Here is a 56,098-nt window from a genome sequence, read left to right as displayed (position 1 = left end):
GCACCAGGGTGGCGACCAGCGCCTGCCGGGCGGCGGTGAGCCCGGACTGCGTCGTGGCGTAGAGGCAGACCGCCGCCAGGAACGGCCCGTAGGAGCGGATCACCAGGAAGGCGGCGACCACCACCGCCGTGGCCAGGGCGAGCGCCACGGCCGTCCGGCGCGGGCCTCGGCGGTCGGCGAGGGCGCCGAGCGGGACGCCCGCCAGCGAGCCGAGCGCCCAGGCCACGGCGAGGCCGGCGCCGAGGGCGGTCGCCGACATGCCGACGACGTGGGTGAAGTAGAGCGCGGAGCAGGTGTAGTAGGCGCCGTCTCCGACAGAGCTGGCCAACTGGGCTGCGGCGAGGGTCCGTTGGGGCCCGGCGGGCGGGATGAGGGCGGGCGCCGGGGCGCTGCTGGTCGACACGGGTCTCCTGGCTGGGGGCGGCGCGCGGGCCGGGTGTTCGCAACGGTTCGCGGCCCAGCCTAGGCAGGAGGCGGACCGGCGGTAAGGTCCAGTGATCGCGGAACTCCTTGGTCCACTTCCGGTCCCCACCGCACCGGCGGGCGAGCGCTGAACCCCCGTACGACGGCGGCGAATCGCTCCTCCCGCAGGCCCGGAACCGGCCCCGGCCGTACCGCCGCCGCGCCCTCCGTACCCGCTCCGAATCCGCCTCGCACACCGGTCTCAGGGCGTCACCGACCGTGCCGAAGGGCCAAGTTTTGCCGTATTGACCGGTCAGTAACGCGCTCCTATGCTCAACGGCATTCGCGATCCGGCACCGGGCCCGGCGCCGCCGTGCCCGCCCGATCCGCCGCCGTCATCGGCTCGAAGGGCTCTTCCCATCAACACCTCCATCGCCCGCTCGGACGACACCGGCCACCCGGGCGACGCACGGGACGGCGCCGGCACCCGCCGCCGCCGCTTCCTCACCTACCTGCTGGCCGCCCCGACCCTCACCGTCGGCGCCCGGCTCGGCCTCGACGCCGCCGCGCCCGCCACCGCGCGGGCCGCCGTCCGCGCCGCCGCCGTCGCCCAGGACGCCGCCGCCCCCTCGCAGTTGATCGGCCTGCCCGGCATCCCGGACATCCTCGACCTCGGCGACGCGCTGATCGTCGCCGGCCTGCCGACCTCGCACCTGCTCGTCCTGGAACTCACCGCCGCCGGGCGCGCCGTGCTGCACCTGCCCCGGCTGGAGGTCGGCCAGGGCCTCACCACGGCGATCGCGATGCTCGTCGCCGAGGAACTCGACGCCCGGATCGGCGACGTGGACGTGCCGCTCTCCGACGGCCGCCCCGAACTGCTCTTCAACCAGCTGACCGGCGCCTCCAACTCGGTGCGCTCGCTGTACGACCCGGTGCGCGCCGCGGCCGCCGCCGCCCGCGCCCGGCTGGTGACCGCCGCAGCACGGCGCTGGAACGTTCCGGCAGAAACCCTGCGCACCGCCGACTCCGCCGTCCTCGCCCCCGACGGCCGCCGCGCCGGCTACGGCGACCTCGCCGCCGAGGCCGCCGCCGTCGCGCTCCCCGCCGTGTCCAGCTCCCCCAAGACCGCCGACCAGTTGCGCCTGGTCGGCCGGCCCACCGGCCGGATCGACGCCCGCGACATCGTCACCGGCCGCGCCAAGTACGCCGGGGACCTCGCGATCCCGGGCGCCGTCCCCACCGTCGTCGCCCGCCCGAGCACCATCAACGGCACGCTCAGGACCCTGGACGCCTCGGCCGCCCGCGCCATGCCCGGCGTGCTCGGCGTCGTCCCGATCCCCAGCGGCGTCGCCGTCCTCGCCGAGACCTTCGACCAGGCGCTCAAGGCCCGCGACGCGCTGCGCACCTCCTGGAACCCGGGCCCGGTCGCCAACCTCTCCACCCCCGACATCCGCGCCCGATTGCGCGCCGCCCACGCGCCGTTCCTCATCCCCCCGCTGCTCACCCAGTACGTGGACGGCGAGTTCGACTTCGCCTTCGTCAACCACGCGCCGATGGAGGTGCTGACCGCCGTCGCCGACGTACGGCCGAACCGGGCCGAGCTGTGGTTCGCCGCGCAGGCGCCGATCGTCGCCCAGCAGGCCATCGCCGCCGAACTCGGCCTCCCGCAGAACGCCGTGACCGTCCACGTGGTGCGCGGCGGCGGCTCGTTCGGCCGACGGCTGTTCTTCGACGCCGCCCTGGAGGCCGCCCAGATCTCCAAGGCCGCGGGCCGACCGGTCAAACTCATGTGGACGCGCAACGACGACATGCGCCACGGCCGGATGCGCCCCGCCAGCCACCACCGGATCCGGGCCACCTACGCGCTCGGCCAGGTGCTCAGCTACGAGCACCGCGCCGCCACCGTCAAGACCGACTTCCGGCACGGCCTCGGCGAGATGCTCACCGCCGCCGGCTTCAACCTCTCGCTCGCCGGGCTCAGCCTCGCCCAGGCCTTCTTCCTGCTCAGCGAGAAGAACCCGTACAACGTCGGCATCCCCACCCAGCTGCTCGCCGAAGTGCCACTGGACGTTCCCACCGGCAGCTGGCGGTCGGTCTACTCCGGCACCGTCCGGGTCGCCGACGAGATCATGATGGACGAACTCGCCCGCCGGATGGGCCAGGACGCCGTCGCGTTCCGCCGCGCCCGGCTGCGCGGCGCCGCCGGGCGGGCCGTCCTCGACACCGTCGCCAAGGCCGGCAACTGGGGCCGCCCGATGCCCCCCGGCCACGCCCAGGGCATCGGCTACCACGACGAGAACAGCGGGTGCGCCGCCTACCTCGTCGAGCTCGACGCCACCGACCCGGCCGACCCCCGGGTCACCAAGGCCGTGATCGCCGCCGACGTCGGCCGGGTCATCAACCCCCGGGGCCTGGAAGCCCAGCTCACCGGCGCCCTGATCGACGGCATCTCGGTCATCCTGCAAGCCGGCAACCACATCGACAACGGGGCCGTGCGCGAGGGAAGTTACGCCGACTTCCGGTACGCCCGGCAGCGGCACACCCCGCCGGCCGTCGAGATCCACCTCATGCCGCCGAGCGGAGCGCCCGGCGGCGCCGGCGAACTGGGCGTCCCGGCGGCCTCCGCAGCGGTCGCCAACGCCTACGCGCGCGCGACCGGCACCAGCCCGCGCTCCTTCCCGATCAACTTCTGACTCCCCCAGCCAAGGAACCCCACCACCCCATGCCCACCCACACCTTCGTCCTCAACGGGCACCCCGTCACCGTCGAAGCCCCGGACGACATGCCGCTGCTCTGGGTGCTGCGCGACAAGCTCGGCGTCACCGGCCCCAAGTACGGCTGCGGAGTGGGCGTCTGCCGCGCCTGCACCAGCCACCTGGACGGCGAGGAGTTCCAGCCCTGCACCCGCTCCGTCAAGGACTGCGAGGGCCACCGCGTCACCACCATCGAGGGCCTGGCCGACGGCGAAACCCTGCACCCCGTCCAGGAGGCCTGGCTCGGCTGCGACGTCGCCCAGTGCGGCTTCTGCCAGCCGGGCCAGATCATGACCGCCGTCGCCCTGCTGCGCCGCACCCCGAACCCGACCGACGCGGACATCGACCAGATCCAGAACATCTGCCGCTGCGGCACCTACCCGCGCATCCGCGAGGCCATCAAGCAGGCGGCGGCCCGGCAGTCCTCCGGCTGACGGCATGCCACCCCGCCCGGGGCACGGGCGGGGTGGACGGGGTCAGCGGGTCGTCAGCACTCCCGCAGGCCGTTGTGGAAGTACCAGTTGCCGTCGGCGTACGCGCCGTAGACGTAGGACGTCGGGATGAAGTTGCCGTTCGTGCCGGCCACCTGGTACCAGACGTTGCCCTGGTTGTTGATGTCCTCGCCCCTGGTCCAGCACTGGATGTAGATCTCGTCCGACGACCACGAGTACGACCCCAGGTCGCCGACGGTCTTGGACGCCCAGGAGTACGGCTGCGAGTAGACGCCCACGCCGTGGCCGCTCGCGTGGTAGCGGAGCTGGTACCAGCCGTCGGCGAACGCGCTGCCCGCCGAGACGCCCACCGCGCCGGCAGCCACCGCCACCACGGCCGCCGCGGTCGCACCACGGCGGCCGATCTTCTTGAGGATGCCCTTGGTCATCTCAATTCCCCTTTTCGGTCGGACCATTGTGCCGCCCCGATGGCCGCGGCGACTGGGACAGCTGACCCGACTTCCCACGGTGTTCGGTACCGCCTGACGGAAACTGACAACAGCTGACACCGGCCGACGACCGCGCCGAACACCCCGTCCACCCAACCGGAGTCCGTCGATCACGTAACGCCGCGGTCACGCGTCACTATGATCCGTACGCGACAAGCAACACCGGTCGCCGCTGGATCTGACATCTGACAACAGGGGGACGCCATGGCGGAGCAGGAGTCGCAACCCGCGGGGAGAGACCCGGCGCCGAGCGCGGTGGAGGCCCTCGCCGCCGAGCTGCGCCGGTTGCGCCTGGAGGCGGGCAAGCCCTCGTTCCGCACGATGGCGAAGACCGTCGGTGCCATCTCCCACACCACGCTCTACGAGGCGGCCTCCGGCTCGCGCCTCCCGTCCTGGACCACCACCAGTGCCTACGTCCGGGCCTGCGGCGGCGACGAGGCCGAGTGGCACCACCGGTGGACCGCCGCCGCCGACGAGGGGTCGACCCCATCGGCCCCATCGGCCCCGCTGACCTCGCCGACCTCGCCGGTCGGGCCCTCGGGACCACCGGTCGCCGCGAACACCACGGCCGACACCACAGCCGACAGCACAGCCGCCTCCGCCGCCGAGCCCCCGGCCGGACCGGGCCGCAGCCGCCGCCGGATCTGGACCCACGCGTTCTGCCTGCTCCTCGGCGCGGCGCTCGGCGTCGGCAGCACGCTCGCCGTGGTCGGCTTCCGCGCGCCGGACGCCCCGACGCCGTCCGCGCACGGCTGCCCGTCCGGGGACACCGAGTCCGCACCTGCCGAAGCGGCCGCCCGCCCCGCGCCGGGCCCGCGGCCGGCGGCGGAGCGCGCGGCCGCCGACGACGGCGCACCGTCCTGGGCCGCCCGGATCGCCTTCGACCAGCAGGCCGTCTCCAGTACCGAGATCGTCCTTCCGGTGCTCTCCCCCGTCACCCCGGGTGACGCCCTGGTGGTCACGATGATGCTGACCAGCACCTGTCCCGGCGCGGTCACGGTCACCGACAGCCGGGGCGACCGCTTCCGGATCGTCGGGGACGTCACCGACTCGCTCCGGCACCGGGTGCTGTTCCTCGCGGCCTTCGGGGCGTCCGCGCTGACCGCGGAGGACTCGATCCGCGTCGCCCACCCGCGGGCGAGCAAGTACCACGTCGCCGTCGACGAGTTCCGCGGCGTCACCGCCGTCCGGTCGGTCGGCCGCGCCTCCGGTGACGCCGGCGGGACGACCTTCTCCACCGCGGCCAACGCCGCCGCCTGCGCGCCGGGCGACCTCCTGGTGGGCACGGTCGGCAGCAACAGCGGCAGCGCCCCCGAGTTCGGCACCAGCTGGACCAGCCTGCCCGCTCTGCGGCTCTCCTCCTACCGCCTCACCACCGCCCACCGGATCGCGACGGATCCGGACCACTGCGCCGCCACCGGGCAGACCACCTCGCAGTGGGGCGCCATCCTCGCCGTCCTGCGCTGATCGTCCGCACCGCTCCACCGACCCTGGCCCGGCCGGTCCGGACCATTTAGGCTGACCGAACCCCAACCACCCCACCACCGAGGGATGCTGGATGATCAGGCGCCGTTCACTGCTGGCACTCGCGGGTCTGGGCGGCGCCGCAGCCCTGCTGCCCACCGGGCCCGCCCAGGCCGCTCAGGCCTCGCAGCCCGCTCAGACCGCCCGGCCGCGCACCATCGACCTGCCCGCCCCCACCACCGGTCGCCCGGTCGGCACGACCACCCTGCACCTGGTCGACCGCGACCGCCCGGACCCGTTCGTGCCCGCCGCCGGCCCGCGCGAGCTGATGGTGCAACTCTGGTACCCGGCCCGCGCCGCCGCCGGCCACCCCCGCGCGCCGTACACCACGCCCCGGGTCGCCGCCGCCATCGATCAGCGGGTTTCGCTGGATCCGGGCACCATCGCGGCCCTCCGCTCCACCGCCCGCACCGACGCACCCGCGCTCCCCGGCCCGCTCCCGCTGCTGCTGCTCGGCCACGGCCGCACCGGCCTGCGCAGCAACTGCACCGCGCTGGCCGAGGAGTTGGCCGCCCACGGCTACCTCGTCGCATCGGTCGACCACACCTACGACTCCCTCGCCGTCGAGTTCCCGGACGGCCGGCTGGTGCGCACCGTGCTGGAGGACGAGCCGGCCGACTTGGAGGCCGCCGAGCGCCGCGAGATCGCCGCCCGGGTCGCCGACCTCCGCTTCGTCACCACCGAACTGACCGAGCGCCAGGACCGTTTCCGCGTCGACGGGAGCCGGATCGGCGTGCTCGGCCACTCGATGGGCGGCTCGGCGGCCGCCGAGACGATGCGCCTGGACGAGCGGTTCCGGATCGGCCTCAACCTGGACGGCGGCCTGTTCGGCTCGCCCGTTCCCGACCTCGGCCTGGACCGGCCCTTCCTTCTGCTCACCTCCCTCGCCGACCACGAGACCTGGCAGCGCTGGCGCAGCCACCAGCACGCCTGGGGTCGGCAGTTGCGCACCCTCGGCGCCGGCCACCTCAGCTTCACCGACCTGCCGCACGCCGCCCTCCCCGGCAACCTGCCGGGCCACATTCCCGCCGACAACTACGCCGCGCTGCTCGGCACCATCGCCCCGGCCAGGGCGACCGAGCTCACCCGCGCCTACACCCGGGCGTTCGCCGACCACTTCCTCCGCGGCCGCCCCGCGCCCCTCCTCGACGGCCCGTCACCGCGCTTCCCGGAGGTCGAACTCCGCTGGAGCCGCGACTGACGCCCGCCCGGGGCCGCGGCCCCGGGCGTCAGGCCCGCCGGGTCGCCCGCAGCGAGTTGCCGTCCCGCCGCACCCGGAGGAAGAGCACCGTCAGTGCCACGACGGTGAGCGCCACCAGGATCCCGGTCTCGACGAGCTGGATCGGCACGAAGTGCCCGACGGGGTGGTACTCGATCCAGTTGTTCGTGACGCCTTCGCAGCCCCTCGTCCGGTCGCCGTCCCAGCAGAACTGGTCCGAGACCCACCGGCCGTCCTGGAGCACGACCCCGCGGTCGACCAGCCACGCGTTGGTGGGCTGCCCGAAGTAGACGTTGTGCGGGACCAGTTCCTTGACCGACGGATAGAAGGAGGCGCGGTTCCACCGGAGGAGGCCGTGGACGACCGCCAGCAGCACGCCGGTGGCCAGGACCGAGGCCACCGTACGGCGCAGCACCTGCCCGACCAGCAGGCCCAGCGCCAGCGCGAACAGCGACCAGGCGACCGGCACCGCCCCGAGGAGGGGGTAGGTGAGGCCCTGGAACGGCGGATCGAAGGTGAACGGGCTGTCCGCGATGTCCGCCTTCCACACCCAGGTCGCCAGAACGGCGAGCACCCCACCGGCGGCCAGCACCGCCAGCCCGGGCAGGGCGATCCGCGCGGTGAGCCAGCGCAGCGGGCTGACGGACTGGGTCCAGGCGAGGCGGACGGTTCCGCGCTCGTACTCCTGGGCGAGCATCGGGGCGCCGAGGAACATGCCGATCAGCAGGGGGACGGCGACCAGGACCGGCTGGAGCCACGTGATGTACAGGTAGGTGCGGCGGGTGATGGGCGAGACCATGCCCTGGCAGCCGACGTTGGACCAGCTGGCGATGTCGGAGCACTCGGCCCGGTGCAGATCCGCCATCAGCGACTGGACGGAGAAGTGCAACCAGAGCAGGGTGGCCGACGCGGTGACGACCAGGACGGCGATCGCCCACAGCGCGGTGCGGCTCTGACGCCAGCTCAGCCAGAGCAGGCCGCCCGGACGGGGCGTGGTCCGCGGCTCGCGCGGTGGCGCCGCGGCGGTGGCGCGGTCGGCCAGGACGTTGGTGCTCATGCGGCGATCCCGTTCTCGGTCGTCTGGGCCTGCGTGCCCGGTCCGGTGGCGGCCCGGGCGCTGCCGGCCGGGGTCCGGAGGTAGCCGAGCAGCAGTTCCTCCAGGCTCGGTCGGCCGCTCTCCCACGGGCCGTCGACCGGATCGCCGGTGCGGACCAGCGCGTCGACCCTGCGGCCGGTGGCGCGCTGTTCGACCAGGACGTCCTCGGGGAGCGCGCTGCCGGCCGGGCCGGTGAGCAGTTGGTGTCCGTCCAGCAGGTCCTCAACGTCGCCGCAGAGCCGGATCCGCCCGGACTGCACCAGCAGCAGGTAGTCGATGACGCCGTCCAGCTCGGGGATGATGTGCGAGGAGACCACGATGGTGGTGCCGCGCTCGGCGGCCTCGGCCATCAGGGTGCCCATCAACTGGTGCCGGGCGAGCGGGTCGAGGTCGGACATCGGCTCGTCGAGCAGCAGCAGGTCGGGGCGCTTGCCGAGGGCGAGCGCCAGGGCGACCCGGGTGCGCTGGCCGCCGGAGAGCGAACCGATCTTCGCCCTCATCCGCAACTCGCCCTGATCGATGACCTGTTGAGCGAGGTCCTGGTCCCAGGACGGGTTCAGCTCCCGGCCGAGCCGCAGGGTCTCGGCCACCGTGAAGCCGGGGTAGAGCGGCTTGTCCTGGGCCACGTACGCGACCCGGGCGCGCAGGTCCTCGGTGGTGGCGGGTTCATCGAACACCCGCAGCTCCCCCTCGGTGGGGGTGAGCAGACGGGCAGCGATGCCGAGCAGGGTGCTCTTGCCCGCGCCGTTGGGGCCGGCCACCCCGCAGATCCGCCCGGCCGGGACGGCGAACGTGCAGTCGCGCAGCGCCCACTCACCCCGGTAGCGCTTGCCCAGGCCGTCGGCCGCGAGCGCCGCCGGGGCCCCCGGCGCCGCCGCTGCCGGTGGTGTGTTCATCAGGTCGTCCACCCGGTCCCCCCACTGTCCTCTAACTCGGTGTTTCCGGGGAGACCCCGGTGTCGAATCGCTGCTCCAGGACGGAGGCCATCAGCGCGGCGATGTCCTCACGCTCCAGTCCGACCTCGCGGGCCCGGTCCACCCAGCCGACCAGGTCCGCGCGCAGCGGCCCGTCGGCGGCCGCCTCCGGCCGGGCGAGCGAGCGCCGGACGAAGGTGCCGAGCCCCGGCCGGGGCTCGACCAGGCCCTCGCGTTCCAGTTCGCGGTAGGCCTTCAGCACGGTGTTGGGGTTGATCGCGGTCAGCTCGACGACCTCCCGCGCGGTCGGCAGCTTGTCCCCGGGCTGGAGCAGCCCGAGCCGCAAGGCCTGCTTGGTCTGCTGAACGATCTGCTGGTAGGTGGAGACGCCGCTGCGCCGCTCGATGCGGTACTCGATCACACGCGATTCGACCTTTCACTAGTCCAATAGTGGAATAGTGACCCACTGCGGCGCCCGGGTCAAGCCGGACCGGGGGCCCGGCGATGCGGACGGTCAGGGCCGCTGCAGCAAGAGGAAGGAGTCCTGGTCGACGACCCGCCGGTAGCCGCGCTGCTCGTACTCGACCAGCATCCGGGCGGTGTCGGCGGTCGCGCACGGGGCCTGCACGCTCGGGTCCGTCCGGTCCACGACCACCCACTCGGGCCCCGGCCCGGTCGGCGCCTGGCAGACCAGGGTGACGGTGGCCCGGCCGGTCAGCTGCGCGGCGAGGCGGTTGGAGGCGGCGACGGTCGCGCCGTCGGGTATCGAGCCGAGCAGCGCCCGGGTGTGCACGAGCCGGGGCGAGGTGCGCCACGCCTCGGGCATCACCACCTCGTGCAGCGGATAGACCGGCACCGTCACGGCCGCCACCAGGGCGCTGACGGCGAGCGCGCGCCGCGCCCGGCGCGGGTCGGTGCGGGTCAGGGCGTCCACCAGCGCGGCGAGCACCAGCGGCATCAGCACCGCGCTGTAGTGGTAACTGACGCCCCAGTAGTGCGGGTTGGCCGAGAGCAGCCGCCAGCCCAGGGTCGGCACGCAGAGCAGGACCAGCGGCGAGCGCAGCCCGAGGAAGCCCGCGGTCGCGGCGAGCAGGAAGAGCAGCAGCCACTTGACCGGGGGCCAGCCGATCCGGGCCGCCAGCGACCAGGGCGAGGACTGCCCGCCGCCGTCCAGCTGCTGCCAGTAGTCGAACCCGCCGTGCGGGTTGAACGAGGGCAGCACCACCGTCACGGTCAGCACGGTGGCCGCGAGCCCGACGCCCGCGAGCACGAGCCCCGGCAGCGGGCCGCGCCGGCCGCGCCCGCCCCGGCGGGTCTGCCAGGCGATCAGCAGGCCGAAGGCGGCCACGGTCAGGCCGAGGTCCTCCTTGACCAGCAGCAGCGGCAGCGACCACAGCGCCGCGGCCAGCCGGCGGCGCCGGCCGAGCGCGGTGGCCGCGAAGGCCAACAGCGGTACGGCGAAGGCGATTTCGTGGAAGTCGTCACTGGCGGCCCGGACGATCCCCCAGGACGCCCCGGTCACGCATCCGATCACCAGGGCGACCCGCGGCCCGCCCGCCTCGTACGCCCACCGGGTGAGCGGCACGACCGCCAGCGCCATCAGCAGCGCCTGGGCGACCAGCAGGGTGACGGCCCCCGGGAACAACCGGTAGACCGGAGCGAGCACGGCGATCAGCGGGTGGAAGTGGTCCCCGAGCAGGTGGTAACCGGGCCCCTTGAGCGGCACGATCGGCGCCTGGCCGTGCGCGTACGCCCGGACGGCCTGCTCGAAGATGCCCAGGTCGTAGGCCTTGCTCAGGCCGCGCCGGTAGCGGTTGACGGCGACGCAGGTGTAGAGCGCGGAGAACCCCGCGGCCAGGCCCCAGGCCAGGACGGCAGGTCGACGCGGCGGACGGAACAGGCGCATCGGCAAAGTACCCTTTCACTATTCGATTAGTGGAAGGGTGGTGGAAGGGCACACCGCCGTCAACCCCGGTCCGGCCGCGCCGACCGGGCCTCTGACCTGCCCGGACGCGGTCCGCTAGAGGGGTGATGCGGAGCCCGTGGAGGCTTCCGGCTCAGCGGGACTCAGGGGCGTACGGCCTCCGGGTCGCGGCCGAAGAAGCCGGCGAGCCGGTCGTACGGCGGGGCGTCCTCCGGCACGGCGACCTCGGGGCCGAAGGCGTGCTGCTCCTCCTCGGAGCCGCGGTACCCGGGCGTGAGGGCGCCGCGGGCCCAGGCCAGGGCGGCGAGGGCCACCTCGTGGTCCAGCCCCTCGGTGGACTGGTCGGTGGCATGGGCCAAGTCCCAGTCGTGGACGGCGAATTCGGCGATCTGCTGGTCCACCGGGAAGCGGGCCGGCAGGGTACCGACGCCGGGGACCTCCAGCGTGCCGGTGAGGTCGCCCGCCGCCCGCCAGGCGTCGACCAGCTCCTCGGCGCCGGCCTCGAAGGAGTGCAGCCAGTCCTCCTCCACCCGTTCGAAGGGCTGCGACCAGTCCGGCTGCCCGCCCCCGGCCCGGACGGTGAACTGCCGCAGGTCGAACAGCAGATGGCTGACCAGGTCGCCGACGTCCCAGGAGCGGCAGGCCGTCGGGTGCCCGGCCAGCTCGACGCCGACGCCGTCGATCAGCCCGGCGGTCTGCGCGAGGGCCCGGGCGAGCAGCTCGATCGGGTCTTCCGCTGCGGTCATGGCACACCTCTCGGTCGGGAGCGCGTCGCCGGCGTGGCCGGGTGCGGTCGGGAGCACCGCTCGGACCGGGCGATCGTAAACGCGCCCGTCGACGACCGCCCGCCACGACACCGGCCCGGTGGTCGCACCACCGGGCCGGTCTCCGTACTGCGACGCCCTGCGGGCCGTCAGGCCCCGAGCGTCAGTCCCCCAGCATCAGTCCCTGGGCATCAGTCCCCGGCCGTCAGGCCGCGAACCCGCCGTCCACCGCGAGCTCCGCACCCGTGACGTACCGGCCCTCCTCGCCCGCCAGGTAGGCGACGGCGGCGGCGACGTCCGCGCCCGTACCGAAGCGGCCGAGTGCGGTCAGGCTGTTCTGGAGCTCGGCGGCCTCACCGTCCGCCGGGTTCATGTCGGTGTCGATCGGGCCGGGGTGCACCACGTTGGCGGTGATCCCGCGCGGGCCGAGCTCCCTGGCCAGCGCCTTGGTCAGGCCGATCATCGCCGCCTTGCTGAGCGAGTAGATGGTGGCGCCGGGGAAGGCGACCCGCTTGGCGATGCAGCTGCCGATGGTGACGATCCGCCCGCCGTCGGCCAGGTGCGCGGAGGCGGCCTGGGCGAACAGGAACGGCGCCCGGACGTTCACCTCCAGGACCCGGTCGACGTCGTCGAGCGCCAGGTCACCGATCGGGCCGAGGACACCGACGCCCGCGTTGTTCACCAGGACGTCCAGCCGCCCGAATCGCTCCGCGACCTCCGCGACCACGGCCCGTACCGCCTGCGGGTCGGCGCAGTCCGCGCGGACCGCCCAGCCGCGGCGCCCCATCGCGGTGATCTTCGCCGCGACCTGCTCCGCCAGCTCGGCCCCGCCCTGGTAGGTCAGGGCGACGTCGGCACCGTCCTCGGCCAGCCGTAGCGCGACCGCCGCCCCGATCCCCCGGCTGCCGCCGGTCACCAGGGCCACCTTGCCGTCGAGCTTCGCCGCACCGTTCATCGTCATATCTCCAGAACTCCTCGTTCGGATGTGATCCGACTCGTTCCGATCAGAACCCCCGGTTCCGATCTCGGACATGACTCGATCCTGGGCCTCGGCGCCGGAAAGCTCCGGCGGTATTCAGACGTCGCGTTCAACCTTCAACTATCTCCCGAAGCGCCCGCGCGCACGGCCTCACGCCCGCGCGCACGCCCTCCCCCTCACGCCCGGCCCCTCCCTCGTGCCCGACCCCGGAAACGCGCCGGGCCGAGCGGCCGACCCCGGGGAGAGGCGGCCGCTCGGCGCGGGTGCGAGGAGGTGTCAGACGGTCAGGGTCTGGCCCGGGAAGATGAGATCCGGGTCGCCGCCGATGGTGCGGGCGTTCTTGTCGTACAGGTTGCCGGTGTCGGTGCCGAACTTGGCCGCGATGCCGCTCAGCGTGTCACCGCTCTTGACGGTGTAGCCGCCACCGGAGGTGTTCTTCTCCGAGGACGGCGCCGACTGCGCCGGCTTGGCCGACTGCTGCGGCTTCGACGCCTCCTGCTGCTTCGGCGCCGGCTTGCTCTTCGGCGCCTGCGGGGCCTGCGGCGCCTGGGTCCTGGGCGTCTTGGCCTTGGGCGCCGGCTTGGCGGCCGGCTTCGAGGGTGCGGTGTCGGTGGTGTCGGTGGTGTCGGCGGTGTCGACGGCGGCCGGGGCGCCGCCCTTGCTCAGACCGGCCTTCTTGGAGCAGACCGGCCACGCGCCGGGCCCCTGCGAGGCGAGGACCTTCTCGGCGACCGTGATCTGCTGCGCCTTGCTGGCCTGGTGGGCCTGGGGGGCGTAGGCGGTGCCGCCGTACGCCCTCCAGGTGCTGGGGGTGAACTGCAGTCCGCCGGAGAATCCGTTGCCGTTGCTGATGCTCCAGTTGCCGCCGCTCTCGCACTGGGCGACGGAGTCCCAGCTGGAGGTGGGCGCGGCGGAGGCCGAGGTGGCCGTGACGAGGCCGGCCACCGGCAGGGCCGCGACGGCGGCTCCCGCGACGACCGCCATCCGCACGCGGTTGCGCTTGGTGGCGGTGGTGTCGGTGGCAGCGGCGGTCTCGTGACGGGAAGTCATATAAGTCCTCTCGGCAAGCCCCGGGCGGGCAGGCGGAACCAGACCCATGACGGGCCGATAGTTGCGCTCACCTCGCTCGACGGGCGGCCGGACACGTCTGGGACGCGCCGTGCCGCCCCGGCCACCTCCACTCGCCGACGACCTGTTCGAGCCGGTCGCGTCGGCGGGCACGGCCCTGGCGCCGGGGGTCAGGTCGGCGGGCCATGCGTCGGGGTGAACCCGGGTGGTGCTCGTTGCACCGCCAATGAAGCTACGGGCCACCTCGGGGTGCAGCAAGCAATTCCTGCTCCCCGCAGGTCAGTTGACTGTTACCGGCGGTATTGATCAAGGTGCCGTGCCCAGTTCGACCGGGTTTGACCACATTTACAAGATCAACTGATCAACTTTCACGCCCCCTCTTCACCTCTGTCCACCTGTGAGCCCGAGCACACCATCCACCCACCGCGACCATGAGCTGACGTACCGTCACCACCGAAGCCGGAGTTCCCCGTTCCGCCGGGCCATTTGGTGGCATCCGCCACACCCGACACGCTCCGCGACCGGTCGGACGCACTCAGTCCCGGGCGCCGAGCTCCGCGTCCCGCGCCAACAGCGCCGCCTGCACCCGGTTCTCACAGCCCAACTTGGCCAGGATCCGGCTGACGTACGTCTTCACCGTCGCCTCGCTCATGTGGATCCGCGCCCCCGCGTCCGCGTTGGACAGCCCCTCGCCGAGCAGCGCCAGCACCTCCAGCTCACGCGGCGTCAGCACCTCCAGCCGGCGCCGGGCCTCCGCACCCCGGGCGGCCGCCGAACCGCTGCGTCCGGAGGCCAGCGAGTCGACGATGTGCCGGGTGGCGGCCGGGGACAGGAAGGCGTACCCGCCGGCCGCCGCGCGCACCGCCTGGATCAGCTCGTGCGGCGCCGTGTCCTTGAGCAAGAATCCGGCGCCGCCCTCGGTCACGGCGCGCAGGACGTTCTCGCGCTCCCCGAAGGTGGTGAGGATCAGCGCCCGCGCGCCGGGTGCGACCCTCGGCAGCTCCGCGAGCGCCGTCAGCCCGTCCATCACCGGCATCTGGATGTCCAGCAGCACCACGTCCACCCGGTGCGCCCGGGCCAGCTCCAGTGCCTCCCGCCCATCGGCGGCCTCGGCGACCACCTCGATGTCGGCGGCAGAGCCCAGGATCATCCTGATCCCGGCGCGGATGAGCGGCTCGTCGTCGGCGACGAGGACTCGGATCACGGCTGGTCATTCCCCTCGAACGGTGCTGCGGCAGGAACACCATCCTCACATCCGGCCGAAACCCGCGCCCCACCCGGTCCGAGCGGTCAGGGCGCTCCGAGCGGTCAGGGCGGTCAGGGCGGTCAGGACTTCGTGAGGTAGTGCTCCTTCTCCACCAGCACCCCGTCCTTGAAGCAGAACCGCACCACGTTGTCCTGGCCCCAGGTGTCGCTGAGGTCACCGGACAGGTACCAGCGGCAGTGCGAGCCCTCCGGGGGCTTGGGCCCGCTGCCCTGGTAGTCGTCGGTGAAGAAGGTGTTCCCCGGCGGCAGCCGGTGCAGCACGTCGGCCTCCGGCGTGCCGGTCTCCAGCCCGTCGTACACCGACTTCGGCACCGTCGCGTCGCCGGTGCCCTGGACGAAGGCCACCACGCCCCAGATCAGCAGGCCCAGCACGGTCAGGCCGACCGCCCCCACCCCGACCGCGCAGCCGATCGCCGGACTGCGCCGCCCCTCCTCCGCACCGACGACCGGCGCCAGGCCGTCCAGCACCCAGTCGTCGACCCCGGCGATCGCCGCGGCCCCGTCGCCCGTGCCCTCCGCCCCCTCGTACGGCAGCACGCCGGCCAGCCGGAACCCCTGGTCCGGCGTCGGCCCGGCGTGCACCATGCCGCCGACCAGCCGGGCCCGCTCGCGCAGGCCGGTCAGCCCCTGGCCGCCGCTGACCGCCGGGCCCGCGCCGGCACGCACGCCCACGGGCTCCGGGGCGCACGGGTTGACCACCTCCACCACCAGCGCGTCCGGCTCGTACCGGAGCGCGACGGTGATCGGCGCGCCGGGGGCGTGCTTGTGCGCGTTGGTGAGCGCCTCCTGCACCATCCGGTACGCCGCGTGGTCCACCGCGGCGGCCAGCGGACGCGGCTCGCCCTCCCGGGAGAAGGAGACCCGCGCCCCGGCCGCCCGCGAGGAGTCGACCAGCCCCTCGATCCCGTCCACCCCGCCCCGGGCCGGCGCCGTGTCCGTCACCGGCCGCACCGCCGTCGACTCGTCGTGCAGGACGCCGACCACCTCGCGCAGCTCCCGCATCGCCGCGACCGCCGCCTGCCGCAGCACCCCGACCGCCTCGCGCTGCCGGTCGCTGAGCGTACGGTCCACCTCCAGCGCGCCGGAGTGCACGGAGATCAGCGCCAGCTGGTGGCCCAGGCTGTCGTGCATGTCCTGGGCGATCCGGTGCCGCTCGCGCAGCCGGGCCTGGTGCACCACCATGACCCGCTCGCGCACCAGCTGGTCGTTGCGCTCGCGCAGCGCGTCCAGCAGGGCGCGGCGCTGCGCCCGGTAGCGGCCCCACAGTGCGGGCAGCACGGCGACCAGCAGGAAGCCGCCGAGCGAGAGCCCGACGATCAGCTTGGGCGAGGCCGAGCCGGCGTCCTTCAGCACCCCGGTCACCATGAACAGCACCCAGCTCAGCACGAAGGTGCCGACCAGCGCGGTGACCTTGCGCAGCCTCGCCCCGGCCGACCAGCCGGCGCAGACCAGCAGCGGCATCGGGCCGACCGCCCAGCCGGCCGCGGCCGAGGTGAGCAGCAGCACGGTCGCCGGGAAGGCCGGCCGCAGCACCCACAGCAGCGCGACCCCCAGCCACACCAGGACGGGGTGGCCGGTACCGGAGGCCACCTCCAGCAGGGCCGCGACCCCGCCCATCAGCAGGGCCAGCGCGCCCTGGCCCACCACCCGCCGGGGCGGCCAGGGCCCGGGAAACGCCGTCCGTACCGCCTTCTTCCAGGCCCGCGCCATCGCATCCACCCGTCGAGGCTATCGGGCCGCGCCGCCCGGCCGCCGCCACCGTTCGTCGCCCCCGCCCCCGACGAAAGTCGCCGCTCACGGCGTTCCGGGCACCCCCGTGGACACGCCCGTGGAGTCGTCCTCGCCGAAGGCCATCAGCAGCAGCGCCACGTCGTCCACCCGGTGCGAGGAGCCGACCTCGCGCAGGATCCGTTCCGCCAGCAGTTCCAGGCCGTCCGGCCCCTGCTCCTCGCCGCGCCCGAGCGCGGCCCGCAGCAGGTCCACCCCCTGGTCGATCGCCACCGCCGGATCCTCCACCAGCCCGTCCGTGTACAGCGCGACCACCGTGCCGGGCTCCAGGCGCAGCTCGCTGACCGGGTACTCGGCCAGCTCCTCCACGCCCAGCAGCGGCCCGCCCGGCACGTACAGCGCCTCGGCCCACCCGTCCGGGAAGCGCAGCACCGGCGGCAGGTGCCCGGCCCGGGCGATCCGGGCGCGGCCGTCGGCGGGGGTGAGGTGGACGAGGCAGCAGCTGGCTAGCAGTCCGGGGTCGAGGTCGAGCAGGAGCCGGTTCGTGCGGGCGAGCACCTGGTCGGGCGGGTCACCGCCGGTGGCGAAGGCGCGGACGGCGCTGCGCAGCTGGCCCATGGTGGCGGCCGCGCCGACGCTGTGGCCCTCGACGTCGCCGATCACCAGCGTGACGTCCCCGCCGGTGACGATCGCGTCGTACCAGTCGCCGCCGATCTCCATGCCCTGGGTGCCGGGCAGGTAGCGGGCGGCGATCCGGATGCCGGGCACGTCCGGGAGGCGGTGCGGCAGCAGCGCCTGCTGGAGGCCGCGGGCCAGGGTGAACTCGGCGTCGTACAGCCGGGCCCGTTCCAGGGCCTGGGCGATGAAGCCGCCGAGGGCGGTGAGCAGGCCGCGGTCCTCGGCGGTGAAGGGGCGCGGCCGGTCGAAGCCGAGGATGCAGCTGCCGACGGGGTGGCCGGAGGCGATCAGCGGCAGGAAGGCCCAGGCGCCCATCTCGTCGAGCGCGAGGCCGGGGTAGGCGTCGGCGAGTTCGCGCACCGATTCGAAGAAGATCGGGGTGCCGGTGCTGAGCGTCTCCGCGCCGGGGATGCGGGCGGCGACCGGGGTGCCCTCGAAGGCGTCCAGGAAGCCGTCCGGGTAGCCGGTCTGCGAGATCAGGTGCAGGTGCTTGTCGCGCACCCCGTAGATGGCGAGCTCCTGGCCGCCGAAGGCCGGCAGGATCTCCTCGGCCACGGCCCGGCAGACCTCGCGCACGGTGACGGCCTCGGTGAGCGCGCTGGCGAGCTGGAGCAGGTGGTAGGTGCCGCCGATGCCGGCGGGGGCGTCGGTCGGGGTGGCGCCGCGGGCCGCGGGCGGCGGGGGCGCGGCCCGCGGTTCGGCCGCGCCCGGCGGGGCTTCGGCGGCCACCACCCGGCCGGTGACGCCGTGCGTGTCGGGGTAGAGCGAGAAGGCGAGCCAGCCGTCCGGCGGTCGGGCGGCCAGGAAGGCGGTGGGCTGCTGGGAGAGCAGGGCGGCCCGGTAGCGGTTCTCGAAGAAGGGGTCGGCGAGCCAGGGCAGCACGTCCCACAGGTGGTGGCCGACCAGGTCCTCGCGGCGCGCCTGGAGCAGTGGCTCGGTGGCGCGGTTGGCGTAGCTGACCCGGCCGTCCGGGTCGAGCGAGAAGACGCCCGCGCGCAGTCGCTCCACTGCGGCCGCGGCCGCGGTGAGGGTCCGGGCGTCCAGCACGGCGCCGACCAGATGGGTGCGGCCGTCCGAGAGCGCCGCGGGCACCCGCGCCCAGAGCTCCACCGGGTACGGGTGGCCGTCCGGCCCGAGCACCCGGACCCTGGCCGCCAGCACCTCGCCCCGGGCCAGCGCCGTCCGGGCGGCGGCCCGGAACTCGGGCAGGTCACCGGGGGCGATCCGGCTGCCGAGGGCGGCCAGCGTGCCGTCGAACGCGCCGGGTTCGAGGCCGAAGATCGCGAGGAACTGCTGGTCGGCGGCCAGCGCCCCGGTGGCGACGTTCCAGTCGAACATCCCGAGCCGGCAGGTCGGCGCGGACGGCGGCGGCAGCTCGACCACGGCCGCGTCGCCGCCCGGCTCCACGGGGTGCCCGGCCGCCGCCAGGCCCGCCAGCCCGGCGGCCAGCCGCCCGGCCACCTCCGCCAGCCGCGGCGCGGCGTCCTCCGGGACGCCGTCGTCGGAGGCCGGCCAGAACACGCTGAGCACCCCGAACCGCTCCTTGCCGCCCGCCACCGGCACGCAGGCGGAGGCGAAGTCGTACGGCATGCCGACGGCGAGCTGCGGGAAGCGCCGCATGGTGTCCTCGGTGTCGGCGAGGGTGATGGTCCGCCCGGTGCGGAAGCTGACGGCGACGGGCAGCGGGCCGGCGGCGGCGATCCGCCGGAACGGCCTCATGATCGACAGCGGTACGCCCGCGATCGTGCAGAGCACCAGCGAGCGGCCGTCCCGCGAGCGCAGGTACACCATCGCCCCGTACGCCCCGGTGCCGCCGAGCGCCCGGCGGACGGCGCCCGCCAGCAGGTCGTCCCGCTCGGCCGCCGCCGGGGCGGCGTGGGGCTCCTGCGGCCGGTGCGGGCCGGGCGGCGCCGCCCGGTCACGGCCGCCCGCGTGCGGATGGCGCATGCTCTTTTGCTACGCCGGGCCCCGGGGCGTGTCAAGGCGAGCGCCCAGGGGCCCCGGGTGCCCGTCGGCCCCGGTTGCGCCAGCATGGACGGCATGCCGACCACCTCCGGCCGCACCACCGTGGTCAACCTCAAGGGCCACCGCGACGACCCCTCCTGCGCCGACGTCGTCTACGTCGGCCGCGCCATGCACCGCGGCGGCTGGCACCTGCCCGAATCCCCGCTGCACTGCCCCTACCGCCCCGGCCCCGACCTCACCCGCGAGCAGATGGTCGCCGACTACCGCGCCTACCTCCTCGCCCGCCCCGACCTGCTCGCCCTCGTCCCGCCCCTGCGCGGCCACCGCCTCGGCTGCTGGTGCGCCCCGCTCCCCTGCCACGCCGACGTCCTCGCCGACCTCGCCGACCACCCCCCGCACCACTGACGGGCGCGCGCCTCCGCTCCTGCGGACCGTTGCGCCCCGGGTCGGGGTTTCGGGTGGTTCGGGGGCTGTTCGATATCCTCCGGGCGAGTGGTGGCGCGCGGGGCGCCATGGGGGAGGTGGGAGCCGGTATGCAGTCGCCGTCGTCCGAGGGGCCCGTGCGCGAGGCCTCGTGGCAGTGGGACGGGGAGGCGGACGGCGCCGCGCGGGAGCCCGTGGACGTGGTCGGCGGGGGCGGGGACGGGCCGCGGCTGAGCCGGCGCGGGCTACTGGCGGGGGCCGGGCTGCTGGCGGCGGGCGCGGCGGTGTGGGCGTTCGGCCGTTCGGGTGCGGACCAGCCGGCGCCGGCGCCGAAGCCGCGGCCGACCGCACTGTCCGGACCGACCCCGCTGTGGACGTACCGGGGGCCGGAGGCGATGACCCCGGAGCGGCTGACCGGCCTGCCGACCCGGCCGGTGTTCCTGTCCCGGGCCGGGCTCCAGGTCCTGGATCCGGCCACCGGCGAGGCGGCGCGGCTGCTCACCCTCGACCGGCCGCGCGGGAACTGGCCGAGCGACCTGGAGGTGCCGGGCAAGGCGGTGCTCGGGCCGGACCGGCTCTTCACCACCTCCCCGGGCCACCTGGACGCCCGCCACCTCGGCGACCCCGCCGCCGACTGGAGCCTGCCGCTGCCCGACGACCTGGAAGGCTCCGTCGAGCTGTCCGGCTTCGACGACGGCACCCTGTACGGCTACGTCTGGGACTGGTCACGGGAGAGCTCGACGCCGAACGGCCGGCTCTTCGCCGTCCGGGTCGCCGACCGCTCGATGCTGTGGCACCTCCCCACCGACCGGAACGAGCAGCCGTTCACCCCGGTCACCACGCCCGGCGGCCGCCTTCCGTGCCTGCGCAACCTGGGCAACGGCAGCGAGCTGGTGGTCCGGGACGCCGCCGACGGCCGGGAGCTGTGGACGGCCCCCGGCGCCGGGGACCTGGGCTGGTGCGTCGGCGGCCCGGTGCACGTCTACGTCCCCGACGGGTCCGGCGGCGTCCGCGCGCTGCGCCCCGGCGGCGAGCCGGCCTGGACGGTCTCCCCCGCTCGGGGCGAGTCGTGGCGGGCGATGCCCGCGGTCTCCGACGGCCCGCGGGTCTACCTGGCCCGCGACAACGGCCTGGTCACCGGGCACGACGCGGTCACCGGCGCACGGCAGTGGGCCTACCGGCTGCCGTTCCTGCTGGACCGCCGCAGCCATCCGCTGGTGGTCGGCGGCACGCTGTTCGTCCCCGGCCCGGCGGCCGCCGGGGTGTGCGCGATCGACACCGCGAGCGGCACGCCGCGCTGGACGTTCCTCGACTCGGGCCCCGGCAAGGACGTCTGGTCGCTCGCGGCCGACGCGAACCACCTCTACGCCGGCCACGACGACGTGCTGCACGCCCTCCCGCTCACCTGACCGCCCGGCACCACAGCCACGACGCCACGACGCCACGACAGGATGGCCTGATGCAGGTGCACCCGATCTCCCCCGAGCGGCTGGCCGACGTGCTCGCCGACCGCATCGCCGCGCTGCCCGGCGCCGGTGACCGGTGGCTGCGGGTCGCGGTGGACGGCGCACCCGCCGCCCGCCCCGACGTGCTCGCCGACGCCCTGGTGGAGCCGCTGCGGCTGCGCGGCCGCCCCGCGCTGCGGGTGTCGGCGGCGGGCTTCCTGCGCCCGGCCTCGATCCGGCTGGAGTACGGCCACCAGGACGCGGACGCCTTCCACGACCTCTGGCTGGACGACCGCGCCCTGCTGCGCGAGGTGCTGGACCCGCTGGAGCCCGGTGCCAGCGGCCGCGTCCTGCCCTCGCTGCGCGACCCGGTGACGGACCGCTCGACCCGCGCCGCGTACGCCGAACTGCCGCCCGGCGGCGTGCTGTTGCTGGACGGCGCGCTGCTGCTCGGCCGCTGGCTGCCGCTGGAGCTGGCCGTCCACCTCGCGCTCACCCCGACCGCCCTGGCCCGTCGCACGCCCGCCGACCAGCAGTGGACGCTGCCCGCCTTCGCCCGCTACGAGGCGGAGACCGGCCCGGCCGAGGCCGCCGACATCACCGTCCGGGTGGACGACCCGCGTCACCCGGCTCTGGTCGAGCGGACCTGACGCCCGTACCGGCGGGGGCCGGGCCGCGCTGGCAGTAGGGGCACCAGTACGCCACCCGGTCCTGCGGGGGCGTGCCCTGGCGGGCGGTCCGGACGAGGGTGCCGCAGCGCGGGCAGGGGCGGCCGGCCCGGCCGTAGACCCAGTGCTGGTGGCCGCGCCGGGTGTCGCCGGTGGTGATGTGGCCGGGGCGCAGCCGGTTGGCGTCGAGGAGCTCCCGGGCCCGCTCCACCAGCCGGTCGGGGCGCGGGAGTTGGCCGACCTCGGTCCACGGGGTGACGCCGGCCAGGTAGCAGAGTTCGGCGGCGTAGACGTTGCCGATGCCGGCGAGGTTGCGCTGGTCGAGCAGCGCCTCGGCGAGCGGGCGGCCGGGGTGGGCGAGCAGTCGACGGACGGCCTCCACCGGGTCCCAGTCGGGGCCGAGCAGGTCGGGTCCGAGGTGGCCGACGGCGCGTTGCTCGTCGGCGGTGCGCAGCAGGTCGACGACGGGCAGCCGGTAGCCGACGGCGGTGCCCCGCTCGGTGCCGAGGACGGCACGGATCTGCCAGGCGGGGCCGCCGGACCAGCGCTCGCCGGGCCGGTAGACCTCCCAACGGCCGTCCATCCGCAAATGGGTGTGCAGGGTGAGGCCGCCTTCGAGGCGGGTGAGCAGGTGCTTGCCGCGCGGGGCGACCTCCAGCACCCGGCGGCCGGCGAGGACGGCGGTGGCGTGCGCGGGCACCCGCAGGTCGGCGCTGGTCAGCACCTGCCCGGCGAGGGCCTCGTGCAGCCGGGCCGCCGCGCGGTAGACGGAGTCACCTTCTGGCATGCCTCCATCCTCCACCGCGCGGCGGCCCGGCGGGGCCGCGCGCTACTCGGCCTCGGCCACCTGGCCCTCCCGGACGACGACGACCGGGCAGGGCGCGTGCTCGGTGAGGTGGCGGCTGACCGAGCCGAGCAGCACGCCGGAGAAGCCGCCGAGGCCGCGGCTGCCGACGACGAGCAGTGCGGCGCCCTTGGCGGCCTCCAGCAGGGCCTGGGCGGCGTTGCCGGGCATCACGCTCTCGCTGATCCGCACGCCCGGGTCGTCGCCGACGACCCTGACGACGGTGTCGGAGAGGGTCTTGCCGGCCAGTTCCTCGGGGTTGAAGACCTCGGCGGACGGCACGTTCGGCGCGGCCCAGCCGTAGAACGCCGGGTACTCCCAGGCGGCGATCGCGGTGATGGTCCCGCCGACGGCCCGTGCGTAGTCGACCGCCCAGCGCAGCGCCTGCTCCGAGGCGGGCGAGCCGTCCACGCCGACGACGATCCGGGGGTTGGCACTCATGGCGTTACTCCTTGGCGCTCAGTTCCTGCTCGGTCCCGACACCCTGAACATAGATCAAATCGGGCGTGTTGTCGGTATTTGCCACGCCGTGATCGGCGTTTTGCATTCAGATCGATGGCAACGGGCCTGAACGATCTGTGGTTCTGCGGTTCCGTGGTCCTGCGGTTCTGCGGCTATGCCCGGGCGTCGGACGAGCCCTGACGGATCAACTCCGGTAAGCGGCCCAGGAGTCGGCCATCCGCTGGACCTGGCCGGGGGTGAACTGGCTCATGCAGGAGTCGTAGCTGTAGTCCATGAAGTTGTGGATCGGGTCCAGGCCGGGCCCGGTGCAGGTGTGACGGCCCTCGGGGCAGCCGTAGGCGGGGGTGCGCTCGGGCGGGGTGTCGTCCACGTAGTCGCCCGGGGGCAGGCAGCCGCCCTGGAAGGTGTGGAAGAGGCCCAGCCAGTGGCCGATCTCGTGGGTGGCGCTGCTGCCCTCGTTGTAGTGGGCGGCGGCGCCGCCCGGCAGGGAGGCGTCCAGGACGACCACGCCGTCGTCGGCGGGGTTCGAGCGGTAGGCGCCCGGGAAGGTCGACCAGCCGAGCAGGGACTGGCCGAGCTTGGCGGTGTAGAGGTTGAGGGTGCCCGCGTCACCCTTGCGCAGCGCGTTCTTCATCGCCGCCTCGGCCCCGGAGCCGGGGGTGATGCCGTCGTACCAGGAGGCGTTGTCGGTGTAGTCGGTGCCGGCCAGCTCGAAGTGGAACTGGCTGGGGGTGTTGCCGTCGCCCTGGCCGCCGTAGGTCGCGTTGAGGTGGTCGATCTGGGCGGCGACGACGCCCCCGTCGAGCCGGCCGGTGTCACCGGCGTGGATCACGTGGACGTAGACCGGCACCGTCGTCGGGGCGCCGATCCGGGCGTGGGCGGAGGAGAGCCGGGCGAGCCGGTCGTCGAGGTCCGCCTGCATCGCCCGGGCCTCGGCGGCGGTGACGGCGTTCGGGTCAGGCCCGGCCTGGCCGCCGGCCGGCTTGCGGGCGGCGGCGTCGACGGCGGCGTCGACGGCGGCGGCGGCGGCGTCGGCGGCGGCGGCGTCGGAGTCGGAGTCGGAGTCGGAGTCGGAGCCCGCACAGGCCGCGGTCACGGCGGCCGCGGCGGCGGAGATCCGGGTCGCGGCGGCGGAGTGCGGGGCCGGGGCGGCGAGCTGGCCGAGACCGGCGACCGCGACCAGCGCGGCGGCCCAGGGGAACAGACGGGGGGCACGCGAGCGTACCCGGGCAGTACGGCGCATCTGCGCTCCTGACAAGGGAGTTGGCGGATTGTCGGCCGCGCCCCGGGCCCGCCCGGCTCGGCGCGGACCCGCCGAGACTACGACGCGGCGAAGACGATCTCCCGCAGGGCGCGCGCGGCGGCCCGGTCGAGTACCACGGCCGACGCACAGCCCTCCGGCGGCCGTCCGGCCCCGGTGAGCCGGCGCCGCAGCCGGTCGACGGAGGCCCGGTGCCGGAGGAAGGCGTAGCGGGAGACGCTCTGCCCCCGGCTCTGCTGGCCCTCCCGCGCCTCGGCCGGTTCGGCGTCCAGCAGCAGCAGGTGCACCCGGCGGCCCTGCCGGGCGGCGGTGCGGGTCAGCCAGAGCCGCACCCAGGACAGCGAGCCGCAGTCGTGGACGGCGAGCGGCCCGCCGGCCAGCACCGCGCGCCGCAGCCGCCGGTAGTGCGCGATCCGCGCCAGCGGGCGGTAGAGGGCGTACGGGAGGCGGCCGGGCAGCCTGGCCGCGTACTCCTCGCGGACCAGCTGGGAGTCGACCAGCGGAGCGCGCACGCAGCGGCGCATCAGGGTGCTCTTGCCGCTGCCGGGCAGCCCGGAGACGACCAGCAGGTCGCCGGCGGGGTAGTGCAGCGCCGCCGGGGCGGGGCCGGTCCGCAGGTCGTGCAGGCCGGGCTGCACCCGTACGGCCTGCGGGGCGGCGGCGGGGCCCCGTCCAGGGGGCGGCGGCACCCGGGGTGCCGCCGCCTCCGCCGTTCTCGTCCTGGTCACCGGTCCTCCCCGCGCCGTTCCCTCCCTCGGAGCATTACGCATTCCCAAGAGCGAGTAAAGAGCGGTGGTCTCCGGGCCCGGCCGGCCGGTGCCGGATCAGGTCGTGCCGTGCGGGCGGGTCAGCCGAGCTGGGGGGCGACCCGGGAGGCGATGAGCTCCAGGTGGTCGAGGTCGTCCAGGTCCAGGATCTGCAGGTAGACCCGCTCGCTGCCGACGGCCGCGTACCGGCCGATCTTCTCGGCGACCTCGTCCGGGGTGCCGGCCAGGCCGTTGGCCTTCAGCTCGTCCACGTCCCGGCCGATCACGGCCGCCCGGCGGGCCACCTCGGCGTCGTCGCGGCCGACGCAGGCCACCAGGGCGTTGGAGTACACCAGGTCGCCGGCCGAGCGCCCGGCCTGCTCGACGGCGGCCTTGACCCGGCCGAACTGGGCGGCGCTGTCCTCCACCGAGGCGAACGGCAGGTTGAACTCGTCGGCGAAGCGGGCGGCCAGCGCCGGGGTCCGCTTCGGGCCGAGCCCGCCGACCAGCACCGGGATCCGGTCCTGGGCCGGCTTGGGCAGCGCCGGCGAGTCGGTCAGCGTGTAGTACTCGCCGGCGAAGTCGAAGGTGTCGCCGAGCTTGGTGTTCCACAGGCCGGTGATGATCGCCAGCTGCTCCTCCAGCCGCCCGAACTTCTCCTTCGGGAAGGGGATGCCGTAGGCGGCGTGCTCGGCCTCGTACCAGCCGGCGCCGAGGCCGAACTCGACCCGGCCGCCGCTCATCGCGTCCACCTGGGCGACCTGGATCGCGGTGACGCCGGGCAGGCGGAAGGTGGCGGCGGTCATCAGGGTGCCGAGGCGGATGGTGCGGGTGTCGCGGGCGAGGCCGGCCAGGGTGATCCAGGCGTCGGTCGGCCCGGGCAGGCCGTCGACGTCGCCCATCTTCAGGTAGTGGTCGGAGCGGAAGAAGGCACTGAAGGCACCCAGGTCCTCGGCGGCCCGGGCGACCGCCAGGAGGGTGTCGTAGCTCGCGCCCTGCTGCGGTTCGGTGAAGATGCGGAGATCCATGCGGACCATTCTGGTACAGACCACCGGCGGATCGGCGCAGAGAACCGGCCAAGCCGCCGAAGCTCCAGAAGGTGGCCAAGGTCTCAGCACGGAACCGTCACGAGCCGCCGGTCCGGCCGACCCGCTCGCCTACCGTGGACGGATGTTCGCCACCCCCGACGAGTCCTTCCGGCGCTCCCCCCACGAGCCGGCCGGCTGCCCGCTGCCCGGCATCGTCGCCGCGTTCACGCCACGGCTGGCCGAGTTCGCCTTCGAGCCCGGCTTCGTCGCGATGGTCGACCAGCACGTCGCGATGCTGCGCGAACTGCTGTACGCACAGGGGCCGGAGCTGGCGCCCCGGCCCCTGGACCGTGAGGAACTGTCGGACTACGCGCTCGGCTTCCTGGACGCGCTCACCGAGATCGGCTGGCGGGAGCCGGTGGGGTACGACTACGCGGTGCACCGGCTGACCGCGATCTGCTGGCTGGTGCGCGAGCAGGGCCTGCTGCGGGCCTGAACCCGCTGCGGGTCGCCGCCTAGCTCGGCCGGTCGCCCGGGCGGCCCGGGTCGATGCCGGGCGGCGGCGGGGTGGTGCCCGGAGCGGCCTGGGTGGTCGGCCGGGCCGGCTGGTTGGCCAGCACGTCCGCCCGGCCCGCCTGGTAGGCGTTGCCGCGCAGTTTGGCGCTCTCCTGCTCGGCGTGGCCCAGCCAGCGCTCCCAGCGCTGGCGCATCGGCAGGATCAGGCCGCCGCCGACGCCCACCACCAGCACACCGGCGATCGTGGCGAGCACCGCGATCAGCACCGGTCCGGTGATCGCGGTGGCGATCCCGGCCTGGCCGAGCGCCGCGATCACGCCCAGCGCGACGATGAACGCCCAGGCGATCGTGGCGACCGTCCGGCCGTACGAAGCGCCGGCGAGCGCGTTGCGCACGATGTCGCGGACGCCGTTGGCGATGGCCATCGCGACCACCACGATCGCGACCGCCACGATGCCCCTGGGCAGCCAGGCGACGATGCTGTGGATCATCACGCTGATCGGGTTCGGGCCGAAGACGCCGAACGCCAGTTGCAGCACCATCAGCAGGATCGCGTAGTAGACGATCTTGCAGATGATGCCGGTCATGTCGTAGTTCGACCCGCTCAGGTGGCGGGCCATCCCGGCCCGCTCGGCGACCCGTTCCGAGCCGACCTTGCGCAGCACGCGGTCCAGGACCTTGGCGATCGCCTTCGCCACGATCCAGCCGATGACCAGGATCGCCAGGAAGGCGATGAACTGCGGGATGAATTTCGCGATCTTGGACCAGGCGTCGGTGAAACCCGATCCGAAGTCCACGGAGAGTGCGAGCTGCTGAGCCACGGAGTCCTCCACTCGGTGACGCGGCGCCACGAGCGGCGCGCGCGGCCCCCCACCCTTCGTGGATAGCAGCACCCCGCCCGGTCCGCGCGCGCCTGGTCCCCGGGCTGCTCCCCCCGGGTGAAACGGGCCCGTAGACGCCCCGCGTAAAGTGATGTTCAAGGGCACGGGACGGGGGCGGGACGGGACGGGACGGTGCGGGTGTGAGCAGCGACACGGTGGACGGCGGCACGACGACCGGCAGCACGGCCGGGCACCCGGCACTGCGCTGGCGGGTGCGGCCCGAGGCGCCGCGCGCCGCCGTCCTGGTGCTGCACGGCGGCGAGGAGCACAACCTCTCCCGGCCCGGTCCGGTCAACCTGCCGCTGCTGCGGATGCACGGCTTCCTGCGCTCCCTCGCCAAGGACACCGCCGGCGCCGACGTGGCCGTCGGCACCGTCCGCTACCGCCACCGGGGCTGGAACGGGCAGCGCGCCGACGCCGCGCTGGACGCCCTCGCCGCCCTCGACGAGCTGGCCCGGGAGCTGGGCGAGGTGCCGACCGTCCTGATCGGGCACTCGATGGGCGGGCGCGCGGCCCTGCGGGCCGGCGGCCACCCGGCCGTCACCGGCCTGGTCGCCCTCGCCCCCTGGTGCCCGGCCGAGGACCCGTGCGAGCAGCTGGCCGGACGGGACGTGCTGCTGCTGCACGGCGACCGCGACAAGGTCACCCCGCCCGCCGAGACCCGGGCCTTCGGCGCCCGCAGCCGGGCCGCCGGCGCCCGCGTCTGCGGCTACACCGTCACCGGCAGCGGCCACGCCATGCTCCAGCGCATCCCCGACTGGCACCGGGCCACCACCCGCCTGGCCACCGCCCTGCTCGGCCTGCGCCCGCTCCCCGCCGAGACCGTCTCCGCCCTCGCCCTCCCGCCCGCCTCCCCCGAGGCCCTCACCCTCGCCCTGCCCCGCCAGCCGCGCGGCTGACCCCCGTGCAGCCCGGCGGCGGCGCGGGCGTCAGCGGGCCAGGCGGCCGAGGAGGGCGGAGGCCGCGGTGATGCCGAGCACGGTGGCCAGGGTCAGGACGGCGAAGTCGAGCGGGAGGTGGGCGCGGGTGCCGATCAGCAGGCCGCGCAGGGCGTCGACCTGGTAGCTGAGCGGGTTGGCCCGGCTGACCACCTGGAGCCAGCCCGGCATCAGGTCCACCGGGTAGAGGGCGTTGGAGCCGAAGAAGAGCGGCATGGTGATCGCCTGGCCGATGCCCATCAGCCGGTCGCGGGTGAGCACGATGCCGGCGATGGTCATCGAGAGGCAGGAGAAGAACGCCGAGCCGAGCAGCACGACGACCACGACCCCGAGCAGCCGCAGCGGGTTCCAGGTCATCGCGACTCCGAGCAGGGCGGCGATCACCACCACGACGACGGCCTGGATCACCGCCTTCACCCCGGCGGCGAAGGCCTTGCCGGTCACCAGCGCGGCGCGCGGGGTGGGGGTGACCAGCAGTTTGGTGAGCACCCCGGAGTCCCGTTCCCAGATGATCATGATGCCGTAGAAGATCGCGATGAACATGGCGGACTGGGCGATGATCCCGGGGGCGAGGAAGTCCAGGTAGGGGATGCCGCCGGTGGGGATGGCCTTGAGCCGGGTGAAGGTCTCCCCGAAGATCAGCAGCCACAGCGCGGGCTGCACAGCCCGGGTGTAGAGCTCGGTGCGGTCGTGGCGCAGCTTCTGCAGCTCGACGGTGCACATCGCCAGCGTCCGGGCGGGCACCAGCCGCCAGCCGGTGCGGGCGCGCGGGGGGACCAGCAGCAGGCCGAGGTCGGGACGGGCGGCGGTCGCAGTGGCAGGGGCAGCGGCGGCGGGGCCCGGGGGCTCAGCCGACGCGGGAGGCGGTGCGGCGGGTACGGCGGACATCGCTGAACTCTCCTTCCGGGGCCTCGCCGGGGGCCAGCTCGCGGCCCGCGAAGTGGCGGAACACGTCGTCCAGACTGGGGTCGGTGAGCTGCGGATCCTGCGCGCGGACCACGGTCTTCAGCTCCTCGGTGGTGCCGAGCGCGCGGATCCGGCCTCGGTCCATCAGGGCGATCCGGTCGCAGTAGCGGTCGGCCTCGTCCATGTAGTGGGTGGTGACCAGCACGGTCATCCCGGTGGCCTGGCGGACCGCCTCGACGCACTCCCAGACGCCGGTGCGGGCGATCGGGTCCAGGCCGATGGTCGGCTCGTCCATCACCAGCAGGCGCGGGGCGCTGACCAGGGCCTGGGCGAGCTCCAGCCGGCGGACCATGCCGCCGGAGTAGGTCCCGGCCATCCGGTCGGCCGCATCGGCGAGGCCGACGGCGGCCAGCGCCTGGGCGACCCGCTCGCGCCGCTCGCCGTGCGACACGTCGAAGACGCGGGCGAACAGCGCGACGTTCTCCCGACCGGTCAGCCCGCCGTCCGCGGAGAGCTGCTGCGGCACGTAGCCGAGCAGCCGGCGGACCTCCATCCGCTGCCGGGCGGGGTCGTGGCCGAAGACCCGCACCATGCCGGCGCGGACCGGGAGCAGGGTGGTGATCGCCCGGATCGTGGTGGTCTTGCCGGCGCCGTTGGGGCCGAGCAGGCCGAACACCTCGCCGGTGCGCACGGTCAGGTCGACACCGTCGACGGCCTTGGTGCCGGCGCCCTTCCCGCGCCCGTGGTGGAAGGTGTACTCCAGGCCGCGGCAGACCACCGCCGCGGCACCGCCGTCCTCCGGGAACGTCATCGCTCCTCCTCCCCCGGCTCACCGGGCCGGGTGCGCAGGCCCGTCGCCACCTCGCGCAGCGCGGGCACCGCGGCGGCCAGGGCCGCGCGGGAGTCGGCGGGCAGCCCGGCCACCACCTCCCCCACCAGCGCCGCGCGCCGGGCCCGCCAGACCGCGAGCCGTTCGACGGCCTCGTCGGTGGCGTACAGCAGGGCGGCCCGGCGGTCGGCCGGGTCCACCTCCCGGCGCAGCAGCCGCAGCGCGACCAGCTGGTTGACCAGGGTGGAGACCGAGTTGCCGGCGAGGCACAGCTCCTCGGCCGCGTCGGACACCCGCAGTCCGGGGGTGTCCGTCACCAGGCGGAGCAGTTCGACCTGCGCTCCGCGCAGCCTCGGCTCGGTGAGTCCCTGCCGCAGTCGGCGGCGGACCAGGCGCTGGATGCCGACCAGCAGGGCGGAGAGTTCGTCGGCCACGTCGGGATCGGGGGTCGCCGGGAGGCCGGCGGCCGGTGCGGGGGCGAGCGTTTCCGGTGTCGCACTCATACCCCCGATTTTAGCTCTCAGTGAGAGGTATTCGTCCAGAGGGCGGACGGGGTGGACCGGAGGACTGCCGGGCGGGGCGCGGCTATGCCAGGATCCCGGGTGACCGTGTACGGACACCCACCCACCCTCACCGCTGGGGACCATCATGAGAAGACTCGCGCTCCGCGTGCTGTCCGCGGCAACGGCGCTGTCCGCGTTGCTCGTTGCGCCGGCGGCCACTGCCGCTGACGCCGCCCCGGCCGTCGCCACCGACAGCGCCGCCACCGCCGCCCCGGTGCCGCTCAGCGGCGCACAGTTGGCGGCCTCCTGGGCGGGGCCGCTCAGCACCCGGGGGCGGTACGTCGTCGACGCGTCGGGCGACCGGTTCAAGCTGAAGTCCGGCAACTGGTCCGGCGCGCAGGGCACGTGGCAGGGCAGCGGCCCGACCACCGATCCGGCGAACAACCAGGCCGGCCAGGTCTCGTACAACCTGCCGCTCGGCCTCGACCGGGCGCCACTGTCCGAGATCATGGCGGGCTTCCACAGCCTCGGGCTGAACAGCGTCCGGCTGCCGTTCGCGGACGCGATGATCCGGGACACCGCCGCCGTCCCGGACGCCGCCGTCGCCGCCAACCCCGGGCTGCGCGGCAGCACCCCGCTGCAGGTGTACGACGCGGTGGTGGCGGCGCTCACCGCCGACGGGTTCGCGGTGATCCTCAACAACCACACCACCGGGTACCGGTTCTGCTGCGGCCTGGACGGCAACGAGCGGTGGAACAGCGGCCAGTCCACCGAGACGTGGGAGCAGGACTGGCTGTTCATGGTGAACCGGTACCGGGCCAACAAGCGCGTGGTCGGCGCCGACCTGCGCAACGAGGTCCGCCGCGACACCTGGGACGACCCCAACTGGGGCCTGGGCGACGCCCACGACACGTACGCCGCCTTCGAGGAGGCGGGCAACCGGATCCTCCAGGCCGCCCCCGACCTGCTGATCATCATGGAGGGCATCAACTGGCAGGGCGTCCCGCTGGCGGGCCTGCCGCACGGCCGTCCGATGCTCAAGCCGGTGGCCACGCTCTCCCACACCCTGATCGACTCGGGCAAGCTGGTCTACTCGGCGCACTTCTACGGGTACACCGGCTCGGCCAACACCGGCGCGGGCAGCGGCCCCGGCGCCACCGGCGATCCCCGCTACCAGGACCTGACGTCGAGTCAACTCGCCGCCGTGGTGGACGAGGAGGCGCTCTTCGTCACCCGCGCCGGGCAGCACTTCACCGCCCCCGTCTGGATCAGCGAGTTCGGCGCCGGTGGTCGGGGCCCGACCGACGCCAAGGAGCAGGCCTGGTTCGACCGCTTCACCGCGATCCTGGCCGAGCACGACACCGACTTCGCCGTCTGGCCGCTGGTCGGGTGGCACAACGACGGCGTACCGCAGGACAGTTGGGCACTGCTCCACTACGACCGGGCGGGCCGGCGGCTGAGCGTCGAGGACCCGGGCGACTGGCGCGCCGCGTACTGGAACCGGCTGGTCGCCGCCCCCGGGTACACCGGCCGGGTGCCGGCCACCGCCCGCTGGAACCTGCTCGACCTCGACCACGCCGACCAGAACGCCTCCCGGCGGATGCTGGCCCTGCCCGACTGGAGCAGCGGCAACCGCAAGGGGAACTGCCCGGACGGCCAGCGCCTGATCGGCCTCGGCCGCGGTGACGGCCGCGGCCTGTGCACCGACGCCGGGCAGCCCGCCACCGGGCCGGACGCCTGGACGACCGTCACGGACGAGCGCTACGTCACCGGCGGCGACTGGGCGCCCGGCTACGACAAACTCCAGTGCCCGGACGGCCGGTTCGCGGTCGGCTACAGCGTCCGCGCCGACGCGATGGCCGCCCTGCTCTGCGCCCCCGCGGCCGCGCCGCCCGCCGGGGCGAACCGGGTGCTCTGGTTCGACCACGGCGACAACCGGCCCCCGGCCACCACCGGCGCCGACTCGGCGGCCAGCGACTGGGCGCCCGGGGCCTACAAGGGGCAGTGCGCCTCGAACGAGTACGTCGCTGGGGTCGCCTTCACCTGGCGCTGGCTGCACGCCGGCGTCCCGGACGCGCTGCTCTGCCGTCCGCTGGCCTGACGCCGCCGCTGTCGGGGCCCGGCCGGCGGGCCGGGCCCCGACGGGAACGGTTCAGCCCAGCGCGGCCTGGGACTCCACGACCACGCCGTACAGGTCGCCGATCGTCGCCAGGGCGCTGCGGTGCAGCTGGTCGGCGCTCACCCGGGTACCCGCCGAGGCGAGCGGGCGGGTCGCGCAGGCGTCGGCGACGACGGTCGGCCGGTTGCCGCGCAGGAAGGCGCCCGCGGTGGTGAAGGCCACGCACATGTGGGTCATGAAGCCCGCGACCACGACGTCCTGGTGGCCGGCCTCGTCGAGCAGGGCGCCCAGGCCGGTGCCGACGAAGGCGTCCGGGGCCTGCTTGACGACCACGGCCTCGCCCTCGGCCGGCGCCACGGCGGGGTGGATCTGCCCGATCTCGGCGCGGACGTCGTACGGGGTGCCCGCGCCGCCGTCGTTGATCACGTGGATGACCGTGGCGCCCGCCGCGCGCGCCCGGGCGAGCAGGGCCGCGGCCGCGTCCAGCGCCTCCCGCCAGCCCTCCAGCTCCATCACGCCGCGCACGTAGGTGTTCTGGTAGTCGATCAGGATCAGCGTGGACGCGGCGAGCGTGGCGGGCGTCTCGTCGAGGCCGTTCAGGGCGCGCAGGGTCGTCGTGGGCATGGGGGGACCACCTTCGGTTCGGTACACGGGTAACGGCGGGCGGCGGCTGCGACGGCCGCGGCGGCCCGCCTCCGGAACGCTACGGCCGGCCACCGGATGTCGGCAATGCCGTCTAACCTGCAGATTCCGACATCGAGAGAGCATCGAGAGAGCAAGGTGGGGCCGTGGGCGCCGTACAACGACTGATCGTCATCGTCCTGTTCGAGGGCGTCGACCTGCTCGACGTCACCGGACCGCCCGAGGTGTTCTCCCTCGTCCGGCGGGAGACCGGCGACGCGACCGGCTACCGCGTCGTCCTCGCCGCCGAGACCACGGACCCGGTCACCACCGCCGCCGGCGTGCGGATCCTGCCCGACCTCACCTTCGACGAGGCCGCCGCGAGCGCCATCGACACCCTGCTGGTGCCCGGCGCCGTCGAGGTGGACGGCCCGCGCCGGGTCCACCCGCGCACCGACCCGGCCGTGGTCGACCGGGTGCGCGCCCTCGCCGGGCGCTCGCGCCGCATCGCCTCGGTCTGCGTCGGCGCGCACCTGCTCGCCGCCGCCGGGCTCCTCGACGGCAAGCGCGCCACCACCCACTGGTCGACTGCCGCGCAACTGGCCGCCGAGTACCCGGAGATCGAGGTGGACGCCGACCCGATCTTCATCCGCGAGGGCGACGTCTGGACCGGCGCGGGCATCAGCGCCTGCCTCGACCTCTCCCTCGCCCTGGTCGCCGAGGACTTCGGCGAGGAGCTCGCGCTGAGGGTCGCCCGCCAGCTCGTGATGTACCTCAAACGCCCCAGCGGCCAGAGCCAGTTCAGCGTCCCGCTGGAACCCGTCTCCACCACCCGGCGGGTCGAGGAGCTGCGCCACCACGTCCTGCGCAACCTCACCGGCCGGCTCACCGTCCCCGATCTCGCCGCCCACGCCCACGTCAGCGAACGGCAGTTGACCCGGATCTTCAAGACCGAACTGGGCACCACTCCCAGCGCCTACATCGAGTCGGCCCGGGTCGAACTCGCCCGCCACCAGCTCGAATCCACCGATGCCACGCTCGACCGCGTCGCCGCCGACTGCGGGTTCGGCACCACCGACACCCTGGTCCGGGCCTTCCGCCGCCGGCTCGACACCACCCCGACCGAGTACCGCCAGCGCTTCCGCACCACCGCTCCCCCGCCCCAGTGAGCCGGGTCAGAGCGGCAGCCGGACCGTGAACACGGTGCGCCCCGGCCGGCTCGCCGCGTCCACCGTGCCGCCGTGCGCCCCGACCACCGCCCGCACGATCGACAGGCCGAGCCCCGTCGACCCGGTCGAGCGCGAGCGGGCGCGGTCGCCCCGGACGAACCGCTCGAACATCCGGCCGGCCAGCTCCGGCGCGATCCCCGGGCCGTCGTCGGCGACGGCCAGCCGCACCTCCGCCCCGGCCGGCTCCAGGCGCAGCTCGACCTCGGTGCCGGGCGGGGTGTGGGTCCGGGCGTTCGCCAGCAGGTTGACCACCACCTGGCTCAGCCGGTCCGCGTCCCCGCGCACCAGCACCGGCTCCTCGGGCAGCGCCAGACGCCAGCGGTGCCCGGGCCCGGCCGCCCGGGCGTCGGCCACCGCGTTCAGCGCGATCCGGGTCAGGTCGACCTCGGCGTCGGCCAGCGGCCGGCCGGCGTCCAACCGGGCGAGCAGCAGCAGGTCCTCGACGATCGCGCCCATCCGCACCGCTTCGGCGTCGATCCGCTCCAGCGAGTGCCGGACCGGCCCGGGCACCGCGCCCGGGTGGCGCAGCGCGAGTTCGGCGTGGCCGCGGACCGCCGCCACGGGGGTGCGCAGCTCGTGGCTGGCGTCGGCCGCGAACGCCCGCAGCCGCTCCTCCACCGCGTGCCGGCGGGCCAGCGCGTCGCCCACGTGCCCGAGCATCCGGTTGAGCGCCGCGCCGACCCGGCCGACCTCCGTCCGCGGATCGTCGTCCGGGACGCGTTCGGCCAGCGTGACGGCGCCGCTGGCGAGCGGCAGCGCGGCGACCCGCTCGGCCGTGCCCACCACCCGCCGCAGCGGGCGCAGCGACCAGCCGACCCAGACCGCCCCGGCCGCCCCCGCCCCGGCGACGGCGATCGCGAAGACGGTCAGCTCCAGGGTCGCCAGCCGGTCCACGGTGTCCTCGGCCGGGCGCAGCGGCAGTCCGCTGACCAGCACGTCGCCGTCCCGGCCGGCCACCGCGCGCACCCGGTAGTGGCCCTGCGCGCGGCCCAGGTCGACGGTACGGGCCGGCCCGCCGACCGGCAGGGCGGCCAGGGCCCGCTGCTCGGCCGGCGAGAACACCAGCCGGTCGTCGGCGCTGGGGCCGTTGGCGTCGTCGGCGTCGCCGTCGACCACGCCCGCCGCGGTGACCCGGCCGTCCAGCAGCCGGGCGCCCAGGGTGCCGGGGGTCTGCGCCCGGGTGTCGGTGCCGCCGCCCTGGCCGGCGTGCTCCAGGCTGGCGGCGTAGCGCCCGCCGGCGTCGGCGAGCTGCTGGTCCAGGCGGTCCACCAGGAAGTGGCGCAGCGCCGCCGTGGTGGCGAGGCCGACCGCGGCGCAGGTCACCACCAGCAGCACCAGCAGGCCGGCGATCAGCCGGGCCCGCAGCGTCCGCGGCACCAGCCGGGCGGCCCGGCGGCGCGCCCTGGCGGCGCCCGTCACGGGGCCGCCCGTCGTGGGCCCGCCGGTCACGGGGCCGCCTTGATCAGGTAGCCGGCGCCGCGCACCGTGTGGATCATCGGCGTCCGGCCCGCGTCCAGCTTCTTGCGCAGATAGCTGATGTACAGCTCGACGACGTGCGCCTGCCCGCCGAAGTCGTACGACCAGACGGCGTCCAGGATCTGCGCCTTGCTGAGCACCTGCCGCGGGTGGTGCATCAGGTGGGCGAGCAGCGCGTACTCGGTCGGGCTGAGGTCGACCACCTCGCCGGCGTGGGTGACCTCGCGGGCCCGCTCGTCGAGGACGAGGTCGCCGAGCACCAGGGCGTGCGCGGGCGGTTGGCCCGCGGCCCCCGGCGGGGCGGCGCGGCGCAGCAGCCCGCGCAGCCGGACCACCACCTCGGCCAGGCTGAACGGCTTGGTCACGTAGTCGTCGCCGCCCGCCGCGATGCCCGCGATCCGGTCCTCGACGGCGTCCCGGGCGGTGAGGAAGAGCACCCGCACCTCGGGCCGCTCGGCGTGGATGCGGCGCAGCACCTCCATGCCGTCGAGGTCGGGGAGCATCATGTCGAGCACCACGGCGTCCGGGCGCCAGTGCGCCGCCGCCCGGACCGCGGCCAGTCCGGTGGTCTCGCCCCGGGCCTGCCAGCCCTCGTAGCGGACCGCGCCGCACACCACCTCCACCAGGTCCGGTTCGTCGTCGACGACCAGGACCCGCCAGTCCTGCCGGTCGGCGCCCCGCTCGGCGGTGTCGTCCATGGTGCTCCCTGGGTGCAGGCGGTCGGCCGCCGTCATCCTGGCCCACCGCGATGAGAAAGCCCTGAGACCGGCAGCCACCCGGGAAACCCGCTCCACCCGCCCTGACCTGCGGCGACACCGCCGGGGGCGACGGGGGCGACGGCCCCGGTTCAGAGCCGGCTCAGAGGTTGCGGTGCGATCGTGGTGCGCCCCGGCGGTGCTCGCCCGCCGGGCCCGAAGGAGGATCCCCGATGGCCACCGCCGCCCCGCCGAGACCCGCCGCCCGCACCCGCCGGGCGGCCCCGCGCCGCCCGGCCGCCGCCCGGCCGGACGCGGTGCTGGGCCTGATCGCCGCCGGGGCGCTCGGCGTCCTCGCGCTGTGGTGGTCCGACACCCCGGCGGTCGCCGGCGCGGCCGGCTGGCTGACCGGGGCGGGCCGGATCACCGGCCTGCTCGCCGGGTACGCGGCGCCGGTGCTCCTCCTGCTGATGGCCAGGCTGCCGCCGGTGGAGCGCGGGGTCGGCGCCGACCGGCTGGCCCGCTGGCACGCGTTCGGCGGGCGCTGGCTGGTCGCCGTGGTGACGGTGCACGTGCTGACGGTCGTCTGGGGGTACGCGCTGACGGACGGGCGCGGCCTGTTCGGCGAGGGCGTGGAGATCGTCCTCCACTACCCCGAGATGCTCAAGGCCGCGCTGGGCACCCTGCTGATGCTGGGCACCGGCGCCGTCTCCGCCCGGGCCGCCCGGCGCCGCCTCCCGTACGAGGCCTGGTACTACCTGCACCTGGCCACCTACCTCGCGGTGGCGCTCGCCTTCGGCCACCAGCTGGCCACCGGCGCCGACCTCGGCGACGGCCCGGCCCGCGCCGCCTGGTACGCGCTCTACCTCGGCACCGCCGCCCTGCTGGGCTGGTACCGGCTGGCCCGGCCCTGGCTGCTCGACCGCCGGCACCGGCTGCGGGTGGCGGAGGTCCGCCGGGAGGGGCCGGGCGTGGTGTCGCTGTTCCTGACCGGGCGGCGGCTGGACGAACTCCGGGCCGAGCCGGGCCAGTTCTTCCGCCTCCAGTTCCAGGCGCCCGGCCTGCGGTGGGCCGCCAACCCGTACTCGCTGTCGGCGCCGCCGCGCCCGGACTTCCTGCGCTTCACCGTCAAGGACCTCGGCGGCCACAGCGCCGCGGTGGCCACGCTGCGCCCGGGCACCCCGGTGCGCGCCGAGGGCCCGTACGGGGCGTTCACCGGGCGGCTGCAACGGCGGCGCCGGGTGCTGCTGCTCGGGGCGGGGGTGGGGATCACCCCGCTGCGGGCGCTGTTCGAGACGCTGCCGGGCGAGCTGACCCTGGTCCAGCGGGCCGGGTGCCCGGAGGACGTGCTGTTCCGGGCCGAGCTGGCGGAGGTGGCCCGGCGGCGGGGCGCCGCGGTGCACGAACTGGTCGGCCCGCGGGCGCGGATCGGCGACCTCGGCCGCGCGCTCGCCCGGCTCGTCCCCGACCTCGCCGAGCACGAGGTCTACCTGTGCGGGCCGGACGCGCTGGCCGAGGAGGCCGTCCGTTCGCTGCGGGCCGCCGGGGTGCGGGCGGGGCGCATCCACCGGGAGTCCTTCGACTTCTGAGCCCGCTCGCCGAGCCCGCCGGACCTGCTGAGCCCGTCCCACCACGCCACCTCCGCCACACCCCGAGGAGCCCCGCCCATGCGCCGAGCCGTCGTCACCGGTGCCGCCACCGCGGCCGGAGTCGTCCTGCTGCTCTCCCTCAAACCGCACGGGGCCGCCGGGCCCGCGCCGGTGATCAGCTCCGGCGGCACGGGCTCGTCCGGCACCGGTTCGTCCGGCACCGCAGGCTCGTCCGGCGCCGGTTCGTCCGGGACCGCCGCCGGGGCCTCCGACGCCACCGCCGGGCCGTCGGGCGCCCCCACCGCACCGGCCACCGGTGGCACCGGCGGCAACAGCGGCAGCGGCGGCAGCGGCGGCACCCGGAAGGTCACCGGCGACGCCGTGAACACCCGTTACGGCCCCGTCCAGGTCGAGGTCACCCTCGCCGGCAGCCGGATCACCGCCGTCGACGTCGTCAAGTACCCCACCGAGGACCGCCGGGACCGCGAGATCAACAGTTCCGCGCTGCCCCTGCTCAACCAGGAGGCGATCGCCGCGCAGAGCGCCGGGATCGACGTGGTCAGCGGCGCGACCTTCACCAGCGACGGCTACGTCCGCTCCCTGCAGAGCGCGCTCGACCGCGCCGGGCGGTGAGGCGCGGTGCTCCGCCACGCCGAACCCGTCATGGGCACCGTCTTCTCGATCGCCGTCCGCGATCCCGGCCCGGGCACGCCCGCCTTGCTCCGCCGGATCGCCGACCGGCTGCACCGGATCGACGCGGTGTTCTCGCCCTACCGGCCGGACAGCGACATCAGCCGCCTCGACCGGGGCGAACTCGCCCTCGCCGACTGCGATCCGCAGGTCCGCGCCGTCCTGGCCAGCTGCCGCGAGGTCGCCGCGCAGACCGACGGCTTCTTCACCGAGCGGCCCGGCGGCCGGCTCGACCCGAGCGGCTGGGTCAAGGGGTGGGCGGTCGAGGAGGCGGCCGGGCTGCTGCGCGCCGCCGGGGCCCGGCAGTACTGCGTCAGCGGCGGCGGGGACGTGCAGACCGCCGGCGGGCCGTGGCGGATCGGGGTCGCCCACCCGCTGCGGCCGGGCGCGCTGGCCGCCGTCCTGGGCGGCGACGGCCTCGCGGTGGCCACCTCCGGCACCGCCGAGCGCGGCGCGCACATCCTCGATCCGCACACCGGCCGGCCGGCGCTCGGCCTCGCCTCGCTGACCCTGGTCGGCGCCCCCGGCACCGGGATCGCCCGCACCGACGCCTGGGCCACCGCCGCCTTCGCGATGGGCCCCGACCGCGCGCTCGCCTGGGCCACCCGGCAGCCCGGCGTCGAGGCCCTCGCCGTCCTGCCCGACGGGACCAAGCGCTGGACGCCCGGCCTGCCCCGGCACCTCCCGCCCGCCGGCCCCGCCGACTGGCGGCCGGCCGCACCGGCAGCCTGAGCAGGGCCGTTTGCGCGCCAACTGGCTTTCGAACGCTGATAGTTCACTCCATCAGGTGAAGAAATCGATCATGACTCATCCGCCCCGACCCGGGTGGCCGATAGTGGGGAGACCGATCGGACGCACACCATCCGGTCCCACCGGAACGCGTGGCCCCGCGGACACGCGTGAACCCACGGAAAGAGGTAGCGACACATGCCCACCGAGGCCACCCGGCGGATCGACCTCGTCTTCTCCCTGTTCGACGCCAACCGCAACGGCGTCGTCGAGGTCGACGACTTCAACCTGATGACGGCCCGCGTGGTCGCGGCCGCCGCCGATTCGGACGACGCCGCGAAGGCCGCGATCCGCGCCGCCTTCCGGCGCTACTGGACCGCCCTGGTCAGCGAGTTGGACACCGACGGCGACGGCGTGATCAGCCGCGAGGAGTTCGGCGGCTTCGTCCTCTCGCCCGAGCGCTTCGGCCCCACCGCCGGCGAGTTCGCCGACGCCCTGGCCGCGCTCGGCGACCCGGACGGCGACGGCCTGATCGAGCGCCCGCTGTTCGTGGCGCTGATGACCGCGATCGGCTTCGAGCACGCCAACATCCACGCCCTCTTCGACGCCTTCGGCCCCACCCCCGAGGACCGCATCACGGTGGCCGTCTGGGCCGCCGGGATCCGCGACTACTACGCCCCGGACAAGGCCGGCATCCCCGGCGACCTGCTGGTGGGCCGACCGGCCGCCTGATCTCCCCGGGGCGCGCCCGCCCGGATCGGCTGAGCGACGGCGGCGCCGCCCCGCACCCGCCCGGCGGCGCCGTCGCGCGCTCCACGCACCGGGCCCACGGCCGCCCGCGCCACCACCCACGACCGGTCCGCCGGCCAGGTCCTGTCCGGCCGATCCGGCCGGACAGGACCTGGCCGCGGCTTCCCCAAGTCCGAACACCAGGAGGGACCATGGCCACCGCCGCCCGCCCCCGTGCCGGCGTCGACGAGGGCGTCGGACCGACCGCCCTGATGGTCGCCGCCGCCCGCGCGATCGAGACCCACCGCCCCGACGCCCTCACCCGGGACGCCCACGCCGAGCACTTCGTGCGCGCCGCGAGGTCCTCCGCGCACTGGCCGGTCCACCCCCGGGACGTCCCGGACGGCGAGGCCGATCCGCTCTGGGGGCGGCTCGGCCGCTACCTCGCCCTGCGGACGAGGGCGTTGGACGACCAGCTGCTGTGGTCCGCCCACCTGGGCGTCCGCCAAGTGGTCCTGCTCGGAGCCGGCCTGGACACCCGGGCCTTCCGGCTCGACTGGCCCGCCGACCTCACCGTCTTCGAGGTCGACCGGCCCGAGGTCCTCGCGTTCAAGCAGCGCGTCCTCGACCGGGTCGACGCCCGGCCGGCGGCGCGCCGCGTACCGGTGGCCGCCGACCTGCGCGGCGACTGGGCCGACGCCCTCACCGCGGCCGGCTTCCAGCCCGCCGAGCCGACCGCCTGGCTCGCCGAGGGCCTGCTGCCCTACCTGCCCGCCGCCGCCGAACAGCGGCTCGCGGCCGCCGTCGACCGACTCGGCGCCGCGGGAAGCACCTTGGCGTACGAGGCCAAGCTCGGACCGGAGTCCGCGGCGGTCCGCGACAACCCCGTCTACACGACCGCCCGCGAGCGGCTCGGCGTCGACCTGCTCGCCCTGCTCGACGCCGGGCCCCGCCCCGACACCACCGCCGATCTCACCGCGCGCGGCTGGTCCACCACCGTCCACACCCCGTTCGACTTCACCCGCCACTACGGCCGCGGCCCCCGGCCCGAACCCCACGACGCCTTCGCCGCCAACCGCTGGGTCTTCGCCACCCGGTGACGCCCCCGCACCGAACCACCCCGGGCCGCCCCGCCCGGCCCCGGCCCGCCCGGTGTTCGGTTCTGCGCACAGGCCGCCGCCGCACGGGCCCGGCGTGATCCAACGGACACGCCCTAGACTTCGGCCATGCTCAAAGCCGACCGTACCGCCCGGATCCTCACCCACATCACCGAGGCGGGCAGCGCCGATGTGCACGAGCTGGCCGGCCTCCTCCAGGTGTCACCGGCCACCGTCCGCCGGGACCTCCAGGAACTGCACGACCAGGGCCTGCTGCACCGCACCCGTGGCGGGGCCGTCACCGGCGCCGTCAACCTCGAACTGCCGCTGCGCCACAAGCACGGGACGCGGCAGGCGGAGAAGCGGCGGATCGCGCTGGCGGCCGACCGGCTGGTGCCGGACGGCGCCGTGGTGGGCCTGACGGGCGGCACCACGACGAGCGAGCTGGCCCGGGTGCTGGCCGAGCGCGGCGGGATCACCATCGTGACCAACGCGGTCAACATCGCGGCGGACCTCATCGTCCGGCCGGAGGTCCGCCTGGTGGTGGTCGGCGGCCTGGCCCGGACCACGAGTTACGAGCTGGTGGGGCCGGCCGCCGACCGGATGCTCGCCCAGTACCACCTGGACGTCGCGTTCATCGGGGTGGACGGCCTGACGGCGCAGGACGGCTGCACGACGCACGACGAGATGGAGGCCCAGACCGACCGGGCGTTCCTGCACGCCAGCGCGCGGTCAGTGGTCCTGGCGGACAGCACCAAGATCGGCCGGGTGACCTTCGCCAAGATCTGCCCGCTCGCCGAGGTGCACGACCTCGTCACCGACGACGAGGCCACCGCGGCCCAGGAGAAGGCGATCGCCGCCTGCGGGGTCCGGGTCGCGCGCGTCTGACCTGTTCACACGGGGTGCCCGGCCGGGGAGAACCGGCCGGGCACCCTGTCGCACCGTCAGTTGTCATGCAACGGTCCGATAACGACATCCGGGCGACACCTCGACCCCGCCGGTCCGCCTCGTGAATACTGCCCGACGCCACGCTCTTTCGAATCTGCTCAGAACCAGCGCTCTTCAAGCAACTAGGATCAAGCGGCGTACGAAGGCGGTAACTGCGGTGAACACACGTGTACGTGCCCTCTGGGCGGTCTGTGCCGTCGGCGCGCTCGCCCTCACGGCGTGCGGCGGCAGCAGTGGCGGCGGGTCCTCCCCGAACGGCGCCGTGACGCTCAAACTCGTCGCCGCCGACTACGGCGAGAAGGAGTCCAACAGCTCCAAGGCCTACTGGAACGGCGTCGCCACCGCGTTCACCGCGGCCAACCCCGGCATCAAGGTCGACGTCCAGGTGATGAACTGGAACGACATCGACAAGCAGGTCAAGACGATGATCCAGAGCGGCAACGTCCCCGACGTCCTGCAGACCGGGGGCTACGCCGACAAGGTCGCCGACGACCTCCTCTACAAGGCCGAGGACGTCCTGTCCGCCGACACCCGGGCCGACCTGATCCCGAGCTTCGCCGAGGCCGGCCGGGTCGACGGCGTGCAGTACGGCATCCCGTTCGTCTCCTCCGCCCGCGCCCTCTTCTACAACAAGGCCGTCTTCCAGCAGGCCGGCATCACCCAGCCGCCCGCCACCTGGGACGAGGTGCGCAAGGACGCCGAACTGATCAAGGCCAAGGCGCCCGGGATCACCCCGTACGCGCTGCCGCTCGGCCCGGAGGAGGCCCAGGGCGAGAGCATGATCTGGGAGCTCGGCAACGGCGGCGGCCCCACCGCCAAGGACGGCACCTACACCATCGACAGCCAGGCCAACGTCGACACCTTCCGCTGGCTCAAGGCCAACCTCGTCGACCCCGGCCTGACCTACGCCAACCCGGCCACCACCGACCGCAAGACCGCCTTCGCCGACTTCGCCGCGGGCAAGGCCGCCATGGCCGACGGCCACCCCTCGCTGATCCAGATGGCCAAGGACGGCAAGGTCGACTACGGCGTCGCGCCCATCCCCGGCAGGACCGGCCCGCTCGCCTCCACCCTCGGCGTCGCGGACTGGACGATGGCCTTCAAGAAGAACGGCCACCGCGACCAGATCAGGAAGTTCCTCGACTTCGCGTACTCCAAGGACAACACGCTCGCCTTCGACGAGACCTACAACCTGATGCCGGTCACCCAGGGCACCCTGCGCGAGATGACCGCCAGCGGCAAGCACAAGGACCTCGAACCGTTCTTCGCCCTCCTGCCGAACGCCGCCTTCTACCCGCTCGGCAACACCACCTGGGACGCGGTCTCGGCCGAGCTCAAGAAGAGCATCGGCACCGCCGTCGCCGGCGACCCGGCCAAGGTGCTCGGCGACCTGCAGAAGAAGGCCCGGGACGCCGTCGCGAACAAGTAGGGCACGCCCGCCCTGGCCCGCGCCCCGTCCGAAAGGCACCGCCGTGTCCCTCGACTCCCCCACCCCCCAGGCCTCCGGGCCCGGCCGGCCCGCCCGGACGGGCTCCGGCCCCGGCCGGCTCGGACCGCTGCCGTGGATCGCCCCGGCCGTCCTGCTGATCCTGGCCGTCGTCCTGTGGCCCGTCTACGAGATGGTCCGCACCTCGTTCCTGCGCATCAGCACCAGCGGATTCGTCCGCGGCTCCGCCGGGCTGGACAAGTACCGCAAGCTCTTCGGCGAGGCCGACCTCGGCCGGGTGCTGCTCTCGACGGTGGTCTGGACGGTGGCCGTCGTCGGCCTGACGATGGCGCTCTCGCTCGGCCTGGCCCAGCTGTTCAACCAGCGCTTCCCCGGGCGCAGGTTCGCCCGCTGGGCGCTGATCGCCCCCTGGGCGGCGTCCGTCCTGATGACCGCCATCGGCTTCCGGTGGATGCTCGACCGGACGGCCGGCGTGCTCAACACCGCGCTGACCGACCTCGGCCTGGTCGACGGCCCCCGGGACTGGCTCGGCGACCCGGCGACCGCCTGGCCCTGGATGGTCCTCGTCGCCGTCTTCGTCTCGCTGCCGTTCACCACCTACACCCTGCTCGCCGGCCTGCAGACCGTCCCCGGCGAGCTGTACGAGGCGGCCCGGGTGGACGGCGCCTCCCCGTGGCAGGCCTACCGGAGGATCACCCTGCCGCTGCTGCGCCCGGCCTTCCTGGTCGGCCTCGTGATCAACCTGATCAACGTCTTCAACTCCTTCCCCGTCATCTGGGGCATGACCCAGGGCGGCCCGGGCAGCGCCACGGCCACCAGCACGGTGTTCATGTACCAGCTGAAGAACACCGACATCGGCGAGTCCGCGGCCATGTCGGTGGTCAACTTCGCCCTGGTGGTGCTCATGGTGCTGGTCTTCCTCAAGGTCGGCCGCTGGAACGGGGAGGAACGGTGACGGTCTCTCCGCCCACACGTCGGCCGCGCCCACCCGCGCGCCGGATCCGGCCGCGCACCCTGGTCATGGCGGCGGCCGCCTGGCTGCTGGCGGCGGTCTTCCTGCTGCCGTACCTGGAGATGGCCGTCACCGCGCTGCGCCCCGCCGACGAGCTGCGCGACGCGGGCTACCTGCCGCGCCACCCCGCCTGGTCCAACTTCGTCGACGTCTGGCGCGAGTCGACGCTCGGCGCCAACCTCAAGGTCACCCTGCTGGTCGCCGGCGGCTCCACCGTGCTGGCGCTGCTGGTCGCGCTGCCCGCCGCGTACTGCACCGCGCGGTTCAGGTACCGGGGCCGCAAGCTCTTCCTGCTGCTCGTCCTGGTCACCCAGATGTTCCAGCCGACCTCGCTGCTGGTGGGCCTCTACCGCGAGTTCTACCAGCTGGACATGCTCAACTCGGTCTGGACGCTGATCCTCTGCAACGCCGCCTTCAACCTGGCGTTCGCCGTCTGGATCCTCACCGCCTACATCGGCTCCATCCCGGTCGAGTTGGAGGAGGCCGCGCTGCTCGACGGCCTCGGCCGGCTCGGGGCGCTGCGCCGGGTGGTGCTGCCGCTGGCCATGCCCGGCGTGGTCACCGCGGTGATCTTCACCTTCATCTCCGCCTGGAACGAGTTCGTGATGGGCCTGACCCTGTCGACGGCCCCGGAGAGCCAGCCGCTGACCGTCGGCATCAACGGCTTCATCGGCAACTACACCGTGGAGTGGAACTACCTGTTCGCCGGATCGGTCGTCGCGATCGTGCCGGTCGTGGTGCTGTTCGCCGTCATCGAGCGCCACGTCGTCTCCGGGCTGACCGCCGGATCGGTCAAGTAGCCCCCGCCGCCCGGAGCGTCGGGAACGGCGACCCCACCATTGACATGGACCGGCCATGACTGTGAATGTTGCTTGTATTCCCCCATGTTCAAGCAGCTTCGCGCAGTAAGTGAACATCTCTTGCTCATCCGACGGGAGAACACACCGTGCGCTTGGTACGACATCGCCTCCGCCGGGCCGCCCTCACCGTGGCCCTCACCAGCATCGCCGCCGTGGCCGGGCCCGCCCTGCCGGCCCGCGCCGCCGCCCCCGGCTCCGCCGTCCTCGACGGCAGCCACCAGAGCACCACCTGGCAGAGCCCCACGTACGCCAAGGGCACCCTCGGCGGCGCCGCCTCCTGCCCGTCCGCCGCCCAGGACCCGGACGGCACGGTCTGCGGCCGCTTCGACCTGACCGTCGACGCGCCCGCCGGCTACTGGGACGACAACCCCGAGGGCGGCGTCCCGCTCTCGATCCAGTGGCAGAACCCCACCGACGACTTCGACCTCTACGTCTACGACGCCAACGGCAAGGAGGTCGCCGAGAGCGCGGGCACCGCCAACCCCGAGGCGACCGTCATCCCGAAGGCCTCGGGCACCTACCACGTCCTGGTCGTCCCCTACGACGTGCACGGCGGCTCCTTCACCGGGCGCGCCTACCTGCCGCAGACCGCCGACGCGGGAGACCTCACCTCCTTCTCCGGCGGCCAGGGCAGCTACGACATCGCCGCCGGCACCCTCAAGGCCAAGGTCGACTTCCTCGCCGACGACCAGTTGCGGCTGCGCGCCGCCCCGGACGGCGTGCTCACCGACCCGGCCGGCAGCACGATCATCCGCAAGCAGCCCGAACTCCAGCGCGGCACCTCGTCGTTCGACGCCGGCGACTACTACGGCATCCGCTCCAAGGACCAGGTGCTGCGGGTCTACAAGCACCCCCTGAGGTTCGGCCTGTACAAGGCCGACAACCGCACCGCCGTCTGGCAGGAGGACGCCCCGCTGCGCTGGTCCACCAGCGGGCTGCGGCAGAGCCTGGTCCGCGGCGCCGACGAGCAGTTCTTCGGCGGCGGCGAGCAGAACGGCTCCTTCTCCCACCGGGACAAGACCGTCCACGTCGCCAACAGCACCAACTGGAACGAGGGCGGCTACAACAACTCGCAGCCGTTCTACATCTCCACCGCCGGCTACGGCGTCTTCCGCAACACCTTCGCGCCGGGCACCTACGACTTCGGCTCGCCCGTGCGCACCGGACAGCAGGAACGGCGCCTGGACGCCTACTACTTCACCGGTGACGTCAAGTCGGTGATCGGCAAGTACACCACCCTGGTCGGCAAGCCCTTCATGCCGCCCGTCTACGGCCTGGAGCCCGGCGACTCCGACTGCTACCTGCACAACGCCAACCGCGGCGAACGCCACACCACGGACGCGCTCAAGGTCGCCGACGGCTACGTGCAGAACCAGATGCCGCTCGGCTGGATGCTCGTCAACGACGGCTACGGCTGCGGCTACGAGAACCTCGCCCAGACCGGCGAGGGCCTGCGCAAGAACCACGCCCAGCTCGGACTCTGGACCCAGAACGGCCTGCCCGACCAGGCCGCCGAGGTCAAGGCCGGCGCCCTGGTGCGCAAGCTCGACGTCGCCTGGGTCGGCAACGGCTACGACTTCGCGCTGAACGCCTGCGACCAGGCCAAGGCCGGCATCGAGGACGGCAGCGACGCCCGCGGCTTCGTCTGGCTGCCCGTCTCCTGGGCCGGCGCCCAGCGCTGCGGCGTCCTGTGGAGCGGCGACCAGAGCCTGTCCTGGGACTACATCCGCTGGCAGATCCCCACGTACGCCGGCGCCACCATGTCCGGCATCGCCTACAACACCGGCGACGTCGGCTCCATCTACCGCCGCGACCCGAAGATGTACACCCGCGACCTCCAGTGGAAGTCCTTCCTCCCGGCCATCATGACCATGGACGGCTGGGCCAGGGACATGGCCGGCAAGGAGCAGCGCGACCAGCAGCCCTGGCTGGACGGCGAGCCCTACACCTCGATCAACCGCAAGTACCTCCAGCTGAAGGAGCGGCTGCTGCCGTACATGTACACGCTGTCGGCGGAGGCCACCAGGACGGGCGTCGGCGCGGTGCGTCCGCTCGCCCTGGAGTACCCGGACGACCCGGCGGCCCTCGGCCCGAACGCCAAGTACGAGTTCCTGGCCGGGCCGGACTTCCTCGTCGCGCCGGTCTACTCGGACACCTCGGTGCGCGACGGCATCTACCTGCCCAAGGGCACCTGGACCGACTACTGGACCGGGCGCACCTACCAGGGCCCCACCACGATCAACGGGTACTCCGCGCCGCTGGACACCCTGCCGCTGTTCGTCAAGGGCGGCTCGATCGTGCCGATGTGGCCCGAGGGCACGCTGTCCTGGGAGAACCGGGACCGCACCCGGCTCGACTACGACCTCTACCCGCAGGGCGACTCCTCCTACACCCTGTACGAGGACGACGGCGTCACCCGCGGCTTCGCCACCGGCGCCTCGGCCACCCAGCGGGTGGACGTCCGCGCCCACGGGCCGGTCACCGTCGTCAAGGTCGGTGCCAGCGTGGGGAGTTACACCGGCAAGCCGGCCGAGCGGGGGTACCGCTTCACCGTGCACGGCAAGCCCGCCCCGCGGCTGGTCGTCACGCAGGGCGGACCGCTGCCCCGGCTGGACTCGGCGGCGGCGCTCGACTCGGCCGCCTCGGGCTGGTACTACGACGCCGCGACCGGGGTCACCCAGGTCAGGACGCCCACCGTCTCCACCGACCACGGCTTCTCCGTCGAACTGATCCACGGCGGCCGCTGACCGGCCGGACGCCGCAGGGCCCCCTCGCGAACCGCTGCGAGGGGGTCCTGCGGCGTTCCGGGGCCGCCGTGTCCGGGGCATTCCCCGGCCCGGTTCCGTCCCGTAGCGTGGCGGGGGTGAACGCGAACCCGTCCACCCCCGCCCGGTACGACGCCGTGATCGTCGGCGGCGGCCACAACGGGCTGGTGGCCGCCGCCTACCTCGCCCGGGCCGGACGCCGGGTCCTGCTGCTCGAACGGCTGCCCCGGGTCGGCGGGGCCGCCGTCTCCGCCCGGGCGTTCCCGGGCGTGGACGCCCGGCTGTCGCGCTACTCCTACCTGGTCAGCCTGCTGCCGCACAAGATCGTCCAGGAGCTGGGCCTGCGGCTCGACCTGCGGCGCCGCCGGATCGCCTCGTACACGCCCACCGTCCGGGACGGGAAGCCCACCGGCCTGCTGGTGGACGCCGCCGACCCCGGCCGGACCAGGGAGGCGTTCCGGGCGCTCACCGGAACCGACCAGGAGTGGGAGGCCTGGCAGCGCTTCTACGGCACGACCGGGCACGTCGCCCGACGGGTCTTCCCGACCCTCACCGAGCCGCTGCCCGCACGCGCCGAACTGCGCCGGCGGATCGCCGACGACGCCGCCTGGACCACCCTGTTCGAACGGCCGCTGGGCGAGACGATCGAACGGGCCTTCAGCGACGACCTGGTCCGCGGGATCGTCCTGACGGACGCGCTGATCGGCACCTTCACCCACGCCCACGACCCCTCGCTCCGGCAGAACCGCTGCTTCCTCTACCACGTGATCGGCAACGGGACGGGCGACTGGGACGTGCCGGTCGGCGGCATGGGCGCGGTGACGGACGCGCTGGCCGAAGCGGCCCTGGCCGCCGGCGCGGAGATCCGCACCGGGTGCGAGGTCACCGCCATCGCCACCGACGGCCGCGGCGACGCCGAGGTGACGTACCGCCACCAAGGCGGCGAGGCCATGGCGGCCGGCCGCCGGGTGCTGGTCAACGCCGCCCCCGCCACCCTGGCCCGCCTCCTCGGCGAGGAGCCCGGGCCCGCGCCCGAGGGCGCCCAGCTGAAGGTCAACCTGGTGCTGCGCCGGCTGCCGCGGCTCCGGGACACCGCCGCGGACCCCCGGGAGGCCTTCGCGGGCACCTTCCACATCGCCGAGGGCTACCGGCAGTTGGAGACCGCCTACGCCGAGGCGGCGGCCGGCCGGATGCCCTCCGCGCCCCCGTCGGAGATCTACTGCCACACCCTCACCGACCCCACCATCCTGGGCCCCGAAGCCGTCCGCCAGGGCCTCCAGACGCTGACCCTGTTCGGCCTGCACATGCCCGCCCGACTGTTCACCGACCCGGCCGCCAAGGAGCGCGCCCTGGCGGCAAGCCTGGCCCAACTGGACGAGGTGCTGGCCGAACCGATCGCCGACTGCCTCGCGCTCGACGCCACCGGCCGGCCCTGCGTGGAGGCCAGGACCCCGCCCGACCTGGAACGGGAGATCGGTCTGCCCGGCGGCCACATCTTCCACCGGGACCTCTCCTTCCCGTTCGCGACCGGGCCCGTGGACGGCCCCGCCGCCCGCTGGGGCGTGGCGACGGCCCACCCGAACGTCCTGCTGTGCGGCGCGGGCGCAGTCCGCGGCGGCGGAGTCAGCGGCATCCCCGGCCACAACGCCGCCCAGGCCGCCCTCGAATCCCTGTCCGGCTAGCGCCGGTCAGCCCCGGTCAGCGCCGGTCAGTCCCGTTCGGCGTCGGCCTCGGCGGTGGTCTTCAGGTCGTGCAGCCACCCGTCGAGGCCCTGGCGCAGGATCGCGGTCGCGGTGGGGACGTCCGCGTCGACCTGGGGCCCGGTGTGGGTCTCCTCGGTGCTCACCCGGACGCCGCCCTTGACCTTGGTGAAGTTCCACACGTGGACGCCGTCGATGTGCAGCCCTTCGGCGACGGCGGGGCCCGTCCAGCGGAGGCAGGACTCCCGCTTGAGCTGCTGGACGGTCGAGACGATCTCCAGGCTGGTGGCGGTGGTCGCGGGGTTGGGCGGGAGCGGGGTCGTCCACCGGAACGCCGAGCCCGGGCGCAGGCGGCCGTGGTCGAGGCGCTCCGCGCTCGCGACGGGGCCCTGCCAGGACGGCCAGCGCTCCACGTCGGTCTGCAGCTTCCAGATGGTGTGCAGCGGCGCGTGGACCACCGTCTCGGCCCGGTAGCGGACCTGGGCCCGGGGGTCGACGCCCTGGCCGCGGCAGGTCAGGGCGGTGCCGGGGTGCGAGGTGGCGGCGCCGGCGGGCGCGGCCGCGGCGCCGAGGAGGCTGACGACGAGCGGAACGGCGAACAGGGCGGCGCGGACGCCGGTGCTGCGGGTGCCGGACATGGGGTTCCCCTTGGTCGGGTGTCAGTCGGTGGGCGGGCGTTGCCCGTCGAGCCGCGAACGCGGCTGCGATGGCCCTGCATTCGATAGATGCTTGCGTGTTCGTTAGAAGTTATAACGCGAATCCGCGTGAGAGGTCAACAGCTTTCGTGACACCCTCTAACCAGAAGCCCGGGCGGCGGGCGGCGGAGCGCGCCCCCAAACTCTCCTTATGGGACGGACCGTGTCGAGCCAGGGACCCTACGTGACCGTCACCCCCGCCCCGGTCGGCGCGACACCGGGACACCGGGCCATAAGTCCTGCTTGGCGAGGGGCCTATGAACCGTCGTTGGACGCGGCGGCCGATCGGCTCGATGTTGGCCGCATGACGTCTCCCGCCGTGTCCGACGCGGCCGCTGTGAACCAGAACAGGACCCCGCACGAGATCGCCGTGGTGGGCGCTGGCGCCGCCGGCACCCTCACGGCGCTGCGCCTGCTCCACCACGCGGCCGCCGGGAGACCCGCACCGGACCGGATCTGGCTCATCGACCCCGGGCCCGCGGGCCCGGGGCTGGCGTTCGGCACCGACGCGCCGCACCACCTGCTGAACGTCCGGGCCGGCCAGATGAGCGCCCACCGGGACGACCCCGGCCACTTCGTGCGCTGGCTCGGCGACCGCGGCGGCGAGCACGACTTCGTCCCCCGGCGCCTCTTCGGCCGCTACCTCGCCGAGAGCCTGGCGGCGGCGGCCGACCGCCCCGGCGCCCCCGACCTGGTCCGGGTGCCCGACCGCGTCGTCGCCCTCACCCACCGGCCCCGGGCGACCACCCCGCCGCTGCGTCTGTGGCTGCGCGACGGGCCGCCCCTGGACGTCGACGCGGCGGTGCTGGCCCTGGGCAACTTCGCACCCGGCCAGGCCTGGGCACCGCCGGCGCTGCGCGACTCCGGGCGGTTCCTGGCCGACCCCTGGGCACCCGGCGCCCTGGCGGCCGTCCCCGAGGACCGCGACGTCCTGCTCGTCGGCACCGGCCTGACCATGGTCGACATGGCGCTCAGCCTGCAGCGCCCCGGACGCGTCGTCCACGCCCTGTCCCGGCACGGCCTGGTCCCCCGGCCGCACGCCGCCACCCCGCTCACCACCCCGGCCGCCCCGCAGCTCGACGCCCGTGCGGGGCTGCCCGCGCTGCGCCGGGCGGTGCTGTGCCACATCGCCCGCTGCCGCCGCGTCCACGGCGACTGGCGGACCGGGGTCGACAGCCTCCGCCCCCTCACCAGCACCCTGTGGCGGCAGCTCCCACCCGCCGACCAGGCCCGGTTACTGGCCCGGGACCTCCGGCTCTGGGAGACCCACCGCCACCGGATCCCGCCGGTCAGCGCCGGGGCCCTGCGCACCGCCGTCGACGCGGGTCTGGTCAGCATCGGCCGGGGCACCGTGGCCGACGCCAAGACCGCCGCGGACGGCCCCGACGGGGGCGGCGAGGTCAGGGAAGTCAGGGAGGTCAGGGAGGTCGGCGAGGTCATCGACGTGCGGCTGGACGACGGCCGCACGCTGCGGGTGGGGGCGGTGCTGAACTGCACCGGCTCCGAGGCCGAACTCACCCGGGTCGACGACCCGCTGATCACCGACCTGCTCACCACCGGCCTCGGCTCCCCCGCCCCCGTCGGCGGCGGCTTCGACACCGCCGCCGACGGCCGGCTCCTCCCCACCGACGGCCGGGCTCCGGCACCGCTGTGGACACTGGGGTCGATGCGGCGCGGCAACCTGCTGGAGACGACCGCCATCCCGGAGATCCGCTGCCAGGCCGACGACCTCGCCCTGCTGCTGGGCCGCAGCACGGTGGCGGCGCCGAGCGGGCCGGGAGCGCCGAACGGGGCCGTACCGGCCCGCTGAGCGGGCGCGCACGTCAGCGGCCCGCGGCGCGACCGGACGCGCCGCGGGCCGCGGTCCTACCCGGCCGGGCCCGGTCAGGCCTGGCCGGTCGTCGAGAGCACCACCACCTTCGTCACCGAGCCGTCGTCCCCGACGACGTCGCGCAGGTGCCGGAAGCCCAGCCGCCGGGACATCGCCAGGCTCGGGGCGTTCTCCGCGCCCACCATGCCGAAGACCTCCTTGAGCCCCAACTCGTCGGCGGCGTACCGGACCAGGCCGCGGACCACCTCGGTGCCCAGGCCCCGGCCCCAGAACTCCGGGGCGAGGGCGGTGACCAGCTCGTGGCCGTCGACGTTCCCGGTCTTCTTCACCTCGGCGTGGCCCGCGTACCTCCCGTCCAGCCACAGGCCCCACACGTCGAAGAGCTGCTGCGGGTAGACGTCGGTCAGGATCGCGCGGAACAGCGCGCGGATCTGCGGCTCGGGCACCAGGTCCTGGCCCATCCAACTGCACACTTCAGCGTCGCGGAGGAGGGAGACGAAGGCGTCCTCGTCCTCGGCCCGGTAGGGGATGAACTCCAGGTGTTCGGTGCGCAGCGAAGGGGTCACGGTCAGCTCCTCGGGGTTGTCGTGGGACGGGCGTGCTGCGGCCGGTCAGGATCCGGCGTTCTCCATGCGCTCGCGCAGGCTCCGCGGCCGCATGTCGGTCCACACCTCGTCGACGTAGGCGGTGCACTCCGCCTCGGTGCCCTCCTGGCCGACGGGCTGCCAGCCGGCGGGCACGTCGAGGTCGACCGGCCAGAGGGAGTACTGCTCCTCGTCGTTGCGCAGCACCTGGTAGCGGGTGTTCTCGTCCATGTCGTGCTCCTTCGTCGTTGTCGGGTTTCCAGCGGTGGTCTTGCGGCAGTGCTCTTGCGGTGGTGGTCCTTTCAGCGGCGGGTGGGCGGCCGTCACCGTCCTCCCCGGGCGTGCCGGGCGATGTGCCGCAGCGCCACGGCGAACTCCTCGGCCGCCCGGCGCACGCTCGCCGTGTCGTGCAGGGCGGGGCGGTGGTGCCAGGTGAAGGCGAGGCGCCCGTGCTGCGCCGCGCCCACCACCTCCACCGGGTGCGAGCCGCCGTCCCGGGGATCGTGGTCCTGCCCGAAGGAGCCGTGCTCGGCGCGGACCAGGCCGTCGCCGGCGGTCTCGGGCCGCGTGTCCCACTGGCCGAGGTAGTTGAAGACCACCTGGCCGTGCGCGCCGGCGGCCAGGCGCTCGCGGACCTCGGGCGGGCCGAAGGTGCGCAGGGCGCCGAAGCCCAGCCCGTTGCCCGGCACGGCGCGCAGCTGGCGGCGGACCGACTTCACCAGGGCGCGCCAGTCGCGGTCCGGGCCGAGGTCCTCGGGATCGGGGACGTGGAAGGTGACCGGGTACATGGTGGTGAACCAGCCGACCGTGCGGGACAGGTCCACGCCCTCCACGACGTCCTCCCGGCCGTGCCCCTCCAGGTCCAGCCGGATCCGCTCGTGGCCGGTCCAGCGGGCCAGGGCCAGGGCGAGGGCGGTCAGCAGCACGTCGTTGACGCGGGTGCGGTAGGCGGCCGGGGCCGCGCGCAGCAGTGCCTCGGTGTCCTCCTCGTCCAGTTCGACGGTGACCGTCGCGGTCTCGGCCGCACCGGGGTCGGCGGCACCGGGGTCGGCGGGTCGGCCGGGCAGCGCCTCGGCGGCGCTCACCGCCTCGTCCCAGTAGGGCAGTTCGTGGTCCAGGCCGCCGTCGGCGACATGGGCCGCGAGCCGGAGCGCCCAGTCCCGGTAGGAGGTGCCGCGCTCCCCCAGCGTGATCGCCGCACCCAGGGCGGCCTGCCGGTAGGCGCTCTCCAGGTCGTCGCGCAGCAGGCGCCAGGAGACGGCGTCGACGACCAGGTGGTGGGCGACCAGCAGCAGGAGCGCCGGGCGGTCCGGGGCGCCGGTGAACAGGGCCGCCCGCAGCAGCGGGCCCCGGGCCAGGTCGAAGCCGGCGTGCAGTTCGTCGGCCGCCTTGGCCATGGCCGCGTCGGCGGCCTCGGCGCTCTGCCCGGTCAGGTCGTACCGGACGAGGACGTCCTCGGCGGGGGCCGGCGGCGGGTTGAACTGGTGCCAGCCCGCCTCGTCGTGGGTGAAGCGCAGGCGCAGGGCGTCGTGGTGTTCGAGCAGGGCGTCCAGCGCGGCCCGCAGTGCCAACGGGTCGGGGTCCGCGCCGAGTTCGAGCAGGGTCGACTGGTTGAAGTGGTGGTGGGCGGCGCGCGGGGTGGTCAGGAACCACTCCTGGATGGGGGTGAGCGGCACGTCCCCGGTGACCGGGCCGTCGTCCTCGCGGTCGGGGGCGGTGCGCACCACGGTGGCCAGTTCGGCCACCGTCTGGTGGGTGAAGAGCTCCCGGGTGGCGAGGTACAGGCCGTCCCGGCGCAGCCTGGACACCACCTGCATGCTGAGGATGGAGTCGCCGCCGAGCAGGAAGAAGTTGTCGTCGGCGCCGACCTCCTCGATGCCCAGGACGTCGGCCCAGATCCGGGCGATCCGGCGTTCGGTGTCGGTGCCCGGCTCCCGGCGCGGACCGGCCGCGGCCTGCGTGGGACCGGGTTCGGGCAGGGCCCGCCGGTCGAGCTTGCCGTTCGGGGTGAGCGGCAGCCGGTCCAGCGGGACGAACACCGACGGGACGAGGTGCGGTGGCAGCAACCCGGCCAGGTGGGCCCGCAGTTCGGCGGCGGGCAGGCCCGCAGTGGCCTCGCCCTCGTCGTCGCCCTCCGGTGCGGCCCCCTCCGGTGCGGCGCCACCCGGCACGGCACCGCCCGGTGCGGCTCCGACCGCCGGGACGACGTAGGCGACCAGCCGGCCGGCTCGGGAGCCCGCGCCGCTCCCGGGGCCGTCGGCGCGCACGGTGACGACGGCGTCGCGCACCAGGGGGCTGCGGCGCAGCGCGCTCTCGATCTCGCCCGGTTCGATCCGGAAGCCGCGCAGCTTGATCTGGTCGTCGACGCGGCCGGCGAAGCGCAGTTCGCCGTCGGCGTCCCGGTGGGCGAGGTCGCCGGTGCGGTACATCCGCTCGCCCGGCGCGCCGAACGGGTCGGCGAGGAACCGCCCGGCCGTCAGTCCCGGGCGGCCGAGGTAGCCGCGGGCGAGGCCGGGGCCGGCCAGCCAGAGCTCTCCGGTCACGCCGGGCGGTACCGGCCGCAGGGCGGCGTCCAGGACGTAGCTGCGGGCGCCGCCGCCGGGGCGGCCGAT

General features: G+C 74.6%; 51 protein-coding genes (2 of these 51 only partly in view). 23 read left to right on the top strand and 28 right to left on the bottom strand.

Annotated features, from left to right (window positions below; genetic code table 11):
• Window positions 1–403 carry the 5' end (the start) of an MFS transporter gene (locus OG556_RS30745; RefSeq protein ID WP_371521859.1) on the bottom strand. Its footprint begins 863 nt before the window's first position, so 403 of the gene's 1,266 nt are visible here — the first part of the coding sequence; it begins with the start codon at window positions 401–403; its stop codon lies off the left edge, out of view.
• 328 nt (window positions 404–731) lie between these two features.
• On the opposite strand from OG556_RS30745, the gene OG556_RS30740 reads away from it, so the two are divergent.
• Together OG556_RS30740 and OG556_RS30735 are read left to right on the top strand one after the other, a co-directional pair.
• On the top strand, window positions 732–3,095 hold the full coding sequence (locus OG556_RS30740; RefSeq protein ID WP_371521858.1) for a molybdopterin cofactor-binding domain-containing protein: 2,364 nt from the start codon (window positions 732–734) through the stop codon (window positions 3,093–3,095).
• A gap of 29 nt (window positions 3,096–3,124) precedes the next feature.
• On the top strand, window positions 3,125–3,589 hold the full coding sequence (locus tag OG556_RS30735) for a (2Fe-2S)-binding protein (protein WP_371521856.1): 465 nt from the start codon (window positions 3,125–3,127) through the stop codon (window positions 3,587–3,589).
• Window positions 3,590–3,642: 53 nt separating this feature from the next.
• Here OG556_RS30735 and OG556_RS30730 read toward each other — a convergent pair whose 3' ends face one another.
• Entirely contained in the window at window positions 3,643–4,035 is a 393-nt protein-coding gene (locus OG556_RS30730) for a hypothetical protein (RefSeq protein ID WP_371521854.1), read from the bottom strand.
• A 264-nt stretch (window positions 4,036–4,299) separates the two neighbouring features.
• Here OG556_RS30730 and OG556_RS30725 point away from each other — a divergent pair, with 264 nt between their 5' ends.
• Window positions 4,300–5,562, top strand: coding sequence for a helix-turn-helix domain-containing protein (locus tag OG556_RS30725; protein WP_371521852.1), 1,263 nt, complete (start codon window positions 4,300–4,302; stop codon window positions 5,560–5,562).
• 91 nt (window positions 5,563–5,653) lie between these two features.
• A complete protein-coding gene (locus OG556_RS30720) occupies window positions 5,654–6,820 on the top strand; it encodes an alpha/beta hydrolase (protein ID WP_371521850.1) in 1,167 nt (388 codons plus the stop codon).
• A 28-nt stretch (window positions 6,821–6,848) separates the two neighbouring features.
• Here the strand turns inward: OG556_RS30720 and OG556_RS30715 are convergent, their stop codons facing one another.
• The 10 genes from OG556_RS30715 to OG556_RS30670 all read right to left on the bottom strand — a co-directional run bounded on the left by OG556_RS30715 (window position 6,849) and on the right by OG556_RS30670 (window position 19,202).
• Entirely contained in the window at window positions 6,849–7,895 is a 1,047-nt protein-coding gene (locus tag OG556_RS30715; RefSeq protein WP_371521848.1) for a hypothetical protein, read from the bottom strand.
• On the bottom strand, window positions 7,892–8,830 hold the full coding sequence (locus OG556_RS30710) for an ABC transporter ATP-binding protein (protein ID WP_371521846.1): 939 nt from the start codon (window positions 8,828–8,830) through the stop codon (window positions 7,892–7,894). Before OG556_RS30710 ends, OG556_RS30715 begins: the two co-directional genes overlap by 4 nt.
• 31 nt (window positions 8,831–8,861) lie before the next feature.
• Window positions 8,862–9,269: a GntR family transcriptional regulator gene (locus OG556_RS30705; protein WP_063350485.1), complete on the bottom strand. Its 408-nt coding sequence runs from the start codon at window positions 9,267–9,269 to the stop codon at window positions 8,862–8,864.
• A gap of 93 nt (window positions 9,270–9,362) precedes the next feature.
• Entirely contained in the window at window positions 9,363–10,754 is a 1,392-nt protein-coding gene (locus tag OG556_RS30700; protein WP_371521844.1) for a DUF2079 domain-containing protein, read from the bottom strand.
• 161 nt (window positions 10,755–10,915) lie between these two features.
• Window positions 10,916–11,518: a TIGR03086 family metal-binding protein gene (locus OG556_RS30695; RefSeq protein WP_371521842.1), complete on the bottom strand. Its 603-nt coding sequence runs from the start codon at window positions 11,516–11,518 to the stop codon at window positions 10,916–10,918.
• A gap of 223 nt (window positions 11,519–11,741) precedes the next feature.
• A complete protein-coding gene (locus OG556_RS30690) occupies window positions 11,742–12,497 on the bottom strand; it encodes an SDR family NAD(P)-dependent oxidoreductase (RefSeq protein WP_371521840.1) in 756 nt (251 codons plus the stop codon).
• Between the two features lie 294 nt (window positions 12,498–12,791).
• Window positions 12,792–13,565, bottom strand: a complete 774-nt coding sequence (locus OG556_RS30685; RefSeq protein WP_371521838.1) for a transglycosylase family protein — start codon at window positions 13,563–13,565, stop codon at window positions 12,792–12,794.
• Between the two features lie 553 nt (window positions 13,566–14,118).
• Window positions 14,119–14,787: a response regulator transcription factor gene (locus OG556_RS30680; RefSeq protein ID WP_363374509.1), complete on the bottom strand. Its 669-nt coding sequence runs from the start codon at window positions 14,785–14,787 to the stop codon at window positions 14,119–14,121.
• A gap of 122 nt (window positions 14,788–14,909) precedes the next feature.
• On the bottom strand, window positions 14,910–16,559 hold the full coding sequence (locus OG556_RS30675) for a sensor histidine kinase (RefSeq protein WP_371522989.1): 1,650 nt from the start codon (window positions 16,557–16,559) through the stop codon (window positions 14,910–14,912).
• An 84-nt stretch (window positions 16,560–16,643) separates the two neighbouring features.
• Entirely contained in the window at window positions 16,644–19,202 is a 2,559-nt protein-coding gene (locus OG556_RS30670) for a SpoIIE family protein phosphatase (RefSeq protein ID WP_371521836.1), read from the bottom strand.
• A 93-nt stretch (window positions 19,203–19,295) separates the two neighbouring features.
• Between OG556_RS30670 and OG556_RS30665 the strand changes: the two genes are divergently transcribed.
• The 3 genes from OG556_RS30665 (at window position 19,296) to OG556_RS30655 (ending at window position 21,738) form a co-directional block, all read left to right on the top strand.
• The gene (locus OG556_RS30665; protein ID WP_371521834.1) at window positions 19,296–19,625 is read left to right on the top strand and encodes a DUF4326 domain-containing protein; all 330 of its coding nucleotides are present in this window, start codon (window positions 19,296–19,298) and stop codon (window positions 19,623–19,625) included.
• A gap of 128 nt (window positions 19,626–19,753) precedes the next feature.
• Entirely contained in the window at window positions 19,754–21,052 is a 1,299-nt protein-coding gene (locus tag OG556_RS30660) for a PQQ-binding-like beta-propeller repeat protein (RefSeq protein WP_371521832.1), read from the top strand.
• Between the two features lie 50 nt (window positions 21,053–21,102).
• On the top strand, window positions 21,103–21,738 hold the full coding sequence (locus OG556_RS30655; protein ID WP_371521830.1) for a uridine kinase: 636 nt from the start codon (window positions 21,103–21,105) through the stop codon (window positions 21,736–21,738).
• Here OG556_RS30655 and OG556_RS30650 read toward each other — a convergent pair.
• The 5 genes from OG556_RS30650 to OG556_RS30630 all read right to left on the bottom strand — a co-directional run bounded on the left by OG556_RS30650 (window position 21,686) and on the right by OG556_RS30630 (window position 26,097).
• A complete protein-coding gene (locus OG556_RS30650) occupies window positions 21,686–22,543 on the bottom strand; it encodes a DNA-formamidopyrimidine glycosylase family protein (RefSeq protein ID WP_371521828.1) in 858 nt (285 codons plus the stop codon). The genes OG556_RS30655 and OG556_RS30650 overlap by 53 nt on opposite strands.
• Window positions 22,544–22,585: 42 nt before the next feature.
• Window positions 22,586–23,041 (bottom strand): universal stress protein, encoded by a 456-nt coding sequence (locus tag OG556_RS30645; protein WP_371521826.1) that lies wholly within the window; start codon window positions 23,039–23,041, stop codon window positions 22,586–22,588.
• A 205-nt stretch (window positions 23,042–23,246) separates the two neighbouring features.
• Window positions 23,247–24,305 (bottom strand): zinc metalloprotease, encoded by a 1,059-nt coding sequence (locus OG556_RS30640; RefSeq protein ID WP_371521824.1) that lies wholly within the window; start codon window positions 24,303–24,305, stop codon window positions 23,247–23,249.
• A gap of 77 nt (window positions 24,306–24,382) precedes the next feature.
• A complete protein-coding gene (locus OG556_RS30635) occupies window positions 24,383–25,093 on the bottom strand; it encodes an AAA family ATPase (RefSeq protein WP_371521822.1) in 711 nt (236 codons plus the stop codon).
• A 77-nt stretch (window positions 25,094–25,170) separates the two neighbouring features.
• A complete protein-coding gene (locus tag OG556_RS30630) occupies window positions 25,171–26,097 on the bottom strand; it encodes an LLM class F420-dependent oxidoreductase (RefSeq protein WP_371521820.1) in 927 nt (308 codons plus the stop codon).
• A gap of 142 nt (window positions 26,098–26,239) precedes the next feature.
• On the opposite strand from OG556_RS30630, the gene OG556_RS30625 reads away from it, so the two are divergent.
• On the top strand, window positions 26,240–26,593 hold the full coding sequence (locus OG556_RS30625; RefSeq protein WP_371521818.1) for a DUF6401 family natural product biosynthesis protein: 354 nt from the start codon (window positions 26,240–26,242) through the stop codon (window positions 26,591–26,593).
• A gap of 19 nt (window positions 26,594–26,612) precedes the next feature.
• Here OG556_RS30625 and OG556_RS30620 read toward each other — a convergent pair whose 3' ends face one another.
• Window positions 26,613–27,434: a hypothetical protein gene (locus OG556_RS30620; protein WP_371521816.1), complete on the bottom strand. Its 822-nt coding sequence runs from the start codon at window positions 27,432–27,434 to the stop codon at window positions 26,613–26,615.
• A gap of 200 nt (window positions 27,435–27,634) precedes the next feature.
• On the opposite strand from OG556_RS30620, the gene OG556_RS30615 reads away from it, so the two are divergent.
• Window positions 27,635–28,393, top strand: coding sequence for an alpha/beta hydrolase (locus OG556_RS30615; protein WP_371521814.1), 759 nt, complete (start codon window positions 27,635–27,637; stop codon window positions 28,391–28,393).
• Between the two features lie 30 nt (window positions 28,394–28,423).
• Here the strand turns inward: OG556_RS30615 and OG556_RS30610 are convergent, their stop codons facing one another.
• The 3 genes from OG556_RS30610 to OG556_RS30600 are packed head-to-tail and all read right to left on the bottom strand — an operon-like array spanning window position 28,424 to window position 30,670.
• Window positions 28,424–29,320, bottom strand: a complete 897-nt coding sequence (locus OG556_RS30610) for an ABC transporter permease (RefSeq protein ID WP_371521812.1) — start codon at window positions 29,318–29,320, stop codon at window positions 28,424–28,426.
• Window positions 29,280–30,149, bottom strand: a complete 870-nt coding sequence (locus tag OG556_RS30605; RefSeq protein WP_371521810.1) for an ABC transporter ATP-binding protein — start codon at window positions 30,147–30,149, stop codon at window positions 29,280–29,282. Before OG556_RS30605 ends, OG556_RS30610 begins: the two co-directional genes overlap by 41 nt.
• Window positions 30,146–30,670: a MarR family winged helix-turn-helix transcriptional regulator gene (locus OG556_RS30600; protein ID WP_371521808.1), complete on the bottom strand. Its 525-nt coding sequence runs from the start codon at window positions 30,668–30,670 to the stop codon at window positions 30,146–30,148. The genes OG556_RS30605 and OG556_RS30600 overlap by 4 nt, the downstream gene beginning before the upstream one ends.
• A 145-nt stretch (window positions 30,671–30,815) precedes the next feature.
• Here OG556_RS30600 and OG556_RS30595 point away from each other — a divergent pair, with 145 nt between their 5' ends.
• The gene (locus OG556_RS30595; RefSeq protein ID WP_371521806.1) at window positions 30,816–32,771 is read left to right on the top strand and encodes a glycoside hydrolase family 5 protein; all 1,956 of its coding nucleotides are present in this window, start codon (window positions 30,816–30,818) and stop codon (window positions 32,769–32,771) included.
• Between the two features lie 51 nt (window positions 32,772–32,822).
• Here OG556_RS30595 and OG556_RS30590 read toward each other — a convergent pair whose 3' ends face one another.
• On the bottom strand, window positions 32,823–33,413 hold the full coding sequence (locus OG556_RS30590; protein WP_371521804.1) for an isochorismatase family protein: 591 nt from the start codon (window positions 33,411–33,413) through the stop codon (window positions 32,823–32,825).
• Window positions 33,414–33,577: 164 nt separating this feature from the next.
• Here OG556_RS30590 and OG556_RS30585 point away from each other — a divergent pair, with 164 nt between their 5' ends.
• On the top strand, window positions 33,578–34,579 hold the full coding sequence (locus OG556_RS30585; protein ID WP_371521802.1) for a GlxA family transcriptional regulator: 1,002 nt from the start codon (window positions 33,578–33,580) through the stop codon (window positions 34,577–34,579).
• Window positions 34,580–34,585: 6 nt separating this feature from the next.
• Here the strand turns inward: OG556_RS30585 and OG556_RS30580 are convergent, their stop codons facing one another.
• Both OG556_RS30580 and OG556_RS30575 read right to left on the bottom strand, forming a co-directional pair.
• Entirely contained in the window at window positions 34,586–36,058 is a 1,473-nt protein-coding gene (locus OG556_RS30580) for a sensor histidine kinase (RefSeq protein ID WP_371522987.1), read from the bottom strand.
• A gap of 26 nt (window positions 36,059–36,084) precedes the next feature.
• Window positions 36,085–36,813, bottom strand: a complete 729-nt coding sequence (locus OG556_RS30575; protein WP_371521800.1) for a response regulator transcription factor — start codon at window positions 36,811–36,813, stop codon at window positions 36,085–36,087.
• A gap of 230 nt (window positions 36,814–37,043) precedes the next feature.
• Here OG556_RS30575 and OG556_RS30570 point away from each other — a divergent pair, with 230 nt between their 5' ends.
• The 11 genes from OG556_RS30570 (at window position 37,044) to OG556_RS30520 (ending at window position 50,358) form a co-directional block, all read left to right on the top strand.
• Window positions 37,044–38,399, top strand: a complete 1,356-nt coding sequence (locus tag OG556_RS30570; RefSeq protein ID WP_371521798.1) for a ferric reductase-like transmembrane domain-containing protein — start codon at window positions 37,044–37,046, stop codon at window positions 38,397–38,399.
• A 78-nt stretch (window positions 38,400–38,477) separates the two neighbouring features.
• Entirely contained in the window at window positions 38,478–39,032 is a 555-nt protein-coding gene (locus OG556_RS30565; RefSeq protein ID WP_371521796.1) for an FMN-binding protein, read from the top strand.
• 30 nt (window positions 39,033–39,062) lie between these two features.
• Window positions 39,063–39,821, top strand: a complete 759-nt coding sequence (locus tag OG556_RS30560) for an FAD:protein FMN transferase (RefSeq protein WP_371522985.1) — start codon at window positions 39,063–39,065, stop codon at window positions 39,819–39,821.
• Window positions 39,822–40,016: 195 nt separating this feature from the next.
• Entirely contained in the window at window positions 40,017–40,550 is a 534-nt protein-coding gene (locus OG556_RS30555; protein ID WP_371521794.1) for an EF-hand domain-containing protein, read from the top strand.
• Window positions 40,551–40,759: 209 nt separating this feature from the next.
• On the top strand, window positions 40,760–41,647 hold the full coding sequence (locus OG556_RS30550; protein ID WP_371521792.1) for an SAM-dependent methyltransferase: 888 nt from the start codon (window positions 40,760–40,762) through the stop codon (window positions 41,645–41,647).
• A 126-nt stretch (window positions 41,648–41,773) separates the two neighbouring features.
• Entirely contained in the window at window positions 41,774–42,532 is a 759-nt protein-coding gene (locus tag OG556_RS30545) for a DeoR/GlpR family DNA-binding transcription regulator (protein WP_371521790.1), read from the top strand.
• A gap of 217 nt (window positions 42,533–42,749) precedes the next feature.
• Window positions 42,750–44,021, top strand: a complete 1,272-nt coding sequence (locus tag OG556_RS30540) for an extracellular solute-binding protein (protein ID WP_371521789.1) — start codon at window positions 42,750–42,752, stop codon at window positions 44,019–44,021.
• Between the two features lie 43 nt (window positions 44,022–44,064).
• Complete coding sequence (locus OG556_RS30535) at window positions 44,065–44,994, top strand: carbohydrate ABC transporter permease (RefSeq protein WP_371521787.1); 930 nt, start codon at window positions 44,065–44,067, stop codon at window positions 44,992–44,994.
• Window positions 44,991–45,851 (top strand): carbohydrate ABC transporter permease, encoded by an 861-nt coding sequence (locus OG556_RS30530; protein ID WP_371521785.1) that lies wholly within the window; start codon window positions 44,991–44,993, stop codon window positions 45,849–45,851. Before OG556_RS30535 ends, OG556_RS30530 begins: the two co-directional genes overlap by 4 nt.
• 146 nt (window positions 45,852–45,997) lie before the next feature.
• Window positions 45,998–48,658, top strand: a complete 2,661-nt coding sequence (locus tag OG556_RS30525; protein ID WP_371521783.1) for a TIM-barrel domain-containing protein — start codon at window positions 45,998–46,000, stop codon at window positions 48,656–48,658.
• A gap of 116 nt (window positions 48,659–48,774) precedes the next feature.
• Window positions 48,775–50,358 (top strand): phytoene desaturase family protein, encoded by a 1,584-nt coding sequence (locus tag OG556_RS30520; RefSeq protein WP_371521781.1) that lies wholly within the window; start codon window positions 48,775–48,777, stop codon window positions 50,356–50,358.
• Window positions 50,359–50,384: 26 nt separating this feature from the next.
• On the opposite strand, the gene OG556_RS30515 is transcribed toward OG556_RS30520, so the two are convergent.
• The gene (locus OG556_RS30515; protein WP_371521779.1) at window positions 50,385–51,014 is read right to left on the bottom strand and encodes an SRPBCC family protein; all 630 of its coding nucleotides are present in this window, start codon (window positions 51,012–51,014) and stop codon (window positions 50,385–50,387) included.
• Between the two features lie 361 nt (window positions 51,015–51,375).
• Here OG556_RS30515 and OG556_RS30510 point away from each other — a divergent pair, with 361 nt between their 5' ends.
• A complete protein-coding gene (locus tag OG556_RS30510) occupies window positions 51,376–52,881 on the top strand; it encodes an FAD/NAD(P)-binding protein (protein ID WP_371521777.1) in 1,506 nt (501 codons plus the stop codon).
• A gap of 74 nt (window positions 52,882–52,955) precedes the next feature.
• On the opposite strand, the gene OG556_RS30505 is transcribed toward OG556_RS30510, so the two are convergent.
• From OG556_RS30505 to OG556_RS30495, 3 genes are all read right to left on the bottom strand, one after another.
• Complete coding sequence (locus tag OG556_RS30505; protein WP_371521775.1) at window positions 52,956–53,468, bottom strand: GNAT family N-acetyltransferase; 513 nt, start codon at window positions 53,466–53,468, stop codon at window positions 52,956–52,958.
• A gap of 45 nt (window positions 53,469–53,513) precedes the next feature.
• Entirely contained in the window at window positions 53,514–53,717 is a 204-nt protein-coding gene (locus tag OG556_RS30500) for an MbtH family NRPS accessory protein (RefSeq protein WP_063350451.1), read from the bottom strand.
• A gap of 92 nt (window positions 53,718–53,809) precedes the next feature.
• Window positions 53,810–56,098: the 3' portion of a non-ribosomal peptide synthase/polyketide synthase gene (locus tag OG556_RS30495; protein WP_371521773.1), read on the bottom strand. 17,832 nt of this gene lie beyond the right edge of the window; 2,289 of the gene's 20,121 nt are visible here — the last part of the coding sequence; its start codon lies off the right edge, out of view — the gene reads right to left on this strand; its stop codon occupies window positions 53,810–53,812.

Origin of the sequence: Kitasatospora sp. NBC_01300 (genome assembly GCF_041435235.1) — a bacterium.
Classification (GTDB): Bacteria; Actinomycetota; Actinomycetes; order Streptomycetales; family Streptomycetaceae; genus Kitasatospora.
The sequence above is the reverse complement of the archived record's forward strand: the minus strand, read 5'-3'. Positions and strand labels throughout refer to the sequence as shown.

What these genes read in the sequence shown, in the direction of transcription:
- OG556_RS30740 (WP_371521858.1), top strand. Translation starts at nt 732, where the DNA reads ATGCTCAACGGCATTCGCGATCCGGCACCGGGCCCGGCGCCGCCGTGC.
- OG556_RS30735 (WP_371521856.1), top strand. Translation starts at nt 3,125, where the DNA reads ATGCCCACCCACACCTTCGTCCTCAACGGGCACCCCGTCACCGTCGAA.
- OG556_RS30730 (WP_371521854.1), bottom strand. Translation starts at nt 4,035, where the DNA reads ATGACCAAGGGCATCCTCAAGAAGATCGGCCGCCGTGGTGCGACCGCG.
- OG556_RS30725 (WP_371521852.1), top strand. Translation starts at nt 4,300, where the DNA reads ATGGCGGAGCAGGAGTCGCAACCCGCGGGGAGAGACCCGGCGCCGAGC.
- OG556_RS30720 (WP_371521850.1), top strand. Translation starts at nt 5,654, where the DNA reads ATGATCAGGCGCCGTTCACTGCTGGCACTCGCGGGTCTGGGCGGCGCC.
- OG556_RS30715 (WP_371521848.1), bottom strand. Translation starts at nt 7,895, where the DNA reads ATGAGCACCAACGTCCTGGCCGACCGCGCCACCGCCGCGGCGCCACCG.
- OG556_RS30710 (WP_371521846.1), bottom strand. Translation starts at nt 8,830, where the DNA reads ATGAACACACCACCGGCAGCGGCGGCGCCGGGGGCCCCGGCGGCGCTC.
- OG556_RS30700 (WP_371521844.1), bottom strand. Translation starts at nt 10,754, where the DNA reads ATGCGCCTGTTCCGTCCGCCGCGTCGACCTGCCGTCCTGGCCTGGGGC.
- OG556_RS30695 (WP_371521842.1), bottom strand. Translation starts at nt 11,518, where the DNA reads ATGACCGCAGCGGAAGACCCGATCGAGCTGCTCGCCCGGGCCCTCGCG.
- OG556_RS30690 (WP_371521840.1), bottom strand. Translation starts at nt 12,497, where the DNA reads ATGACGATGAACGGTGCGGCGAAGCTCGACGGCAAGGTGGCCCTGGTG.
- OG556_RS30685 (WP_371521838.1), bottom strand. Translation starts at nt 13,565, where the DNA reads ATGACTTCCCGTCACGAGACCGCCGCTGCCACCGACACCACCGCCACC.
- OG556_RS30675 (WP_371522989.1), bottom strand. Translation starts at nt 16,559, where the DNA reads ATGGCGCGGGCCTGGAAGAAGGCGGTACGGACGGCGTTTCCCGGGCCC.
- OG556_RS30670 (WP_371521836.1), bottom strand. Translation starts at nt 19,202, where the DNA reads ATGCGCCATCCGCACGCGGGCGGCCGTGACCGGGCGGCGCCGCCCGGC.
- OG556_RS30665 (WP_371521834.1), top strand. Translation starts at nt 19,296, where the DNA reads ATGCCGACCACCTCCGGCCGCACCACCGTGGTCAACCTCAAGGGCCAC.
- OG556_RS30660 (WP_371521832.1), top strand. Translation starts at nt 19,754, where the DNA reads ATGCAGTCGCCGTCGTCCGAGGGGCCCGTGCGCGAGGCCTCGTGGCAG.
- OG556_RS30655 (WP_371521830.1), top strand. Translation starts at nt 21,103, where the DNA reads ATGCAGGTGCACCCGATCTCCCCCGAGCGGCTGGCCGACGTGCTCGCC.
- OG556_RS30650 (WP_371521828.1), bottom strand. Translation starts at nt 22,543, where the DNA reads ATGCCAGAAGGTGACTCCGTCTACCGCGCGGCGGCCCGGCTGCACGAG.
- OG556_RS30645 (WP_371521826.1), bottom strand. Translation starts at nt 23,041, where the DNA reads ATGAGTGCCAACCCCCGGATCGTCGTCGGCGTGGACGGCTCGCCCGCC.
- OG556_RS30640 (WP_371521824.1), bottom strand. Translation starts at nt 24,305, where the DNA reads ATGCGCCGTACTGCCCGGGTACGCTCGCGTGCCCCCCGTCTGTTCCCC.
- OG556_RS30635 (WP_371521822.1), bottom strand. Translation starts at nt 25,093, where the DNA reads ATGCGTAATGCTCCGAGGGAGGGAACGGCGCGGGGAGGACCGGTGACC.
- OG556_RS30630 (WP_371521820.1), bottom strand. Translation starts at nt 26,097, where the DNA reads ATGGATCTCCGCATCTTCACCGAACCGCAGCAGGGCGCGAGCTACGAC.
- OG556_RS30625 (WP_371521818.1), top strand. Translation starts at nt 26,240, where the DNA reads ATGTTCGCCACCCCCGACGAGTCCTTCCGGCGCTCCCCCCACGAGCCG.
- OG556_RS30610 (WP_371521812.1), bottom strand. Translation starts at nt 29,320, where the DNA reads ATGTCCGCCGTACCCGCCGCACCGCCTCCCGCGTCGGCTGAGCCCCCG.
- OG556_RS30605 (WP_371521810.1), bottom strand. Translation starts at nt 30,149, where the DNA reads ATGACGTTCCCGGAGGACGGCGGTGCCGCGGCGGTGGTCTGCCGCGGC.
- OG556_RS30600 (WP_371521808.1), bottom strand. Translation starts at nt 30,670, where the DNA reads ATGAGTGCGACACCGGAAACGCTCGCCCCCGCACCGGCCGCCGGCCTC.
- OG556_RS30595 (WP_371521806.1), top strand. Translation starts at nt 30,816, where the DNA reads ATGAGAAGACTCGCGCTCCGCGTGCTGTCCGCGGCAACGGCGCTGTCC.
- OG556_RS30590 (WP_371521804.1), bottom strand. Translation starts at nt 33,413, where the DNA reads ATGCCCACGACGACCCTGCGCGCCCTGAACGGCCTCGACGAGACGCCC.
- OG556_RS30575 (WP_371521800.1), bottom strand. Translation starts at nt 36,813, where the DNA reads ATGGACGACACCGCCGAGCGGGGCGCCGACCGGCAGGACTGGCGGGTC.
- OG556_RS30570 (WP_371521798.1), top strand. Translation starts at nt 37,044, where the DNA reads ATGGCCACCGCCGCCCCGCCGAGACCCGCCGCCCGCACCCGCCGGGCG.
- OG556_RS30565 (WP_371521796.1), top strand. Translation starts at nt 38,478, where the DNA reads ATGCGCCGAGCCGTCGTCACCGGTGCCGCCACCGCGGCCGGAGTCGTC.
- OG556_RS30560 (WP_371522985.1), top strand. Translation starts at nt 39,063, where the DNA reads ATGGGCACCGTCTTCTCGATCGCCGTCCGCGATCCCGGCCCGGGCACG.
- OG556_RS30555 (WP_371521794.1), top strand. Translation starts at nt 40,017, where the DNA reads ATGCCCACCGAGGCCACCCGGCGGATCGACCTCGTCTTCTCCCTGTTC.
- OG556_RS30550 (WP_371521792.1), top strand. Translation starts at nt 40,760, where the DNA reads ATGGCCACCGCCGCCCGCCCCCGTGCCGGCGTCGACGAGGGCGTCGGA.
- OG556_RS30545 (WP_371521790.1), top strand. Translation starts at nt 41,774, where the DNA reads ATGCTCAAAGCCGACCGTACCGCCCGGATCCTCACCCACATCACCGAG.
- OG556_RS30515 (WP_371521779.1), bottom strand. Translation starts at nt 51,014, where the DNA reads ATGTCCGGCACCCGCAGCACCGGCGTCCGCGCCGCCCTGTTCGCCGTT.
- OG556_RS30510 (WP_371521777.1), top strand. Translation starts at nt 51,376, where the DNA reads ATGACGTCTCCCGCCGTGTCCGACGCGGCCGCTGTGAACCAGAACAGG.
- OG556_RS30500 (WP_063350451.1), bottom strand. Translation starts at nt 53,717, where the DNA reads ATGGACGAGAACACCCGCTACCAGGTGCTGCGCAACGACGAGGAGCAG.